Source organism: Microvirga puerhi (assembly GCF_020089865.1).
GTDB classification, from domain to species: domain Bacteria; phylum Pseudomonadota; class Alphaproteobacteria; order Rhizobiales; family Beijerinckiaceae; genus Microvirga; species Microvirga puerhi.
Window position 1 is genome coordinate 57672 of record NZ_JAIRBM010000012.1, and the last position, 57671, is coordinate 115342.

Here is a 57671-nt window from a genome sequence, read left to right on the forward strand (position 1 = left end):
GGAACCTATCTTCGTGTCGCCGCCGAGCAGATCGAAGAACTCTCCAGCTCTATGCATCAGCTCCTGTCCGAATTGCAGACAGACGAAGCGATGGCGGAAGCGCTCCGCCAGATCGAGCTCGATGCGCGTGGTCTCAGACGCAGCTGGGACGTTCTCCACTCTCAAATGATATTGACCATGGCCGGAGCCTCAAGACCTTCGGGGAGCGGTGTAGAGCGACCCCGCAATCTCTCGTCGCGTCTGAGGGATTTCGACCAGGATTTGGGACGTCTGTTCCGCAAACTGTCAGCCCTGTCCCGTAGCCATAAACTGTCGACCTGGACGACCGACCAGGCTGCTCGGCAGGTTCGGGAAAGCATTGAGCGCGTATCCCTCGTTTCAGCTGAAACTGTCTTCGGCACATTCGGTCATATGGTCCGTGAGATTGCGCGTGAAACGGGCCGGGACGTTCATGTGCGAATCTCTGGGCTCGATATTCAGGCCGACCGCCGCGTGCTCCAAGCGCTCAAGGATCCGGTCATGCATCTTCTCCGCAATGCGGTCAGCCACGGAGCGGAAGATGCGGCCGAGCGCATCGGCAAGGGCAAGTCTGAACGGGCTGAAGTCATTTTGGAGCTGGCATCGCATGGAGGACGCCTCGCTGTCAGCGTCCGTGATGACGGACGGGGACCAGATCTTGCCCGGATCGAGCAGGTCGCCATCGAGCGAGGATTGCTGCAGCCTCGCCGCGCCGGCGATCCGGCCCCGTTGATGGATCAGTTGCTGTCGCTGGTTTTTTCGCCCGGCTTCTCGACGGCCGATTCTGTCGATCGTCTCTCCGGGCGCGGCATGGGGCTGTCGGTCGTGGCTGAAGCCGTCCGGAAGCTGCAAGGCTCGGTCCTCCTGCGGCCGCGCTTTCCCTGGGGCACGGAAGCGATCCTATCGGTTCCTTTTACTGCCGCCCGCCAGCCGCTGCTGCTCGTCGAGGCGGAGGGGCGAATCTTCGGATTGCCGACCTACGGGGTGGAGCGCTTGTTCCGTCTGAACGTTCAGTCGCTGGAAAGCGTTCAGGGACGTCCTACCGTGCGGATCGATGTGCGGGGTCAGGACGTTATTGTTCCTGTTATCGCCTTTGCTGCCCTCGCAGGATCCTCCAATGCACCTCTTCCGATCGAAGCCGGCTACGCGAAAGCGGTACTCATTCGACACGGCTCTCGCTATTGCGCGCTCGCCGTCAATGCCTTTCACGACGTCCGCACGATGCTGGTAAACGATGTGCAGGCCGTCGGCCTCGGCGATACGGTCTCCGGTACCGTACTTCTCGAAGATGAAATGCCGGCCCTGGTTCTCAGCCCTGAACTCCTCATCGAACACTGGATTCGCAATGAAAGCCGTTTGGCGGCCGGCGGCCTTGGTCTGGCCGGATGGACATCGGCAGCAACTTCGGAACCCGGCGCCACAGTTCTCGTCGTCGACGACTCCATCACGACCCGGACCCTCGAGAAAAGCATCCTCGAGGCACAGGGCTATCGCGTTCTGCTCAGCGTCGATGGAATCGATGCACTCAATGCGTTGAGATCGGGCGATGCCATGGTCGATCTCGTCGTCGCGGACGTGGAGATGCCGCGCATGGATGGGTTCGGTCTTCTCCAGGCCATCAAGACCGATCCACGCCTGTCGGCGATACCCGTCATTCTGATGACCTCACGAGCAGACCCTGCCGATGTTCGTCGAGGCTTGGACCTTGGGGCGAGCGCTTACATCACCAAGCAGAAATTCGACCAGCGCGAGCTTCTGGCAACCATAGGGCAACTCTTATGACGTCCTCTCCGCAATCGCGCGTCCGCGTGATGGTCGTCGAGGACTCATTGGTCATCCGCCAACTCCTCGCTCACATCATTGCGCGGGACCCGCGCCTGATCCTCGCCGCTGCCGTCGGATCAGCCGAGGAGGCTCTGCAGGAAATCGGACGTGTCCAGCCCGACGTGATCTCCATGGACATTCGCCTTCCCGGCATGGATGGCCTTGAAGCGACGCGCCGGATCATGTCCGAGCATCCCACACCCATCGTCGTCATTGCCGGCAGCGTCGAAGACTCCGCTCTTCAAATTTCCATGAATGCCCTGCGGGCGGGTGCCTTGTCAGTGGTCGAAAAACCCGTCGGCGTCACAAGCGCAGGATATGATGGTATTGCGGAGACGATCTGCACCCAGCTCTATATCATGAGTCAGGTGCCTGTGGTGCGGCGGCGCTCCTTCGCCTGGAGACCGGCGTTTGCCGCGCGCCCGTCTTGGACGGAAGAGGCCCGAGACAACAATGTTCGGCCTACGGTTCTCGGCATAGCGGCCTCGACAGGAGGCCCCCCTGCCCTTGCTAAGATCTTGGGCGCCTTTCCAGAAGATTTTCCTCTTCCCATTCTCCTGGTCCAGCACATGGGCGCGCCGTTCATGGAAGGGTTCGCATCCTGGTTGGACGGGTTGATCGCCCTTGAAGCTCGCCTGGCCCGAGATCAGGAGATTCCTCTCGCCGGAAAAGTTTACGTAGCGCCCGGCGATCGTCACCTGCTCCTGTCGCCGGCAGGCACCCTGCGCCTCAGCGCCGCGCCCCCTGTCGGCGGACAACGGCCCTCTGCCACTTCGATGTTCGAATCCATCGCCGAAACCGTTGGAGCGCGAGGCATGGGTATTTTACTGACTGGCATGGGCGAGGATGGAGCAAAGGGTTTGACGGATCTTCGCAAGGCTGGAGGCTATACTGTTGCCGAAGATGAAAGCACGGCCGTCGTTTATGGTATGCCTGCGGCGGCGGTCCGCATGGGCGGCGCGCGAGTCAGCCTCCCCCTCGACCTGATCGCCCCCCGTGTCTTGCGACTCGCCAAGGGAGAAAGCGAATGAGCGACGGCCCCGCATCTCCCACCGCCCGCATCCTTCTTGTCGAAGACTCCGAAACGCAGGCACTCCAGTTGCGGCACATGCTGCAGACCAACGGTTTTGCGGTCGATTGGCAAGCAACCGCGGAGGCTGCTCTCGACACCCTGAATACGGGCCTCCCCGATCTTGTCATCGCCGATTACCATCTTCCCGGCATGAACGGCGACGAGCTGTCGCGCCAGATGCGACTGAATGTCCGGACCCGCGCGATTCCCGTGATCATGCTGACGGAGGAGCGTGCCGTCGAGCGGCAAGGCCTGGAAAGCGGCGCCGATGCCTATATCTCCAAGGCGGCGGAGCAGGATCTGATCATCCTCCGAATCAGGGCACTCCTGCGTCGACGCGCGGCCCCCGACATCAAGGAAGGTCGGGAGGGGCCCAGCTTCAGTACGTTTCGGCGGGCACGCCTCATGGTCGTGGATGACAGTGCGACCCGACGGGCTCATCTCCAGGACCTCCTGAACCGGGAGGGCTATGAAGTCACGCTCGCGAGCGCCTCAGCGGAAGCGCTGCGGCTTGTATCCAGGCCTGGTGCCTCGTGGGACTGCATCCTTGTCAACATCCTCAGCTCGAGCTTCGACGGGATCGAGCTTTGTCGTCAATTGAATACCTATCGTGGCCTTGCTCCCTTGCCGGGCATGGAACTCCCGAGCTTTTCCATCGTCGGTCTCGGCAATGAGGATGGAGGCGATACGTTGGCTCGCGCCTTTGCCGTAGGCGCTGACGATGTGGTCCCGGCGACTGCGGAGCCAGATGCCATGCGGGTGCGTATCCGGGCCCTAGTCCGCCGAAAGCTTCTGCAGGATGAGAACTGGCGCATAGAAGCCGAGCTGCGCGAGCGGGAGCTTGCAGTCGAACGGGCAAAAGCCGAAGCTGCCTCGGCCGAAGCACGGGCCTCCCTCGCAGGGGCTCTGGCAAAGGCCAATTTCGAGCTCGAACAGGCCAACCATCGCCTCCGGGACACCCAGGCCAAGCTCGTCCAGGCCGCAAAGATGGCGTCTCTCGGCGAGCTCGTGGCGGGCATCGCACACGAGATCAACAATCCTCTTGCCTTCATCATGGCCCATCAGGGCACCGTCCAGCGTCTGCTCAACGATATCGCGGCGAAAGTCCCGTCCGAACTCGGGCTGGAACGCTCTCTCGCCAAGACGCTCGAGCGGGTCGGCGCCATGAAGTTGGGACTTGGACGCATTCAGGAACTCGTCCTCAATCTGCGACGTTTTTCGCGCCTGGATGAGGGCGGCTTCCAAACCGTCAACGTCCGCGAATCCATCGAAACAGTTCTGGCGCTTCTCGGCCACAGGCTCGGGACCCGGATCGATATTCGACGTCATTACGGGGGCGCGCCGGATCTGTATTGTTCTCCCGCCCTCCTCAACCAGGTCGTGATGAACATCATCGGCAATGCCGCAGACGCCATCAGTGGGACCGGCGCCATTGCTATTGAAACGTCGAGCGACGAGACAACCTATACCATTCAAATTAGCGATACGGGGCCGGGAATCCCGCCCGAGATGCGGGAACGCATCTTCGAACCCTTTTTCACGACCAAACCGGTAGGTTCTGGAACTGGACTTGGACTTGCCATCGCCTATAGCGTTGTCGAGGCTCACAGGGGAACAATTGCAGTGGACGAAGGCCCGCTGGGCGGCGCTCGCTTCACGGTCAAAATCCCAAGGCAGAACGTTGAATGACCGCGCCGAACAAGAACGCTTCTAAGCTTGGCACGATTCTGGTCGTCGACGACGAGCCGGACATTATCGTCGCGCTCGAGGATCTGTTTGAAAACGATTATCGGGTGCTCACGTCGTCCTCGCCCATGAAGGCTCTGGACATTCTTCGCGATGAGCCGGATATCGCAGTGATCGTCTCCGATCAGCGCATGGCGGAGATGCAAGGAGACGAGTTTCTCGCCAGAGCGCGCGTACACAGCGACGCGGAAACCATTCTCCTGACCGGCTACGCAGATCTGAAAGCTGTCATCGGCGCAGTGAACAAGGGCCGGATTACGGCCTATGCGCCCAAACCCTGGGAACCGGCGGCGCTCTCGGCCATGGTGGCATCCGCCTTTGAGCGTCACCGCCTGACGCGTGAACTGAATACGGAGCGCGCGCTGCTTCGCGGCCTCATGGAGAGCATCGGCGACCTCATATCCTTCAAGGATCGCGAAGGTCGCTTCGTCCGCCTGAACACCAGCAAAGCGTCTAGCCTGAAGTTGAGTGTCGAGGCCTGCCTGGGCCGCAGAGAGCAAGACCTCGTTCCAAAAGAGCAGGTTGCCACCATCGTGCAGGCGGAACGCCGCGCCATCGAAGCGCGCGGTCCCATCGAAGAGATCGAGGAACGGCACGGACCGGATGGAAACCTGCAGTGGTTCTTCGTCACTCAAATTCCCATTCTCGATCCCACCGGCAATGTGACGGCCATCGCGACTATCGAGCGTGACATCACGGAACGCAAGCTGATGGAAATGCGCCTGCGTCAAGCGGACAAGATGCAGGCTCTCGGAACGCTGGCAGGCGGCGTCGCTCACGATTTCAACAATCTCTTGATGGCGGTCCTTGGCAGCCTCGATCTCGCTTCACGAAGAGCGCCGGACGATCCGCGTCTGAACAAGCTTCTGAAGAATGCCACGTACGCGGCGGAGCGCGGCGCTTCGTTGACGCAGCGGCTGCTGAGCTTCAGCCGACAACGGGACCTTCGGCTGCAAACTGTGAACGTCAATCGCGTTATTGCAGATATGAACGACCTGCTTCTGCGCACACTCGGTGGGGTGATCCGTGTCGAGAAGAAGCTCGCCGACGATCTCTGGATGGCAATGGTCGATCCGGATCAGCTCGAGCTGGCGGTGCTGAACCTCTGCATCAATGCTCGCGATGCGATGTCCGAGAACGGCATTCTGACGCTGTCGACGCGCAACCAAACCGTTGCAGCGGGACAGGTCTCCGACCTTGACGCCGGCGAATATGTCGTAGTCTCCGTTACAGACACCGGTGCCGGTATCCCTCCCGACATCCTGAGCAGGGTGCTTGAGCCCTTCTTCACGACCAAGGAAGTCGGCAAAGGCACCGGGCTCGGCCTTCCGATGGCCTATGGCCTTGCCCGTCAATCCGGAGGGACCGTCACGATCGACAGTACGATCGGAAGGGGAACGATCGTTGAACTTTACCTGTCCCGTACGGCCTCGGACCAACACAATGCAGATCCGAAAGAGGCGACGATCACTCCTCTAACTCAGCGCGTTCGCATCCTGCTTGTCGATGACGATCCAGATGTCAGGGCTGTCACTGCCGCTTACCTGAACGAAATGGGCCATCGCGTTGTTGAGGCGTCAGACGGAGCTGCCGGCCTCAACATCCTCCGTGCGGACGAGCAGATCGACCTCCTGATTGCCGACTTCGCAATGCCAGGCATGACGGGACTTGAACTTGCTGACGAGGCCCGCAAACAGAGGTCGAATCTCGCGGTTCTTCTCGTCACGGGCTATGCGGATCCGGAAAGAGTGCCTGAAGGTTATCCTATGCTGCACAAGCCTTTTGGGCGGGCCGAACTGGCCGCGAGGGTCAAGGAGGTGCTGGAGACCCGAACGCCTACCTTTGCAGCCCGGTCCTGAGAACTGGCTGAAGTTGCCTTGCGCCGGTCTTGAATACTCTAAAGGGCTGGCTCCATGACCCATTAAAGTCCCCTAAGCTCCTTTGAAACGGACGCTGTGGCCACAATTTGGTAGCGGTTGCGAACGGAATCGCGCGAATTTGACAGCATTAACGACGTTTTCGTGCGTTGTTGGGACTGAAATGGTATATTTTTTCCAAAACCTTTGAATCCAGGGAGGGACCGATTGACATTGAACGATCTTCCCACCTTAACTCTGTCGCAGAACGGCCATAATCCAGAGCCGTCTCAGAGGACTTTCATAATGAAGAAATCAGCTCTTCTTGCAGCTGTCTGCGTTCCGGCTTTCCTGGCGGCGGCTCCGCTGTCGGCCAAAACGCTGGTCTATTGCTCCGAAGGCAGCCCGGAGAACTTCTACCCCGGCGTCAACACCACCGGCACCTCGTTCGATGCCAGCACCCAGGTTTACAGCCGCATCGTCGAGTTCGAGCGCGGCGGCACGAAGGTCCAGCCCGGCCTCGCAGAAAAGTGGGACATTTCGCCGGATGGTCTCGTCTATACGTTCCACCTCCGCAAGGGCGTGAAGTGGCACAACACCAATAAGAACTTCAAGCCGACCCGGGACATGAACGCCGACGATATCGTGTTCATGTTCGAGCGGCAGTGGAAGCAGGATAACCCCTACTTCAAGGTCACGAGCCCGAACCACTCCTACTTTGACGATATGGGCATGCCCAAGCTGCTCAAGTCCGTGGAGAAGGTGGACGACTATACGGTCAAGGTGACCCTCAACCAGCCTGAGGCGCCCTTCCTGGCTGACCTGGCGATGGAGTTCGCGGCGGTCCAGTCCAAGGAATACGCCGACGCCATGCTGAAGGCCGGCACCCCTGAGAAGATCGACCAGGAGCCGATCGGCACCGGTCCGTTCTATCTGGTTCAGTATCAGAAGGACGCGATCATCCGTTACAAGGCCTTCCCCGAGTACTATGCCGGCAAGGCCAAGATCGACGATCTCGTCTTCTCGATCACCCCGGACGCTTCGGTCCGCTGGGCGAAGCTCCAGAAGGGCGAGTGCCATGTCATGCCGTATCCTAATCCGGCTGACCTCCAAGCCATGGAGAAGGATCCGAACGTCTCGATCCTTTCCCAGGCCGGCCTGAACATCGGCTATCTCGCCTACAATACCCAGAAGAAGCCCTTCGACGACCTCAAGGTCCGCAAGGCGATCAACATGGCCATGAACAAGAAGGCCATCGTCGAGGCGGTCTTCCTTGGCAGCGGCATCCCGGCCAAGAACCCGATTCCGCCGTCCATGTGGTCCTACAACGACACCATCAAGGACGACCCTTACGATCCGGAAGCGGCCAAGAAGCTCCTGGCCGAGGCCGGCTATCCGAACGGCTTCGAGACCGACCTCTGGGCCATGCCGGTCCAGCGTCCTTACAATCCGAATGCCAAGCGCATCGCCGAGCTGATGCAGGCCGATCTCGCCAAGGTTGGCGTGAAGGCCGAGATCAAGAGCTTCGAGTGGGGCGAGTATCGCAAGCGTATGCAGTCGGGCGAGCACCAGATGGGCATGCTGGGATGGACGGGCGACAACGGCGACCCGGACAACTTCCTGCATACACTTCTCGGCTGCGCCTCCGCACAGGGCAACGGATCGAACGTCGCGAAGTTCTGCTACAAGCCGTTTGATGATCTGGTGACCAAGGCGAAAGTGACGACGGACGTTGCCGAGCGCACCAAGCTCTATGAGCAGGCTCAGGTGATCTTCAAGGAACAGGCTCCTTGGTTCACGATCGCTCATGCCGTGCAGTTGAAGCCGGTGCGTAAGGAAGTCGTCGACTTCAAGCTTTCACCCTTTGGCCGTCACACGTTCTATGGCGTGGACATCAAGGGCAAGTAAGCTTTCACCATTCACCTCTGGCGGAGCGGCTGAAACGCCGCTCCGCCTTTTTACATTCAGACGATGCTGCGCTTCATCCTCACCCGCGTCAGCCTGATCATCCCGACCTTTATCGGGATCACGCTGCTCGCATTTTTCCTGATCCGCCTCGTACCAGGCGATCCGATTGAGACAATGGCTGGCGAGCGCGGCATCGATGCTGCGCGCCACGAACAACTGCGCAAAGAGTTCGGCTTCGACAAGCCGGTCATCGTGCAGTACGGCATTTACATTTCGCGCGTCCTCCAGGGTGATCTTGGCAAGTCCCTGATCACGCAAGCCCCCGTATGGGAAGAGTTCAAGTCACTCTTTCCGGCAACGGTGGAGTTGGCGCTCTGCGCGATTCTGTTTGCTCTGGTGATTGGACTACCTGCCGGCATGCTGGCGGCGATCCGACGAAATTCGATCTTCGATCATGGTGTCATGGGCATCTCGCTGGCCGGCTATTCCATGCCGATCTTCTGGTGGGGCCTGATCCTGATCCTTGTCTTCTCGGTGCAGCTCGACCTGACACCCGTCTCAGGCCGCATCGATGTTCTCTACTATATCGAGCCAGTCACGGGTCTGCTGCTGATCGACAGTCTCCTTTCCGGAGAAGAAGGGGCATTCGCTTCCGCTGTCGAGCACTTGATCCTTCCGACCATCGTGCTCGGAACGGTGCCTCTCGCTGTGATCGCCCGCATGACACGCTCGGCGATGCTTGAAGTACTGGGCGAGGACTATATCCGCACCGCCAAGGCTAAGGGCCTATCCCGCTTCCGGGTCGTTGCGCTGCATGCTCTGCGTAACGCGCTTATCCCGGTCGTGACCGTGATCGGTCTGCAGGTAGGCGTTCTTTTCACGGGCGCGATCCTGACAGAGACGATCTTCTCCTGGCCGGGCGTCGGCAAGTGGCTCATCGACGCCATCTTCCGCCGCGACTATCCCGTCCTGCAGGGCGGCGCCCTGCTCCTGGGCATCGTCGTGATGAGCGTGAACCTCATCGTCGACCTCGCCTATGGCCTCATCAATCCGCGCATCAGGCATCACCGATGACCGCAGAAACCATGGAAGCTCCGGCCGTCGCCGCACCGACGGCCACCCCGCCTCATCCCCTGCGCGAGTTCTGGGGATATTTCAGCGCCAACAAGGGTGCCGTCGCAGGTCTCATCGTCATCGTGCTGGTGGTGACCGTGGCACTTCTCGCCGACGTGCTGGCGCCGCACTCACCCTATGCGACCGATACATCGATCGCCCTCAAGCCTCCCTTCTGGCAGGAGGGGGGAAGCCTGTCCTATCCGCTCGGGACCGACCCTATTGGCCGTGATATCCTGTCACGGCTGATCTACGGATCACGCCTGTCGCTTTTGATCGGCATCGTGATCATCTCGATCTCGATTGTGCTCGGAACCGTGCTCGGCCTTGTCGCGGGCTTCACGCGGGGCTTGACCGAGATCTTCATCATGCGCCTGATGGATATCATCCTGACGCTGCCGAGCCTCTTGCTCGCCATCGTCATCGTGGCGGTTCTCGGCCCTGGCCTGATCAACTCGATGCTCGCCGTCGCGCTGGTGATCCTGCCGCATTACGTCCGCCTTGCGCGCGCGGCGGTCATCACCGAAACCTCCAAGGACTATGTGACTGCGGCCCGCGTCAGCGGCGCCGGCACGCTGCGCCTGATGTTCAAGGAAGTTCTGCCGAACTGTACTGCACCCCTGATCGTGCAGGCCTCGCTCGGCATATCGACTGCCATTCTCGATGCAGCAGCCCTCGGCTTCCTGGGCCTCGGAGCACAGCCCCCGGCCCCCGAATGGGGAACGATGCTGGCCGATGCCCGCGAGTTCGTGCTGCGCGCCTGGTGGGTCGTCACGTTCCCAGGTCTTGCGATCCTCATCACGGTGTTGGCCTTCAACCTCCTCGGCGACGGCCTTCGCGATGCCCTCGACCCCAAATTGAAGCGCTGATCATGGCTCTGCTCGAAATCGAAAATCTCTCGGTCGAATTTCCGACGCAAGGCGGCGTCATGCGCGCCGTGGACGGTGTCAGCCTCAAGCTGGAAGAAGGCGAGGTCCTGGGGGTCGTCGGCGAATCCGGCTCCGGAAAGAGTGTCACGATGCTGGCGCTCATGGGCCTCGTGCCATTTCCGGGTCGCGTGCGCGCGGACAAGCTGTCGTTCAACGGGCGCAACCTCCTGACGATCTCCGATCGTGAACGACGCAAGCTTACGGGCAAGGACGTCGCCATGATCTTTCAGGAGCCGACGACCAGCCTCAATCCATGCTTCACGATTGGATTCCAGCTGACTGAAACGTTGCGGCTTCATGAAGGAATGGACCGGAAGGCTGCCCGTCGTCGCGCAATCGAGCTGCTAGAGCAGGTCGGTATCCCATCACCGGAAAGCCGCCTCTCAGCGTTTCCGCATCAGCTCTCGGGCGGCATGAATCAACGCGTGATGATCGCCATGGCGATTGCCTGCAATCCCAAGCTTCTGATTGCCGACGAACCGACCACGGCTCTCGACGTCACCATCCAGGCTCAGATTCTCGATCTGCTGATCAACCTGCAGAAAGAGCGCAACATGGCGCTGGTAATGATCACGCACGATATGGGCGTCATTGCCGAGACGGCCAAGCGCATCATGGTCATGTATGCCGGGCAGATCATGGAGGAGCGCGCGGCTCAGGAACTTTTCGCAGCCCCGCAGCATCCCTACACCGCTGCCCTGCTCGCTGCCCTGCCGGAGAACAGCACGGGTGGCCGCCTATCGACGATTCCGGGTGTCGTGCCCGGCCTCTACGACAGGCCGAGAGGCTGCCTGTTCAGCCCACGTTGCGCCTATGCGACCGAACATTCGCGCAATGTTCGCCCCGAATTGCGACCCTGGGCCGGTGGACAGATTCGCTGCCACTATCCTCTCGGCGACGCGAGCCGTACGGCTCGCATCAACGCCGACCATCCTCTTGGTACGGAGGTCGCATCGTGAATACTCCCGTCGTTGAAGCCCGTGATCTGAAACGTGTTTACGAGGTCCGTCGCGGACTGTTCAAGGAACCGGGGCGTTTACAAGCCGTTGGTGGCGTTTCGTTCTCCATTGCATCTGGCAAGACTCTGGCCGTTGTCGGCGAATCCGGCTGCGGCAAATCTACGCTCGCGCGAATGGTGACGCTCATCGAGAAGCCGACGGAAGGGGCACTAACCCTCGACGGCATGGATGCAATTCATCCCCCAGCCGGGCGTGCAAAGGACCTGCGCCGCACGGTCCAGCTCGTATTCCAGAACCCTTACGGATCGCTCAATCCGCGCAAGAAGGTCGGAACCATTCTGGAAGAGCCGCTTGCGATCAACACCAGCCTGTCCGGTGCCGAGCGCACGGAGCGTGCACGTGCCATGATGGCGAAGGTCGGTCTTCGACCTGAGCATTATAGCCGTTATCCGCACATGTTCTCAGGCGGCCAACGCCAGCGCATTGCGATTGCGCGCGCACTCATGCTCTCCCCGAAGCTGGTCGTGGCGGACGAGCCGGTATCGGCGCTGGACGTTTCGATCCAGGCGCAAGTGCTCAATCTTCTCGCCGACCTGCAGCGGGAGATGGGCCTTGCCTACCTGTTCATTTCGCACGATCTGAGCGTCGTTCGCCACATCGCAGACGACGTGTTGGTGATGTATCTCGGCCACGCGGTCGAACAAGGGCCTAAGGAACGTATCTACGAGCGTCCCCTTCATCCTTATACCCAGGCTCTTCTGTCCTCGACTCCCGGCACGTCGGGTCAGAAGCGCAAGCGCATCGTTCTGAAGGGCGAACTGCCCTCGCCGCTCAATCCTCCAAAGGGTTGCGTGTTCTCGACACGCTGTCCTTATGTGACGGACCGGTGCAAGGTCGAGCGCCCGGCGCTGCGGCCTCTCGATGGACGCCTCGTGGCATGCCACTACGCAGAGAATTTTCTCCAAGACACTCAAGGCGCTGCGGCCTAAAAGTATCATCAAGCAGGAAGCGGCAGGCGATCCGGGCCTGTCGCCTCCTGCGATCTCGACTGAAGAGCAGCCGTCGTTTGGGGCTGCGTGCCCTTCTCTTCTCCCGCAGCATTCTTCACGCACAGAATAACGGCTTCTCGCAGGGACGACACGTAATAGTCGGCTCCCAGCGACGCCTGTCGAGATTGATTGGTCAGCACCGCATCGTCGACCGGCCATAGACCCACCAAAATAGGCACATCAGGCATTCGATTGCGGAGACGGCGCAGAAGATAGCGCAAATGCGCGGGAGTGCCCCCAATCTCCAGGTAGGACAGACAGATCATTTTCGCATTGGCCGTGTCGAGAGTGACGATTCCGGAGCGAGAAACAGCCTCGTATGGAACGTTGCGGGTACCTAACTTATGTTTGTTGAGCAATTGCGTGAGCATCGCGGTGGCAGCGTCATCGAGAGGACCGCGGCCAGCAATGCAGAGGATCGCGCCTTCCGCTTGCCATTCATCAGGAATCGGTAACACGGTCGATGGCACGCCTGTCACTGCCGGTTCCTTGTTCGTCGGCTTTTCACTCGCAGGAGATGCAATCGGCTCACCATCCGTTTCCTTTCGTTCCGGCTCTGTATCGTCATGCCCATCCAGGTCCTGAATGAGAGAGCGGATGACGTCCTTGACCTGATCGAGCTGGTGACCGGTGAGAACTCCTCGGCTCGCATCCCCGGCCGCGAGCTGTAGCCCCTTGAGAGCGACCTCGTCGTAATACGACGTCAGGGAGCGCTCCCTCAGCAATATCTCTGCCGATTCAAGCGACTCGTCCGGATCGCCCGCCAGCATGCGCTGATAGAGGTTCTCGGCGGGTGTCAGAGCAGGCCTGTCACCGAGAAGAACATCCAAAAATTCGAGTCGCTCGACGTGCCGACCGAGAACAACGAGACAAAGGGTGAGGGGGGTCGCGATCAGCAGCCCGATTGGGCCCCAGATCCAGGTCCAGAAGATCGCGGAAAGGACCACTGCAAATGGGGAAAGTCCCGTACTCTGTCCGTATACGACCGGCTCAATGGCATGCCCCATGAGAGGCTCGCCGATGAGGAACAGAGCGGCCGTCATCAGCGCCATGCTCCAGCCGGGATCGACAGCTGCCGCCAACATGATGGGAAAAGCCGCAGCGATGAAGGACCCAATATAGGGGACGAACCGCATCAACGCTGCAAAAACGCCCCAGAGCAGAGGACTGGGCACGCCGATCGCCCACAGGCCGAGAGCGACATAAACACCAAAAGATGTATTGAGCCCGAGTTGAATCAAGAAGTAGCGGCTGAGCCGCCGTGCTGCATCGTCCATGGCGACGGTCGTGCGATGCAGGTCGCTCGAACCGAAAAGGCGGATCATGCGGTCCCGTAGGTCCTCCCGCTGGAGGAGAATGAAAATCAGGACAACGAAGACGATGCCGGTCGTGGCCAGAGGCTGCAGCATAGGCACGAGGATGTTGCGCGCAAGTTCGACTGGCGTAGGCTCCGGCTGATGCACCTCAACCGGGAGCGGACCTGAACTGTCAGCCTCCTGGGGCGGAACGGGAGACGGTGGAGCGGCGGGTTTCTCTTCTGGCTTCTCCTGGACAGCGCGGTCGAACTCGCGCCCGACATTCTTGAGGATCGCCGGTATTCGGCCGAAAGAGCCTTCCCTTAGCGTTCCGAGTTTCTCTTTGATGGTGGACTGGTATCGAGGGAGGTCTGTCGCAAGACCCGCGAGCTGGAAGCCGATGATACCGCCCAAAGACAGGATGATGCCCAGCGCGACAAGAACCGCAATAATGACGGACGGAACCCGGCCGAGATGCCACCGCCGCATGATATCTACGAAGGGAGCGAGAACAAACGCTAGAAGAATCGCCAGCACGATCGGCAGGAAGACCTCCTGACCGATGTAAAGTGCAGCCAGGACGACGACGCCGACGATGAGTGTCATCAAGCCCGAAACCCCTGGAACGCCCGGAGGAGGCACCTCGGCTTGCGATGGCGGGGATGACGGGGCAGCTGCCATAGGATTTCGTTCTCCAGGCTGCGGGGAAGTTCCCGGCCTGTCCTACAACGCTCGGAACACCGGAACGATCCTTGGCCGTTTCAAGAGAGTTCCCTCGGTCCTTTGGGACCTTTTGCCATCTGCCGATGGGGTGGCCGCAGCACCATCTTTGACAAGTCAGGTCTTAGGAACTGCCTCCATCATAATCGGCGATGATCAGCAATTGTCCGCTTCACCTTCACCGTCTTTTGCCAAAGAGATGACGCAGCATGCTCCCTGGCCGGGAATGGAGAAATGAGCCTATGACCGTGACAAAGGCACGCCGCAGTTTTTCGAGTGGGGAAAAGGACATCGCGGTTGATGTGTTCGAACCGACGCGAAATATGCCGCGGCCCGCCATTGTCATGTTGCATGGAGCGGATGGGCTTGGCAGCAATGCCCGATACCACGAGGGCGCCATGGCCATCGCCGCGTCAGGGTATCAGGTTCATCTCGTCCATTACCTGGACAGGACCGGCGAGCGGCGCGCTTCCTTCTCGACTCTTTTTCAGAACTTTACGCCCTGGACGGAGACTGTGCAAGATGCGCTTGCCTGGGTCTCTGAGAGGGCCGAGATCGACCCGGGAAAGGTTGGCCTCATCGGCATTTCGCTCGGAGCGGCATTGGGGCTTTCGGTTGCGAGCGCCGACCCCCGTATTAAAGCGCTCGTCAGCTTCTTCGGGCCCCTACCGCAGGGCGCCATTAGTCACGATGCCCACCTTCCGCCGACTCTGATTTTGCATGGAGCGATGGATCCCATCGTACCTGTTGCCAACGCCTATGCCATCGAGGCCCTGCTGAGGCGGAAGGATGTTCCTCATGAAATCCAGATTTACGCGCGCGAGGGACACGGATTCCGAGGCAGAACGCAGCAGGATGCGGTCCGACGCGTTCTCACCTTCCTCCGTCAATATCTCGATCCGGCACCCATTACGTCAGGATCGCCCCTCTTTCCGCCGGCGACCGACATCGATAAAACTGAACTCTCATAACCGGGGAACCGACAAACGCCATGGCCTCATTGGAAGCGCTCCAGTCCGACAATCCGCTCCTCAAATCCTGGACGACACCCTTCGAACTTCCATCATTCGAAAGCATCGCCACCGGGCATTATCGTCCCGCCTTCGATATCGCTCTGGCCGAGCAGCAAGCCGAGATCACAGCAATTGCAGGGAGCGACGATGCTCCCACATTCGAGAACACGGTAGCCGCGCTCGAGCGCAGCGGAGCCGCGCTGAAACGCGTCGGCGGTGTTTTCTTTAATCTTACGGGCGCGCATACCAACGATGCCCTACAGGCCATCGAACGCGAAATGGCGCCCCTTCTCGCCAAGCATCGCAACAGCATCTTCATGAATGAGGCGTTGTTCCGTCGTGTAGATATGCTTCACCAGAGCAAGGACCATCTCGGCCTTTCCGCAGAGCAGTTACGTGTCCTCGATCGCTATCACACGATCTTCGTCCGCGCAGGAGCGCGCCTTGAAGAGGGCGACAAGAAGCGTCTCTCCGAGATCGTGGAGCGCTTGGCTACCCTCGGCACGCAGTTCTCCCAGAACGTGCTGGCTGATGAGAAGGCCTATCAACTCGTTCTTGAGACCGAGGAAGACCTTGCCGGGCTGCCGTCCTTCCTGCGCGAAGCCGCAGCACAGGCTGCCGAGGATAGAGGTCTGTCGGGAAAATACGTCATCACCCTGTCCCGCTCGAGCATCGAACCGTTTCTGCAATTCTCGAGCCGCCGCGATCTACGGGAACAGGCCTTCAAGGCCTGGGCGCGACGCGGAGAAGGTGGCGGAACAACCGACAACAAAGCGATCATCGCCGAGATGGTACGATTGCGCGTCGCGCGCGCGTCGCTCCTGGGCTACGAAACCTTTGCCGATTTCAAGCTCGCCGACACCATGGCGAAAACACCGCAAGCCGTTCTCTCTCTCCTTCAAGAGGTTTGGACACCGGCCCGGCGGCGCGCAATGGAGGAGCGCGACGATCTGCAGTCGCAAGCACAATCACGCGGCGACAATATCGTCATCGAGCCCTGGGACTGGCGCTATTACGCTGAACAAGTCCGCATCGCGAAACACAATCTCGATGAAGCTGCGATCAAACCGTATTTCCAGCTCGACCGAATCATAGAAGCGGCCTTCGAGACGGCACGGCGCCTCTTCGATCTATACTTCGAAGAGATCAGGGATTTCCCTCGCTATCATCCAGATATACGCGCCTGGAAAGTCACGAATTCGACCGGAGATTTCGTCGGCGTCTTTATTGGTGACTATTTCGCTCGATCATCGAAGCGCAGCGGTGCTTGGATGAGCGCTTTCCGGTCCCAGGAAAAGCTGATTGGAGATGTACGGCCCATTATCGTCAACGTCATGAACTTCTCGAAGGGCGGACGCGGAGAACCGTCTCTGCTGAGCTTCGACGATGCCAGGACTTTGTTCCACGAGTTCGGCCATGCGCTGCACGGCCTTCTCTCCAACGTCACGTATCCGCTGCTGGCCGGCACGAGCGTTTCAACCGATTTCGTAGAGCTTCCGTCGCAGCTCTACGAACATTGGCTGTCGCAACCGGATATTCTGCGTCGCTACGCGACGCATTACAAAACGGGAGAGCCGCTTCCTGAAGATCTCTTGGCGCGCCTCATGGAGGCGCGTAATTTCAACCAGGGTTTCGCAACGGTAGAATACCTCGCCTCCGCCTTCGTCGATATCGATCTGCATCGCCTCACGGATGTGGATAATTTCGATGCGGAAGCCTTCGAGCGAACATCGCTCGACAGGATCGAGATGCCGCGAGAGATCATCATGCGACACAGGACACCTCACTTCACGCATGTCTTCTCCGGCGATGGCTATTCGTCGGGCTATTACAGCTATCTGTGGTCGGAAGTTCTGGATGCGGATGCGTTCAATGCCTTCGAGGAAACCGGCGACGCTTTTAACGCCGATACGGCGGCGCGCTTAAAGCGCTACATTTATTCCGCCGGCAATTTGCGCGATCCGGCAGAGGCCTACAAGGCATTCCGTGGGCGTTTGCCGTCTCCGGACGCACTCCTGGTCAAGCGCGGCCTTGCTGCTCCTGTCACGAGCGAGACCTGAGACTCAGACAGCTGAAAGAATGCGGAGCCGTCTCTCTGGCGGCTTCGACTCAGGCATAGCGCGACGGCTTGCCGCAAGCGCCTTTTCAAGGGAAGCCTTGGCCGGATCGCGCGGACGCAGAACGCTCAGCAGGAAGGCAGCTCCCTCTGGATCCGTCTTCAAGGCGTTCGCGTCGAGCACCGGCATATCGGCTTTCCCCTTCTTTGCACTCGCTTACGAGTGCTTGATGGAACAACGGCCCGTTGAACGGCAAAGTTCCCTTAGAGAGAAGCAAACCGGAGTTCGCTGACCTGCCTGGAAACCAAACCGGGGGACAGAATACAGGCAGGAAAATGGGCGTTATTAGGGCCGTCCGGAAAACGTTGTGGCTCGAGACAAAGACCGGAGTGGCGTCCATAACGGGCGCCATTGAGGCCTTGGACTGGGATATCGATCATATGACCATCATAGAACTGCACGCCAGGCTCGGTGGTCCAGAGCTCCATTGAAAGACCTGCATTGAGGGATTGCAGCGTGGCTGCATGGGAAAGCTTCCCATCATTGCCTTTCAACACATAGTTGATGTCATAGGAAATGCGTCCCTGCTGAGGTTCAGCACCACCGATCGGACGCCGGGATCGAAAGTCGTAAGCTGATTCCGTCACGCTCTTGATCTCGCCGGTAGGAATGAGATCGGGCAATGTCGGCGTAACATAATCGGCTGCGATCATCAGGTAATGGGAGCGGATATCGGAACTACCGTCGAGATTAAAATAGCTGTGCGTCGTCAGGTTGACAGGCGTTGGATGATCGCAGGTGGCCTCAAGAGAAATCCTCACCGTAGCGCCGGCAAGAAGCGTGTAGGTGCAGGTCGCGACGAGGCGCCCTGGATATCCCATGTCACCACCTTCGGACACGAGCGCAAGCGTGACGCTCGCCGGCTGGCGATCGATCACTGTCCAAAGACGCGTCCCGAAGCCGCGCGATCCACCATGAAGCTGATTTCGGCCCTCGTTGGCATCAAGCTTGTAGGTCGTTCCATCCAGCGTGAACTGCGCCCCTCCGATCCGATTGGCATAGCGCCCGACGACCGCTCCGAAATACGGCGAATGGGCTTCATAATCCTCGATGGAATTAAGGCCGAGAACGACATGCTGTCGCCCTCGCGCCGTGGGGACGACGAGGTCCCGAATAACTGCACCCCACGTCAGGACCCGCATTTCGACGTCATCGGGCCCCGTCAGCACGATTTCCCAGACGTCTCCTTCGTCGACCGATCCAAAGCGACTGATCGTCATGCCCTATCCTTCAAAGACGTGCGCTTCGACGCCGTACGTTCCGGTCTCGACCATGTAGAGATGCCCGGCCATGGGATCTGTATGAGGATCGTGGCCGACGCTTGCCGTCGAAATGTAGAGCGCTTTAAGGTCTGGTCCGCCGAAGACGCAATTCGTCACCTGAGCGGTAGGAACCGGAATGACGAGTTCGGCACGCCCCTCGGGTGTAAAGCGCGTGATGCGCGACCCGCCCCAGTGACACACCCAGACGTGACCACGGTGATCAACCGTCATGCCATCGGGATGACCCCAGCCCTGCTCAAACTGGACGAAGATGCGGGGCGCACCAAGACGCCCCTGATCGAAGTCGAACGCATAAATCGTCCCCTTCGTGGTGTCCGTTGCATAAAGCGTCCGCCCGTCCGAACTGGAGGCCGGACCATTGGTGACGACGATGCCGTCGAGTAGGCGCGTAAGGTCCTTGCCATCCCAGCGCCAGAATGACCCGGAGGCTGCCTTCTCCTTGTCATCCATCGTGCCGAAGTAGATGGCGCCGTCTGGGCCGACATGGCCATCATTGATGCGATTATCGGGAAGATCCGGCTCCGGCGAAACAAGCAGAGTCGCCCGACCGCTCCTTAGGTCGAAACGGGCCAGACCCGACTTGAGGCCGACGACCGGAATCTCTGGATCACCGGTCAGAGCGATAAATCCGACGGCCTCCGGCGCCTGAACTCGCTCATGCTCTCCGGTTGCAGGCTGGTATCGCCAGATGCCTGGGTTCTTGATATCGACCCAGAGGACCGTGCTCGTCCGGTGATCCCAGATCACTCCCTCCCCGAGGGTGCAAGCACTCGGAATGGCCACATGGGGCACCTTCGGATAGACGATCGGATGGCTCATTCGCCCCCTCCTTCTGCATGATCGCGCGGCCCTTTCCCAAGGCCGTAACTCGGCCCGAGAGACCACGATTCAAGCCCCGGCCATCAACCTTCGGCGATCCGTGCGGCCAGTGCCACGAGGCTCGAATCAGATCCTGCCGGACCCAGAAGAGACAGCCCAAGGGGCGCCCCGTCCTTCCTGGCGAGAGGTAGCGAAACTTGAGGCAGTCCGGAGAGCACCGAAAGGCATTGAAGATTGAGCGCCTTGTTGCGGTAATCGTTCAGCGCCTCATCGCTGTCCGTCAAAAGAGGTGCAATGTCCGGCATGGTCGGCAGGACCAGGATCCCATCCGAGCCGAGCAAAGCCTTGAAGCGCTCGCGGAACACGCTGCGAATTCCCTGGGCCTCTGCCACCTGCCGATCGGTCACCGCGCGGGCAAATTCGAAGCGATCGGCAACGCCTGGTCCCAGCGGCGGCTTCAGGCGCTCGATCATAGGTCCATCGACGATCCAGGCCTCACGGGCCTGGATATACCGCATGGCCCAATAGAGAGCCGTGAAGCCCTCCGTCGCTACCTCGACCTCCTGAGATTCACCCAGGACAGTCTCTATCCTGCGGATAGCAGGCGCTAACGCGGACTGGACAGTGCTTTCCACGAGGCCGAATGCGTCCCGCGCCAGGAGAACCCGAGGCTGGCTCGGAAGGGGACCCGGATCGGCTCCAAGCAACACCTCGCCAACTCTTCGGAAAACCGCACCCTCGCGGGCGAAATAACCGCACGTATCGAAGGACGGCGCCAGATCGTGGCAATTCTCCAGGCTGACACGGCCATGGGTCGGACGGATGCCGAATAAGCCACAATGACTGGCGGGAGCGCGCACAGACCCACCCGTATCGGTGCCGAGGGCAAAATCGCAAAGCCCGTTCGAAACCGCGGCCGCCGAGCCGGATGAGGAGCCGCCAGGAATGCGATCTGGGGCACCTCCGTTCACCGGTGTCCCGAAATGGGCATTCTTGCCGCTCATGGAAAAGGCGAGCTCGTCGGTAATGGTCTTGCCAACGAACCGCGCCCCTGAATCGAGCAATCGGCGCACGATCGGGGCGGTTCGGGTCTTCACTCCAGACATGGCCAGCATCTGTGGAGAACCGGCACTGGTGGGATAGCCCGCAACATCGAACAGGTCCTTAACGGCAAAGCTGAGGCCGGCAAGCGGCCCCGTCACAGCGCTGGGCACGTCGACGGGCGGATAGGGCATGAAGGCCCGGGCAGGATCGTGATCGAGAAGCATGATGGCCTGAAGGAAGAGGACGGGGCAAAAGATTGGCATCGGCCCGAAGCTGGTGGCAAGGCATGAATCGCGTCCCGATATGCGATTGAGGCTTTCTTCCGAAACAGATTGGCCCTACACCCACGCTGGCCCTTCATTTGCAGGTGATGACAAATGGCGAAGACGTCGATGACCCGCTGGCTGGTTCTGGGATTGGGGCTGGCGCTTGCAGGCCCCGCCGCTCAGGCTCAGCCCGCCCCGATCAAGATCGGAGAGCTGAACTCCTACAGCAAATGGGCGGCATTTACCGTGCCCTATCGCCAGGGCTGGCAACTCGCACTCGACGAAATCAATGCCAAGGGCGGGGTGCTGGGACGGAAGATCGAGATCATTTCTCGCGATGACGGCGCCACGACCGGCGACACGACCCGCGTCGCTGATGAGTTGGTGACGCGCGAGGGCGTATCGTTCCTGTTCGGTTCGTTCCTGTCGAACGTGGGCGTTGCGATGGCGGACTACGCCAACCAGAAGAAGATCCTCTACATCGCTGCCGAGCCACTGACCGATGCCATCACCATGGCGCAGGGAAATCACTATACGTTCCGCGTTCGGCCAAGCAATTTCATGCAGGTCGGCATGCTGGTGGATCAGGCGAAGGCATCCGGTGCGAAGCGCTGGGCTATCGTGGCCCCCAACTATGAATACGGCCAGTCCGCGGCGGAAGTCTTCAAGCGGCTGATCAAGGAACGCGTCCCCGGCGCAGAGATCGTCGCCGAGCAATACCCGGCCCTTGGCAAGATCGAGGCGGGGGCAACCGTCTCCGCTATCGAGCAGGCAAAGCCGGACGGCATCTTCAACGTGACCTTCGGTCCCGACCTCACGCAGTTCGTCCGCGAAGGCAACGCCCGCGGCCTGTTCGAGGGCAAGTTCATCCTGTCTCTGCTGACCGGGGAGCCCGAGTGGCTTCTCCCGCTCAAGGACGAAATCCCGGAAGGGTGGACCGTCACGGGATATCCCTGGGACGAGATCAAGGACCCAAAACACAAGGCGTTCGTGGACGCCTACCAGACCAAATACAAGGACACGCCACGGCTCGGCTCTCTCCTCGGCTATATGGTCGTCAACATGATCCGTGACACGATCGAGCGCGCGGGCTCCGTGGAAACGGAGGCACTGATCAAGGCCTTCAAAGACGCCAAATTCGACACGGTCATCGGACCTGTGACCATGCGCGGCCTCGATCATCAATCCACCATGGGCGCCTGGGTCGGCAAGCTGGTCCTCAAAGGGACGCATGGCGGCATGACGGACTGGAAATACAACGATGGAGCATCGTTCATGCCGTCCGAAGCCGAGGCAAAGGCGGCCAGGAAGGACTGACGCATCCATGGCTTCGCGCGAGCTCTCCCTTCCGATATCGGGAGGGTAGCCCTCGATGGATCCGTCTTTTCTCGTCATTCAGGCGCTGAACGGGCTCGCCAGCGCCTCATCGCTGTTTATTACCGCCTGCGGCCTCACACTCGTCTTCGGCGTGACCCGGATCGTCAACTTCGCCCATGGCTCCCTTTATATGGTCGGAGCCTATACGGCGGCGACGCTCGTACCGAAGCTCCTCGATCTCTCCTATGGGCCAGTAGCATTCTGGGCGGGCCTCCTCATCGCGGCCATCGCAGTCGGCCTTATCGGCATTCTGCTGGAGGTCCTTCTGCTGCGACGCATCTATCGCGCGCCGGAACTCTTGCAGCTCCTTGCCACCTTCGGTGTCGTTCTGGTGTTCCAGGATCTCGTGGTGCAGATTTTCGGTCCTCAGGATATCTTGGGGCCGCGGGCCCCCGGTCTGCGTCAGCCGATCGAAATCCTCGGTCGGCGTTTCCCTTCCTATGAGCTTGTGCTGATCGCGGCGGGTCCGGTGGTTCTCGGGTCCATGTGGCTTTTGCTACGCAAGACGCGATTTGGCATCCTGATCCGAGCTGCGACGCAGGACCGGGACATGGTCGCCGCACTCGGCGTCAACCAAGCTCTTCTGTTTACGGCAACGCTGTTTCTCGGCGCTTTTTTAGCCGGCCTTGGCGGGGCGCTGCAGATCCCGCGCGTCGCGGCGAATACAGGCATGGACCTGTCGATCATCGCCGAATGCTTCGTCGTGACGGTCGTCGGAGGCATGGGAAGCATTCCAGGGGCATTTCTTGCAGCCCTCATCATCGGAGAGCTGCAAGCTTTCGGCATCCTGATCTTTCCCAAAAGCACCCTGGTCATCGTCTTCCTGCTCATGGCCTTCGTGCTCGCGGTGAAACCGAACGGCCTCTTCGGCCGCCCTGAGGCAGTTGGCGCATCACACGCCGTGGGAATTGCAAGTCGCGCCCCTTCCCGCTGGTCTGCGGTGATCGCCATCGTAGTTTTCGCTCTCTTTGCAGCCCTTCCGCTTATTGCCGATCCCTATCTCCTCAAAGTCGCGACCGAGATCCTGATCCTCGGCCTTTTCGCCTTCAGTCTCCAACTCCTGATCGGCGTCGGCGGCCTCGTGAGCTTTGGCCACGCCGCCTTTTTTGGATTGGGAGCATACGGAGCCGCTCTTGCCGTCAAATGGTTCGGAGCCTCCATGGAGGCTGCGATTCCACTTGGAGTCCTGCTTGCCGCCGCCGGCGGAGCGCTCATCGGCGCCTTCGTCGTGCGGTTGTCGGGAATCTACCTTGCCATGATGACGCTGGCAGCGGCTCAGATTCTGTACGCCGTCGCATTCCAATGGGTCGATGTCACGGGCGGAGACAATGGAATCGTCGGTGTCTGGCCCCCCGCATGGGCCGGGGCGCGGGAGGTTTACTATCTCGTCACCCTCACGATCACGGCGGGAGTTCTGGTTCTTCTGGCGCGTGCCGTCCACGCACCTTTCGGTTATTCCCTGCGGGCAGCCCGAGACTCCGAATCCCGTGCCGAGGCCATCGGCCTGCGCATTCGCTACCACCGCTGGACGGCATTCATCGTAGCCGGAGCCAGCGCGGGTCTTGCAGGTGGATTGTATGCCTTTTCCCGCGGTTCGGTCGATCCGAGCCTGCTTGGGATTCCGACCTCCGTCGATGCACTCACGATGCTGCTTCTCGGAGGAATCCAGACCCTGGCGGGACCGCTCCTCGGTGCGGCAGTGCTGCATGCCCTACGGGACTGGATCATGCCGCTGACGCACTTCTGGCGCTTGCTCCTGGGCCTGAGCATCATCACCATGGTGCTGGTATTTCCGCGCGGCCTTGTCGGCACACTTGCCCGCCGACGCGAGGAACGTGCATGACGCTGCTCAAGGTGGAGAGACTGACGAAGTCGTTTGGCGGCGTCGTCGCCGCGAGCGATGTTTCCTTGACGGTGCGGCGCGGCGAAATGGTTGCGCTCATAGGCCCCAACGGCGCCGGCAAATCGACTGTCTTCAACATGATCGGCGGGCAGTTGCAGCCAGACAGCGGCCATGTCTTGCTTGATGATGCCCCCATTACGCAGGCGACGGCGTCGGAGCGTTTTCGGAAGGGGATCGGCCGAACGTTCCAAGTCGCGCAAGCCTTCCTGTCGATGACAGTGCTGGAAAACGTGCAGATGGCTCTTCTCAGCCGCTACGGAGAAACCCGCGGTCTCTGGTCGCCGGTGAGGCCGTGTCACCGGGAGGAGGCTTTGGGACTTCTGACGCAGGTGGGCATGGAAGGAGTTGCCGACCGGCCAAGCGCAGAGCTGGCCTATGGCGATGTGAAACGAATGGAACTCGCCATCGCCTTGGCAGGCGATCCGAAGCTCATTCTCATGGATGAACCCACCGCAGGCATGGCTCCCGCCGAGCGCTCCGCTCTCATGGAGCTGACCGACTCCCTGGCTCGATCGCGCCACATGGGCGTGCTGTTCACCGAACACGACATGGATGTCGTCTTCGGTCACGCCGATCGGGTGCTCGTCCTCCTGCGCGGTCAGATTATCGCGACGGGAACGCCGGATGAAATCCGACGGGATCCGCGGGTCCGTGAGGCCTATCTCGGGGATACGCATGGACTGGCCCCCCTTACGGCGAGGCCTGCATGACCGGATTGCTTCTGGATGTGGAGAACCTGAAGGCCTCCTATGGTCGGGCCCAGGTTCTTTTCGGGCTCTCATTCCGGCTTCAGGCGGGTGAAATAACGGCGCTGATCGGCCGCAATGGCGCCGGCAAAACGACCACCCTGAAGGCCGTTCTCGGACTGGTGCCGGCAACTGCCGATCGCCTCCTGTTCAAGGATCGGTCCATTTTGGGCGTTCCCACCTACAAGATCGCCCGGCTGGGTCTCGGCTATGTCCCTGAGGACCGAAGAATTTTTACGGATTTGACGGTGGAGGAGAACCTCGAGGCTGGCCGGCGCTCCGGTGGCAGCGAGCGCGCTCCCTGGACTCCGGAGCGACTTTTCCGGCTTTTTCCCAATCTCGCTGCCATGAAGGGGCGGCGCGGCAACCAAATGTCCGGAGGCGAACAGCAGATGCTGTCCATCGCCCGGACTCTCATGGGCAATCCGGACGCCATTCTTCTCGACGAGCCGTCCGAGGGTATCGCACCGGTTCTTGTCCAGGCCATGGCCGAGGCCGTGCTTGCCATGAAGGCGGAGGGCGTGGCCATTCTCCTATCCGAGCAGAATTGGGCCTTTGCGGCCGCGGTCGCAGACAAGGCCTGCGTGATCGAGCGCGGGGAAATGCGCTTCGAAGGCGCCATGACCGACTTTCTCGGCAATGAGGCCTTGAGACTCCAGACACTCGGAGTGTGAGGGACCGGGGCGCTTCACAGGATCGATAAGAGCACTGCGGCGCTCAAAACGTTGACGGACGAGGCCAAAGGCCCGATATCCAGCCCATCCGGCGCAGACTGTGCCAATCTCCTTGTCCGTTATCTGAGGAATTTCCCGTTCATGGGCGTCATCCATGTGACCGATCGCTCCGGCCAGCGCCACACCCTTGAGGCCATCGAAGGCTGGCGGGTGATGGAGATCATCCGGGACTGGGGCCTGCCGATCGAGGGCCTGTGCGGCGGCGCATGCGAGTGCGCCACCTGCCATGTTTTCGTGGCAGAAGAATGGATTCCCAGAATCTATCCTCCGACGGAAGAGGAGGAGGACCAATTGGACACCGTCGTCACGCAGCCAACCTCCCGCCTTTCCTGCCAAATCCTCTGGACCTCCGAACTCGACGGCTTGGAAGTGACCTTGGCACCCACTGGGAGCTGACCCTCGCCACCCCGAACCCGCCTGCCGCATTGCCAAAAACGGGAGACCGTGCTTTTCGAAGGTCTCTCGAAGGAGCCTGTTCATGACCGACAATATCGAAACCGACGTCGTCATCATCGGTGCGGGGCCTGTGGGCCTCTTCGCCGTTTTCGAACTCGGGCTCCTCGACATCAAATGTCATCTCATCGACATCCTGCCGAAGGTAGGCGGCCAATGCGCCGAGCTCTATCCTGAAAAGCCGATCTACGACATTCCCGGCTTCCCGATGGTGACCGGGCAGGGCTTGGTCGATAACCTGATGGCCCAGATCGAGCCGTTTCATCCGACGTTCCATCTGAACGAGATGGTGGAAAGCATCGAGTCCCTGGGGACGGCCGAAGCTCCCCGATTCCGCGTGAGGACTTCGGAGAACAACACAACCTTCCTATGCAAGGCGATCGTGATCGCCGCAGGTGGCGGATCGTTTCAGCCGAAGAAGCCGCCGATCGACAATATCGAGGCCTATGAAGGCACCGGGGTCTTCTATGCCGTGCGTCACATGGAGATGTTCCGCGACAAGCGCATCTTAATCGTCGGCGGCGGAGACTCGGCTTTGGACTGGACGGTGAATCTTCAGCCGCGAGCCAAACGCCTCACGCTCCTGCATCGCCGCGACGCTTTCCGCGCTGCTCCCCATACTGTCGAGAAAATGCGCACTCTGGTGGCCGCCGGAGACATGGATCTTCACCTTGGCCAAGTGGTCGCCTTGAAGGGCGAGGCGCCTGTTCTCGAAGGCGTCATCATCAAGAAGGACGACGGATCGACAATCGATGTCGCTTGCGACGTGATGCTCCCCTTCTTTGGGCTCACCATGAAGCTCGGGCCTATCGCCGAGTGGGGCCTGAACCTTCACGAAAACCTTATTCCCGTGGATACCGAGAAGTTCGAAACCAGCGTGCCGGGCATCTTCGCCATCGGCGACATCAATACCTATCCGGGCAAACTGAAGCTCATCCTTTCCGGCTTCCATGAGGGTGCCCTCGCGGCCCAGAAAGTGCATCGCTACGTTTATCCTGAGAAGAAGTTGCTCTTCCAATACACCACCTCGTCGACGAGCCTGCAGAAGAAACTGGGTGTTGCAGCCTGATCAGAGCGATACCGGCGCAGCTTTCGCTTGCGCGGCGCGCCGGTTCCTGAAACTCTTTCCGCATCATGACGGACTCATCTGAACCAGCCCTTGGCCGTCGCGCCATGGCTATGCTCGACGAACTCGCTCGCTACAGCGACGATGCCGGGCGCCTGACGCGTCTCTACCTGTCGAAGGCTCACCGCGCAGCTGCAGAAGCCACACTAGAGCTGATGCAACGCGCGGGGCTTGATGCCCATATTGATCCGCTCGGATCCGTGATTGGCCGTATCGAGGGGACGGATCGAAACGCACCGGCACTCATGATCGGTTCGCATATCGATACCGTGATCGATGCCGGCCGCTACGACGGAACGCTCGGTGTCGTCTTAGGGATCGTTGCTGTCGAAGCGTTGCTGGAGGAAGGGATCGCTCCCGCATGTCCGATCGAAATCGTGGCGTTCGGCGATGAGGAGAATGCGCGCTTTCCGACGAATCTCTCCACATCCTACGCCTTGTCCGGCAAGTACAATCCGGACTGGCTCGACGGCGCCGATGAGCAGGGCACGACATTGCGAGATGCGTTGGCGCAGTTCGGAGGAGATCCATCGAACATCGCAAGCATCGCGCGTGATCCGAAGCGTTACCGGGGCTATCTCGAGGTCCATATCGAACAGGGACCGCAACTCGAAGCGGCAGGACTTCCGGTCGGCCTCGTCTCGGCCATCAACGGCGTCACGCGTGCCCGCGCGACAGTGATCGGCGAAGCGGGCCATGCGGGAACGGTGCCCATGTCCATGCGCCGCGATGCGCTCGCTGCAGCTGCGGAGATGATCGTTGCGGTAGAGCGAACGGGAGCCGTTCGAGCAGACACTGTCGCTACCGTCGGTGTCACGAAGGTCCAACCCGGCGCGATCAACGTCATTCCCGCTCGTGTCGACTTCACGATAGACGCCCGCGCACCGAACGATGCTGTGCGTCACGACATGGTAGCGGATATCCTCAACGAGTGCGAAGCCATCGCCGAGAAACGCGGCACGGCCTTCACCGTTGAGCCTTTCATGGACTCTCCTGCAACCCCGATGAACAAGGCGTTGCTGAGCCGCCTGGAAGAAGCCATCCTAGATGCCGGGATTGTCCCGCATGAGCTTGCCTCCGGTGCGGGTCACGATGCGGTTGCGATGGCAGAGCTTTGTCCGGTGGCGATGCTGTTCGTTCGCTGCAAGGGCGGGATCAGTCACAATCCCGCGGAATCGATTACCGTCGAGGACGCGGATGTGGCAGCGCGTGTTCTCCTCGCGACTGTGAGGAAGATCGCCTCTTGACCTACGAGCTCGAGCTCCTGTCCTCGCCGGATGAGTCCATTCACGATCTGATCCGCAGACACCTGCGTGAATTCAACCGCACGACCCTAGCTCCCGGTCTGCCGACGGAAGACCTTGCCATCGTGATCCGCGAGCCGGAGCATGGGGCAGTCCTAGGTGGGTTATGGGGGCGCACCGGTCGAGGATGGTTGTCCATCGAGCTGATCTTCGTGCCCGAAGATCTCCGCGGCAACGGCATCGGACCGCGATTGCTCATGATGGCCGAAGCAGAAGGGCTTCGGCGTGACTGTCATTCCGCGTGGCTCGACACGTTCAATCCCGACGCGGCCGTTCTGTACGAACGCCTGGGCTATGTGCGCTTCGGTGAGTTGAAGGATTTCCCTCCAGGGAACAGTCGCATCTTCCTTCAGAAGAAACTGAAGTAGGATCATCCAGGCGGGCCCGTCCAATCCTCGGAGAGGATGGCCCAGCGCTCGTGATCGCGCCATTCTCCGCCAATCTTGAGATAGCGCGGTGAATAGCCTTCCTGTCGAAAGCCGAGGCGCTTCACTAGTTCGCGGGAGGGTGCATTGCCAGGCTGTATATTGGCCTCTAGGCGGTGAAGCCCCTGTTGCTCGAAACCATGAGCTACGGCAAGACCGACGGCCTCGCGCATGAGCCCGTGTCCTTGCCAACCGATCATGCCGTAATAGCCGAGATACGCGCTCTGAAAGAGACCGCGAACGATCTCGTTGAGATTGACGACGCCGACAATCCGTCCACTGTCACGCTCGCGGGCGATGAAGCCGATCGAGCGCTCGCCATCGCTGCGTGAGAGATAAGCCTGAAAGCCTGCACTGTCTCGGCAGGGATAAACCCACGGTTCGTGCACAGCGATACTTGCGAGATTCGCTGCAATGAGTTCCGCACTATCCGCGGCAGAGACAGGCCTGATAACGACACGTGATTGCATTCTCAAACTGTCACCTTTCTGGAACCTTGGCCTGTTCATGCCGTTGTCGTCCGTCATCTTAACATATCGAAGGAACGGATTATGCGAGCCATTCTTCTCTCGGCTTTCGCTGCAACGCTTGGTATGGGATTCCTCGCTGCTCCCGAAGCACAGGCCCGTTTCAACGGCGTTCAGGTGCAAGCTCCTTCACTTGTGGAGGACGTCGCTTGCGTAACACGTCGGGTGCGGACAGTGCTTCCCAATGGGCGCGTCGTGTTTCGCACCGTTCGTGACTGCGGTGTGCGGCCAGGGTGGGGACGTCCGGGCCCGTGCCGCATGGTTCGTGAGCGGGTCGTTCGTCCGAACGGCAGAGTCGTTTTCCGTGAGGTCCGTCGCTGCTTCTGATGCCGCGGCTTCCAAGGGCCCGCTACGGCGGGCCCTTCTTTTCGTCATCTTCTATTCCAGAGCTCCAACGGCAGCTTCCACTGCTTCGACCACGGCGCCGGAGCGCACGAGATCAAGAGCCTGAACCATCTCTGCGGCATACCATCGGTCACCATCGAGTGCAGGTGGAATGACGGCGCGGATAGCATCCAAAGCGGCCTTCGAACCTTTTCCAAGCGAATAGTCTTTGGCTACGGGCTCGACGAGCGTCAGGGCCTGTGCCGCCATCAGCAACTCGACGGCGACGATCTGTTCGACGTTCTCGACGATGGTGCGTGCCTTTCGACCGCACCAAGTGGAGTTCGAGACATGATCCTCTGCGTTGGATTTGCCTGGGATCGAATCGACCGAGCCAGGCGTGGCCAAGCCCCGGTTCTCCATGACCAGCGCCGACATGGAGCATTGCACGGTGGCATAGCCTGTGTTCAGGCCACGCTTTCCAGCGAGCAGGTTGCGTGGCAATCCGTAGGACATCGTCGGATCGATCAACCGCGCAAGGCGGCGCTCGGAGATTGCGCCAAGATCGGCCATAGCGATAGCCAACACATCCATTGCCTGCGCTACGTACTGGCCATGGAAGTGCCCGCCCGAGATGGACACATAGCCCCCCTCCCCGTCATCGAAGATCAACGGATTATCGGTCGCCGAGTTGATCTCCGTGCCGATGATACGCTCCACATACGCCACGGCCTCAACGGCCGGCCCATGAACCTGCGGTGTGCAACGCAGCGAATACACGTCCTGAACGCGCGGCGACGCTGGCGCTCCGGGCTGGCGTGCCTCGTCCGGAAAGACGACATCTCGCGCGGCTTGAGAGCAACGCTTCGTATCCTCCAGGATCCGTAACAGGTTCCGCGCGACTCTGGCTTGGCCAGGATGAGGGCGAGCCTTGTGGACTCTCGGATCGAATGCTGCCAGCTCCCCCCGCATCGCTTCGAGCGATAGGCACATTGCGATATCGGCCTGTTTCAGAAGGCGTCTCGCGTCGTGCGTAGCAAGCGCGCCGAGCGCCAGCGACGTCGTTGAGCCGTTGATAAGTGCCGAAGCATCCTTGGCTCCCAAATCAAAGTCAGGATCAAAGCCCGCCTTCGCAATGGCGTCGCGCGCCGGCACCCGCCGATCCTTGTAGACCATCTCGGCTTCGGCAAAGCCACATACCGCACCCGCCATGTGAGCAAGCGGCGCCAAGTCGCCCGAGGCACCCACCGAACCCTTCTGCGGTATGACCGGATGCAGGCCGGCATTGAGGAAATCGAGCAGCCGCTCCACCAGCTCCACACGCGGGCCGGAATAGTTGGATGCGAACGCATTGGCGCGCAGAAGCATCATGGCCCGCGTCACGTCTTCCGGGAACGGCTCGCCGACTCCCGTGGCATGGGCGTAAACGGTCTTGCGTTGATAGGCCGCCATGTCGGCGATCAGGACACGCTGGTCCTTGAACAGTCCTACGCCCGTGTTGAAAGCGTACATCAGCGGAGCGTCGTCACGCATCCAATGGCGGTCGATATAGTTCCGTGTGGCGGCGATCCGCTCCCGTGCCTGGGGATGGAGAACCGCCTTCTCGAAGCGCCCCTTCCCGTTGCGGCGCGCCACGTGCACCACATCGCTGATCTTGAGCTTAGCTCCGTCGACCTTGACCGTCATGCCAATTCCTCGCGTTTCTACGAGGCATAGCGGTGCCATCCGTCAGGCGCAACAGCAAGGGCCCGCCCGAATCGAGCGGGTAGGTGGTGGGGGCGAGCGTCCTTGGACGGGACGGAGGTCCTCGCTATCCAAGGGCGGCTGGGAGGGACAATGCGTTCAGATGCGCCCGAGGCGTTTCGTCGTCTGCGGGTCGAAGAGGTGGACATTCGCGGGATCGATCGACAGCGCCAGATGACTTGCATCGGCGGGAATCTGGCCGGTGGAGGCCTGCACGACGAAAGCGGCTCCGGCCACTTTGCCATGGAAGAGCTGCGTGGCGCCGAGCTCCTCGACAAAGTCGACATCCATCGTGAGTGTGCTGGCGCCGGCAGTGCCGGCCTGTACGTCTTCTGGGCGCAAGCCAACCTCAATGGCCGAACCGGGCGTCAGGCCATCCTTCATGTCCGTGACGGTGATCATTTGGTCGCCGATCGAAACGCGGCCGGGCCCTTCGACCTTTCCGGGCAGGATATTCATCGGGGGAGAACCGATGAAGGTCGCGACGAAGCGGGTCTCAGGGCGGCGATAGACTTCTGCCGGCGTGCCGACCTGTTCGATCTGGCCGCCGCTCATCACCACGAGCTTGTCGGAAAGCGTCATCGCTTCGACCTGATCGTGCGTCACATAGATCGACGTGACGCCCAGGGCCCGCTGCAGACGCTTGATCTCGACGCGCATCTGTACACGCAGCTTGGCATCGAGGTTAGAGAGCGGCTCGTCGAACAGGAAGACCTGCGGCTTGCGCACGATGGCCCGGCCCATGGCGACGCGCTGCCGCTGACCACCCGAGAGCTGGCGCGGCTTGCGATCGAGGAAGGGTTCGATGGCGAGAATCCGCGCCGCTTCCTTAACGCGCTTCTCGATCTCCGGCTTCGGTGTCCCACGATTCTTCAGGCCATATGCCATGTTGTCGTAGACGCTCATATGCGGATAGAGCGCGTAGTTCTGAAACACCATGGCGATGTCGCGGTCCGAAGGCTCGACTTCGTTGACGACGCGGTTGCCGATCTTGACGGCACCGCCGGAAATCGTCTCGAGGCCGGCGATCATGCGCAGCAGCGTCGACTTACCGCAGCCGGAAGGACCAACGAGCACGCAGAACGAGCCGTCATCGATACCGAGCGACACGCCCTTTACGGCCTCTACATTGCCCGCATAGACCTTCTTCACCGTGTCGAGCGTTACGCCTGCCATCGTCTCAATCCTTCCATTCGGCCAGTGCAATACGACGTGGCACGAGGTGTCATTCCGTTACAATTTTTGAGCCTCTCCGGAACCGGAGAGGCCGCGCCCAAACGGCGCATTACTTTTCCGTTTCGACCAAGCCCTTCACGAACAGGCGCTGCATGAACACCACCACGAGAACCGGTGGCAGCATGGCCAGCACGGCTGTCGTCATCGCGATCTGCCATTCGGTCAGGGCATCCTGGGTCGTGATCATCTTCTTGATGCCGATTACGATGGTCTGCATCGAGCTCTTCGTCGTGATCAGCAGCGGCCAGAGATACTGGTTCCAGCCATAGATGAACTGAATCACGAACAGAGCGGCAATCGTCGTAATCGACAGGGGGATGAGTGTGTCCTTGAAGAAACGAAACGGCCCGGCGCCGTCGATCTTTGAGGCCTCCAGCAGCTCGTCCGGAATCGTCATGAAGAATTGGCGGAACAGCAGTGTACCGGTCGCGGACGCAATCAGCGGCAGGATCAGGCCGGTGTATGTATCGAGGAGGCCGAGATCGGCCACGATCTTATACGTCGGATAGATGCGCACTTCCACCGGCAGCATGAGGGTGATGAAGATCACCCAGAAGGCCGTCTTGCGGAACGGGAAGCGGAAATACACGACTGCATAGGCGGACAGGACCGAGATGAAGATCTTTCCTACCGCGATGCCCATGGCCATGATGAACGAGTTCATCATCATCAGGCCGACCGGCTCGCGCGATGTGCGGGAAGCGCCGACGAACAAAGTCCGCGAATAGTTGATCGCGGCCTGATCGCCCGGGACGAGGGGCATATTGCCGTTGATGATCGTCGCCGCGTCGAACGTCGAGGCGAGGATCGCCAGATAGACCGGGAAGGCCACGATGACGACACCCACGGCCAATACGAGATAGGCTAGGATGTTTCTATAGCGTCTGTTCTCGACCATCAGTACTGCACCCTACGCTCGACATAACGGAATTGGATGGCCGTCAGCGCGATGACGATGATCATGAGGATGACCGACTGCGCCGCGGAGCCGCCAAGATCGCCACCCAGACGTCCGTCCGCATAGACCTTGTAGACGAGAGTTGTCGTCCGACCGGCGGGGCCACCACCCGTCACCGCATCGATGATGCCGAACGTGTCAAAGAACACGTACACGATGTTGACGACGATGAGGAAGAATGTCGTCGGCGACAGAAGCGGGAAGATGATGGTCCAGAAGCGCCGGAGCGGGCCGGAACCGTCGATGGCGGCCGCCTCGATGACGCTCTTCGGAATGGCCTGCAACCCTGCCAGGAAGAACAAGAAGTTATAGCTGATCTGCTTCCAGGTTGCGGAGAGCACGAGCAGGATCATGGCATGCGTGGCATTGAGCATCGGGTTCCAGTCGATTCCCAGCGCCTTGATGGGATGCGACAGGGTTCCGAGCGTCGGATGGAACATGAAGATCCACAGAACGCCCGCGATGACCGGAGCAACGGCATAGGGCCAGATCAGAAGGGTCTTGAGACCTTCGCCGCCGCGCAGTTGCTTGTCGGCTTGCGTTGCCAGCAACAGGGAGCATGCCAGGGACAAGATGGCGACGGAGGATGAGAAAATCACCGTCGTCATCATCGCCCGATAATACTCAGGTTGCGCGAAGAGGTGACGATAGTTCTCGAAGCCTACGAACTCGCTCGACAGACCAAAGGCGTCCTCGAGCAGGAAGGACTGCCATACCGCCTGGCTGGCGGGTAGATAAAAGAATATCACCGTGATCGCGAGCTGCGGGAGGAGCAGCGCATAAGGCAGTATCTTGTTGGAGAAGAAGGCTCGTTTTTCCATTGCGCTTCGAGATCCGGTGCGGCGACATGGGGGCGCCCCCATGTCGCGGACGCGCTTCATAAGATCATCCCGGGAAACCGGCAGGCCTCCCGGGATGAGTGAATTCTAGGCAGGTAACTTAGCGGCTGACGGTCCGCTCGAACTGGCGCAGGAGCTGGTTGCCGCGAGACACAGCAGCGTCCAGGGCATCCTTAGCGGACTTCTGGCCCGCCAGCGCCGCTTCGATTTCCTCGGACCAGACATCGCGCATCTGGACCATGTTGCCGAGGCGCAGACCGCGGGAATTCTCGGTCGGCTCCTTGTTGGTCAGCTCGATCAGGGGCGTCTGCAGAACCGGGTTCTTCTCGTAGAAGCCGGAGGCCTTGGTCTTCTCATAGGCGGCCTTCGTGATCGGGAGATAGCCCGATTCCTGGTGCAGCTTGGCCTGACGGTCGGTGTCGGACAGGAAGGCGAGGAACTTGGCAACGCCCTTGTACTCTTCAGGGGTCTTGCCGCCCATTACCCAAAGCGAAGCGCCGCCGATGATGGAGTTCTGCGGAGCGCCCTGCACATCCGGATAGTACGGCATCGGCACGGACGTGAAGTCGAACTTCGCGTTAGCCTTCACGTTGCCGTAGAAGCCCGAGGAGGTGAGCATGATGGCGCATTCGCCCGAGGTGAAGCGGCCCTCGGAGCGGCTGTCACGGCCGGAATAGTCGTAGGTCTTGTCCTTCTGGAGCTCGACCAGCTTCTCGAGATGCTTCACGTGGAGCGGCGAGTTGAACTTCAGCTCGGTGTCGAAGCCGTCCAGGCCGTTGGCCTTTGTCGACAGCGGGACGTTGTGCCAAGCGGAGAACTGCTCGATCATGGCCCAGGTCGTCCATGCGGAGGTGAAGCCGCAGGTGCTGTGGCCGGCGGCCTTCAGCTTCTTGCCCGCCTCGAACACGTCCGGCCAGGTCTTCGGAATTTCGGTGACGCCGGCCTTCTTCAGCTCATCCTTGTTGATCCACATGACCATCGAGGACGAGTTGAACGGGAACGAGAGCATCTCGCCCTTTGCGGTCGAATAATAACCCGTGATGGTCGGCAGATAGGCCTGCGGGTCGAACTTCTCGCCCGCATCGGCCATCAGCTGGTAGACCGGCTTGATGGCGCCCTTCGCGCCCATCATGGTCGCGGTACCGACTTCGAAGACCTGCAGGATGTGGGGAGCATTGCCAGCGCGGAAGGCGGCGATGCCGGCATTCATCGTGTCGGCATACTGTCCCTTGTAGCTGACGACGACCTTGTAGTCCTTCTGCGAATTGTTGAATTCCTCGGCGAGGCGGTTCACCACGTCGTTGTTGGCGCCCGTCATGGCATGCCACCACTGGATCTCCGTCTGCGCGAAGGCCGAGGTGCTCGTCGCAAGGCCAAGGGCCAGCGCGGCGAGGAACGATTTATGCTTCATCACTGATCTCTCCCATATCATCCCGTCGGGGGATATTCTTGTCGTTCATCACCCCGACGCGAAGGTGGGATGACGGCTTTATGACAAAAACATGACAAGCATAGCCGGCTCCAAAATGGAAGCCCTTTCTTTTGTCAGGCTTAATGATGGAATCGGGAACAGCCGGACAGGGTATTCGTTGGAAAAACTCTCTCCCTACGGAACCTGTTTTCATGCCTCATCTGGTCGCAGCCCTGTTCAAAGATGCTGGCCAAGCGGACAAAGCTCTGCAAGCGGTCCTGGAACTGGGCATCCTGCCCTCCCGGATCGCCATCGCCGGGCGCCGTGAAGGCCGGGAGATCTCCTCCATCTCAGGATTCCGCACCCTCTCGATCGAGGAGGACATCGCAGAAGAGCTCAGGCGCCTTTCTCTTCCGCCTGAGGAGCTTCACGCCTTCGCGAGCAGCATTCGGAAAGGCCACACCCTCGTGGCCGTACAGGTCAGTGACGCCGAGTACAAAGAAGTCATTCGTGTCCTGCAGATGTTCGCGCCTGTCGACCTTGAAGAAGCCGGCGGTAAGAGTGCCTCGGGAAGCGCCCCTGAGGGCACAGCCCCTCTCGCAGCGGGCGTAACTGGCGGCGTGGGCGAGGGACTGACCAATACCGCCTCTCTGCCAGGTATGGGGGAGCTGGCGGGCGGAGATGACCTGGGCACGGCAGATCTCCGGACGAGTAATCCCCGTGGGGGCAGTACGCTTCCTACCGGTCGATCGGCGGAGGCCCGAGAAACGCGGCCGGGCATCGGCGCGTTGCGCCGGGATCTGAGCCAGTCCGGGCCAGTCCGGTCCTACCGGAGCAGCTGAGCCATCAGATCACGTTCCGCTCCAGAAGCGGACGATTCGCAAGGACCCGCTCATAGCCGAGTTCGGATAGATCGAGCGTCCTATAGCCGCCATGAACGATCAGTTCCGCGAGACCTCTACCGATCGCCGGGGACTGCTGCAGACCATGTCCAGAAAAGCCGTTGCAGAGATAGAAATTCTCCATCTCTCCAGCCTGCCCGACGATCGCATTGTGATCGAGAAGCGACATGTCGTAGGGGCCGGACCAGGCGCGGCCGGGCTTGATCGCCTCGAAGGCCGGGACGCGGTGGGCAATCGCGGGCCAGATGAACTCCTCGAAGAACGAGAAATCGATCTCCTGGGAAGATGGATCCTCATCGTGCCAGTCGGGATCGAGGTCCGCCTCCGGCGACGCGCCGCAAATGAAACCTTCCCCTTCAGGGCGAACATAGGCACCCGACGTATCGATCATGAGGGGGCAGTTCTCCACCTTGTCGCGGCAGGTAAAAGTGAAGACATAGCGGCGCTTTGCCTGAACCGGGATCTCCAGCCCGGCCAATGCAGCCAGGGCCCTACCTCCAGAACCCGCGCAGTTGATGAGGTTTCCACAGGCAATTCGAGTGCCGTCGGTCAGGCGAACGGCAACGATCCGTTGCCCCTGCCGCTCCACTTCCGCGACCTCACCCTTGACGTACTCCGCCCCGAGAGAACGCGCCTTCTTCCGGAAAGCCTGAAGCAGCCCCCAGCCGTCGAACCAACCCTCGCCCGTTCGACCCCAGGTTCCCGCCGCGAGATCCTCCACGTTGAGCCAAGGGAAGCGCACGCTCAGGGCTGCCGGATCCATCAGCAGGATATCCGCTCCCTCAGCAATCTGCAGGGCGTGATTCTCCTTCAGAATGGAGGCGCCCGCGTCCGTGGCGCAATAAAGGTAGCCGCCCTCCTTCAGGTCGATTTCCGGCCGCTCGCCATCCACCGCGAGACGCTCGCCGATGTTGCGCAGGAATTTGATCCCATAAAGGGAGATGCGGATGTTCACCGCGCTCGAATATTGCTGGCGGATGGAGGCCGCCGATAGGGCCGAAGCAGATAGCCGATACGTCGGATCCTTCTCGACGACGACGACACGCCCCTTGAAACCGGGATCGGACAGAAGGTGAAAGGCTGTGGAGGAGCCCATGACAGCGCCTCCAACGATCACGACATCGGCAGAATTTTCGGCGGTGGAGGTCATCGTTCGAATTTCGTTGAAAGAATGATGGAAGATTGGGTGCGCTCGACTCCCTCGATCGCACCGATCCTGTCAATAGCGGTATCGAGCGACGGAACGTCCTCCGCCTCTACCACCGCCAGGAGATCGAAGACACCGGCGACGGAGTGCAGAGCGCGCAATTCCTCCATGCGCTGCAAGGCAGCGACGACGCCGGCCGATGCTTTCGGCGCGACCACGATGGTGACATGGGCCCGCACCATGCGGCGGCTCACCTCCTCTGCCAGCCGCACCGTATAGCCGACGATGATGCCCCGCCGTTCGAGGCTCTCCACGCGTGCCTGGACCGTAGTCCGCGACAGATTGAGACGTCTCGCCACCTCGGCGTGACCCATGCGGGCATTCTCGCGCAGGAGGACAATCAAGGCACGATCCGTGGGATCAAGCATCATTCTGACCAATCGATACGTCGTTTTGCCGAAAACTAGTCGGCTTTCCGTCGGCTTGTCTATGGCATTCTGCAACCATATGCCGTTTTCTGCCTCGTGAAATTCTAGGAGGTCAGGCATGCATTCCATTCTCGTCATCGGCGCCGGCAAGATCGGTTCCACCATTGCCGATATGCTTCATGAAACGGGCGATTATGCCGTCACGGTTGTGGATGCTTCGGCGCAGGCTCTCGCGACGGTGGCCAGAGACGGAATCAAGACCGTCCAGCTTGACTTCAACGATGCGGTCGCGCTGCAGACGGCTCTGAAAGGACATTATGCCGTCCTCAGCGCTGCCCCCTATCACCTTACCGGTCATGTGGCTCAGGCCGCGCGGCTCGCCGGCGTCAACTATTTCGATCTGACCGAGGACGTGGCCACGACGCGGATGGTGAAGGAACTGGCGGAGGGCGCGACGACGGCTTTCATTCCGCAGTGCGGACTTGCCCCCGGCTTCATCTCCATCGTCGCCCACGACATTGCCAGCCGCTTTGACAAGCTCGACACGGTCCGTCTCCGGGTCGGAGCCTTGCCGCAATATCCGTCGAACGCCCTCTCCTACAACCTGACCTGGAGCACGGACGGCGTCATCAACGAATATATCGAGCGCTGCGAAGCCGTTGTCGATGGCAAGCTCCGGGAGGTCCCGGCCATGGAGGAGCTGGAGGAATTCTCCCTCGACGGCACGCGCTATGAGGCCTTCAACACGTCCGGTGGCCTCGGCACTCTCTGCGAGACCTTGGAGGGTAAGGTCCGGGCGCTCAACTACAAGACGATCCGCTATCCGGGCCACTGCGCCCTGATGCGGGTTCTCCTCAACGACCTCCAGCTGCGCAATCGCCGAGAGGTCCTGAAGGACATTCTCGAACAGGCGGTTCCTTCCACGATGCAGGACATGGTGATCGTGTTCGTGACCGTGACCGGAGAGCGCAATGGTCGCCACGTCCAGGAAACTTATGCGCGCAGCCTCTACGGCCAGACGATTGCCGGCAAGACGCGCACGGCCATTCAGGTGACCACGGCGGCCGGGATCTGCGCCATGCTGGACCTTCTGGTGGCCGGCAAGATCGAGAAGAAGGGCTTCCGCCGACAGGAGGAAATCGATCTCGATACCTTCCTGGCCAACCGCTTCGGCAAAGTCTATGCGGGCGAGCGCTTCGACGAGAAGGCACGCCTCGCCGTTGCCTAAAGTTGTCTTACTGCGCCGCAGTTTTGACGACGAACCGGATCCAATTCCTCGAAAACGGCTCCGGCAGATCGCTTCACAAGACTGGGATCATGCCTGGAGTCTTTCCGAAATGGCATGATCTTATTCGGGAAAAGCGGTTCTCGCTTTTCCCGATCATGCTTTAAAGACGGTGGCACATATGCCGCCGGTTTGTTCAAGGACAAGCGGAGGTGGTGAGCTCAGCCGAGCCCGAGCACCCGTTTCATGGGAGATTGAAGATGTCCGCCCGCGACCAAGCTGCCCTTAAGGCCGTCCACGCCGCTCCAACCAGCGTTGCTGAGGAAGCGCGTTCTATCCTCACCCGCCTCGGCGTCCCCGCCAGCGTCTTCGCACCCTCGGGCCGCCCGGCCCTCTCGCCGATCTCAGGCGAGACGATCGTTCACGTCCGCGAGACCACTCCGGACGAGGCAAAAGCCGCCATTGCCCGCGCCGATGCAGCCTTCAAGGCCTGGCGCAAGATTCCCGCTCCGAAGCGGGGTGAGTTCGTGCGCCTGATCGGCGAAGAGCTGCGGGCTGCAAAGAACGATCTCGGCCGTCTCGTGACGCTCGAAGCCGGGAAGGTCACATCCGAAGGCCTCGGCGAGGTCCAGGAGATGATCGACATCTGCGATTTCGCCGTCGGTCTCTCGCGTCAGCTCTACGGCCTGACCATCGCAACCGAGCGTGCCGACCATCGCATGATGGAAACCTGGCATCCGCTTGGCGTCTGCGGCGTCATTTCCGCCTTCAACTTCCCGGTCGCAGTGTGGTCGTGGAACGCGGCGCTCGCTTTCGTCTGCGGCGATTCCGTCGTGTGGAAGCCGTCAGAAAAGTCGCTCCTGACGGCGCTCGCCACCCAGGCCATCGTCGAGCGCGCCGCCAAGCGGTTCGGCGGCGTGCCGGAAGGCCTCTCGGAAGTCCTCCTCGGCGGTCGTGAGATCGGGGAGATCCTCGTCGACGACCACCGCGTTCCGGTGCTGTCCGCCACGGGTTCGACAGCCATGGGCCGTCAGGTCGGCCCCAAGCTCGCCGCCCGCTTTGCCCGCGCCATTCTTGAGCTCGGTGGCAACAACGCTGCCATCGTCGCGCCGAGCGCCGATCTCGATCTCGCCCTGCGCGGCATCGCCTTCGCGGCCATGGGCACGGCAGGGCAGCGCTGCACGACCCTGCGTCGCCTCTTCGTTCACGACAGCGTCTACGACAAGCTCGTGCCGCGTCTGAAGAAGGTCTATTCTGGCGTAAAGATCGGTGATCCGCGCGCCGAGGGCGTCCTCGTCGGCCCGCTGATCGACAAGGCGGCCTTCGACGGCATGGAGCGCGCGCTCGACGAGGCCCGCGCCGCCGGCGGCACCGTTCATGGCGGCGGCCGTTTCACGGAAGGCGAATGCGCCAATGGCTTCTATGCCAAGCCCGCATTGGTGGAAATGCCCGAGCAGAAGGGTCCTGTGCTGCGGGAGACCTTCGCGCCGATCCTCTACGTGATGCGCTATACGGATTTCGACGCCGTGCTCGAGCAGCACAATGCGGTCGGCGCCGGCCTGTCGTCGTCCATCTTCACCCTCGACATGCGCGAGGCCGAGACCTTCATCTCCGCCGCGGGCTCCGATTGCGGTATCGCCAACGTCAACATTGGCCCTTCAGGTGCCGAGATCGGCGGCGCGTTCGGTGGCGAGAAAGAGACGGGCGGCGGCCGCGAGGCCGGTTCGGATGCCTGGAAGGCCTATATGCGCCGAGCCACCAACACCATCAATTACGGCAAGACCCTTCCGCTCGCCCAGGGCGTGAAGTTCGACGTCGACGCTTAAAGTCACATCACATCCCGATGCGGAGGGCGGCATGCCGCCCTCCGTCTCTTTCCTGTCTTTTCCCTTTCATCGCGAGCCTCCCATGACAGCGCCCTCCCGCACCGGCGGTCAGATCCTTGTCGATCAGCTTCTCGTTCACGGAGTCGATCACATCTTCTGCGTTCCGGGGGAGAGCTATCTGGCGGCGCTCGACGCCTTGCACGATGCCGACATCAAGGTCACGGTCTGCCGCCAGGAGGGCGGCGCGGCGATGATGGCGGAGGCGCATGGCAAGCTGACCGGACGTCCCGGCATCTGCTTCGTGACCCGTGGTCCCGGTGCCACCAATGCCTCGCCCGGCCTGCACATCGCCAAGCAGGATTCGACGCCGATGATCCTGTTCGTCGGTCAGATTGAGCGCGGCATGCGCGAACGCGAGGCATTCCAGGAACTCGATTACCGCGCCGTCTTCGGCCCTATGGTCAAATGGGCGACCGAGGTGGACGATCCGGCCCGCTTTCCGGAACTCGTCTCCCGCGCCTTCCACATTGCTACCTCCGGGCGGCCCGGCCCCGTCGTCATCGCCCTGCCCGAGGACGTCCTGACCGAGACGGCCATCGTCGCCGACGCGCCGCCCTACAAGGTCATCGAGAGCCATCCCGCCCCCGAGCAGATGGCCGAGCTGCAGGATCTGCTTCACAAGGCCGAGCGCCCCATGGTGCTTCTCGGCGGCAGCCGCTGGTCGAAGGAGGCGGTGGCGGACTTCGCGCGCTTCGCCGGCGATTTCAAGCTGCCGATCGCCTGCACCTTCCGTCGGCAGATGCTGTTTTCGGCCGACCATCCGTCCTATGCGGGCGATCTCGGCCTCGGCGTCAATCCGAAGCTTCTGGAGCGGATCAAGAGCGCGGATCTCGTCCTGCTCGTCGGCGGACGCCTCTCCGAAATTCCGAGCCAGGCCTATACACTGCTGAACATTCCGGCGCCGCGGCAGAAGCTCGTTCATATTCATCCGGATTCGAGCGAGCTCGGCCGCGTCTATAGCCCCCATCTTGCGATCAACGCTTCACCAACCGCTTTTGCGTCTGCCCTCAAGACTCTGAAGGCTCCCGGGACAATCCACTGGGGCGCGGAGACGGAGACTGCCCATGCGAGCTATCTCGCCTGGAGCGATCCATCGAAGATCCACCATCCGGGCCAGTTGCAGATGGGCGAGGTGATGGCGCATCTGCGCAAGATGCTCCCCACCGACACGATCTTCTGCAACGGTGCCGGCAACTTCGCCACCTGGATCCACCGCTTCTGGCCGTTCCGCCATTACGGCACGCAGCTGGCGCCGACCTCCGGCTCCATGGGGTACGGCGTGCCCGCCGCCGTCGGCGCGAAGCGCGTGCAGCCGAACAGTCCGGTGGTGGTGTTCGCCGGCGACGGCGACTTCCTCATGAACGGGCAGGAGTTCGCCACCGCCGTTCAATACGATCTGCCGATTCTCATCATCCTCATCGATAACGGGATGTACGGGACGATCCGCATGCACCAGGAGCGGGAATATCCGGGCCGCGTGTCGGCGACGATGCTGAAGAATCCCGATTTTGCGGCTTACGCCAAGGCCTTCGGCGGCTACGGCGAACGGGTGGAGACGACGGAGGAGTTCGCTCCGGCCCTTGAGCGCGCGCTCACTTCGAGCAAGCCAGCGATCCTCCATTGCATCCTTGATCCGGAAGCGATCACACCCGCCATGTCGCTCTCCGCCATTCGCGAAAAAGCACTGGCCAGCCGCACTTAGGGCCAGCGCCGACGCGCCATTGACGACCTGACGAAACCGTTTCTATAAGAGCACCGGCATTTTGCCTGGAGTTTTTATGCGCAGAGAGACCGAGTCCCGGTAAGGCCCGCCACAGGATTGGCGGGCGACGGCTTTTCCCAAGCCGAACGCGCATACGCGCGCATTCTCTGACACTTCCAAGAACTCTCAGGTTTTCCCGTGAACGTTTCACGCAATGGACAGCGCGTGCTCCACGCGCTCGCTCAGGGCGGCGTCATCCGTCACTACAAGGACGAGAACGGCCGACTCTCCGAAATCGAATGTCTCACTCGCGAAGGATGGCTCCTTTCGCTCTGTACGATGGAGCTGTTCAAGACGCTTCGCAGAAAGGGTTTGATCGCTTCCTCGAACAATGGCCCTTATCGCATCACGCGACAGGGGCTAGCGGCGGTGAGAAGCCGACCAGACAATCGCTGACATACGACCGGCGGGGAGGCTTACGCAGCCTCCCTGTTCGCTCCGAACCGGATATCGCCCGCGGGAACCACCGTAATGGCAGCGGCGCCGGCATCGAAGCCGTCGAGCAAGGCATTGTGGTGGCTCACGATCTGCTCGACGGTGAAGGGATCGGAATCCGCCGTCGTATGAGCATCAGCAACAAGCGTGACGTCATAGCCGAGAGTGACGGCGCGTCGGCATGTCGTGTCGACACAATACTGCGTCATCAGGCCGGCGATCACGAGATGTTCAATCCCATGCTTTGCCAGCACGGATTGAAGATCCGTCTCGTAGAATGAATCGCAAGCGGTCTTGCGAACGACGATGTCCTCGGGAACGCGATGAAGGTCGCGGCAGATCTCCCATCCCGGCGTGCCGGTTTCGAGACGATGTCCTGGAGCGCCGTCATGCTGGATGAAAACGATCGGCGCACCATGGCGTCTCGCCTCGTCGACGAGGCCGGCGATGCGGGCACGCACCTCGTCGAACCGTTGCAGGACGGCCGGACGCTTTGCGCCCAGCACGGCCAGGATGTTCGCCTGCACGTCGATGATGACGAGAGCCTTTGCCATGAGGATCAGGCGGCCTTCGCTTCTTCGAGATGCTTCGCCACGAGGGTGCGCAGGGAACGCAGATCCTTGACGAAGGAGCGGATGCCCTCGGCCAGCTTCTCGGTCGCCATGGCATCCTCGTTGAGGGCGAAGCGGAAGCTCTTCTCGTCGAGACGCTGCACCGGTGCAATCTTGGCGACGTTCTCGGGCGAGAGCTTACGCGGCAGGTTGCCTTCGGCCTTTGCCAACTCATCGAGCAGCGCCGGCGAAATGGTGAGCCGGTCGCATCCGGCAAGCGCCTCGATCTCTCCGATATTGCGGAAGGACGCGCCCATGACGACGGTCTTGATGCCCTGCGCCTTGTAGGATTCGTAAATGCTGCGGACCGAGAGCACGCCCGGATCCGTCTCGCCCGTATAGGGCCCGCCACCGGCCTTCACATGCCAGTCGAGGATGCGGCCGACGAAGGGGGAGATGAGAAATACGCCCGCCTCCGCGCAGGCCTGGGCCTGAACCTGGCTGAAGAGCAGGGTCAGGTTGCAGTCGATCCCTTCTTTCTGGAGAATCTCCGCCGCGCGGATACCCTCCCAGGTCGAGGCGATCTTGATCAGGATGCGGTCGCGGCCGATGCCACGCTCCTCGTAGGCCTTGATGACGGCGCGAGCCTTCGCCACGGTCGCCGCCGTGTCGAAGGAAAGGTCGGCATCGACCTCCGTCGAGACGCGGCCCGGCACGATGCCGGCGAGTTCCGCTCCGAAAGCGACGGCGAGGCGATCGCAGATGGCGGCAATCACACTTTCGCGCGAGCCGCCCTGGCTACGGCCCCAGCGCAGGGCCTCATCCACGATGGATGCATAGGCGGGATTTTCGACCGCCTTGAGGAGGAGCGTCGGGTTGGTGGTGCAATCTTGAGGCTTCAGGCGCCGGACGGCATCGAGATCGCCCGTATCGGCGACCACGACCGTCATGGCGCGCAATTGGTCAAGCTTGGAGGGCATCGAGAACTCCGTGGGTTTTGTTGAAAAAGCCTTAGACCGTCTCCGGGCCTGCGTGAAGCCTTATGCCTTAAGCATCGGACCCAAAAGTGGAATCCACTTTTGGGGTCTATCCGATGCTCTCTCCCTTAAGCTGCGCATCGTTCACGGCGGACCCAGAGGGCCGCGTCAGCGAAAACCGGGGCCACTTTTCCGCACGATGCGCTATGCAAAGAGGCCGCGGTTGGCCTTCACCCGGGCCAGAATGAAGGACTGGACTTCCTCCACCCGGCGCAGATTGCGGACTTCCGCATGAGTGACAAGCCAATAGGTCCGCAAATGAGAGATGCCGGGCAGGATCACGCGCAGTTCGGGGAATTGCCGGATCGCATAATCGTGCAGCACACCAATGCCGGCGCCGGCCCGCACGGCCTCGACCTGCGCGACCACGCTTGCGCATTCGTAGCGGCGTGAGGTGTATTTCTCGAGTCCCGAGAAATAGTCGAGCACAGGGCTGTAGAGCAGGTCCGGCACATAGGTGACGAGGGTCTTGCCTGCGAGATCCGACGGATCCGCAATCGGGCCGTGACGGTCCAGATAGCGCTCCGAGGCATAAAGCCTCAGCCGGTAATTGGTCAGCTTTCGCGAGACGAGGCGACCTTCCGTCGGCTGCTCAAGGGTGATCGCGATATCGGCCTCGCGCTTCGAAAGAGAAAAGATGCGCGGCAGGGCAACGATCTGCAGGGTGAGATCCGGGTGACGCTCGGCCAAAGCGCCGAGCTCTGGAGCCAGGAAATAGGTCCCGAACCCGTCCGGCGCGCCGATGCGGACCGTGCCGGAGAGCGCCAGATCCGACCCGCCGACCTCGCTCGCCACGGCAAGCGCCTGACTCTCCATGCTCTCCGCCTTGGCGAGTAGCCGTTCGCCCTGCTCGGTCAGGGCATAGCCCTGCGGGCTGCGTTCGAAGAGCTTCGCCCTGAGCGCTCCTTCCAAGGCCGCGATGCGGCGGGAAACCGTGGTATGATCCGCTTCCAGTTGGCGGGCCGCGACGGTGAGGCGGCCTGCCCGGGCCACGGCCAAGAAAAAGCGTAAGTCGTCCCAATCGAAAGCGTTCATCCTGCCGGCCCGGTTCGTATTGGCATTTTCGCACAACATAGCTTCGATTTCACCCATAGTCGTGCGATTTTGACAATGATAAACAAGGCCGGAACAAACACCCTTCAGGAGGAAGAGACGCCATGCGCGAGATTGGACATTTCATCGGCGGCAAGCACGTCCCGGGCAAATCCGGCCGTACGGCTGAGGTCTTCCAGCCGATGACCGGCGAGGTCATCGCCAGGGTGGCGCTCGCCTCCAAGGATGAGCTGCGCCAAGCAGTGGAGAACGCCAAGGCCGCACAGCCCGCCTGGGGCGCCACCAACCCGCAGCGCCGCGCCCGCGTCCTGATGAAGTTCCTGGAGCTGATCGCCAAGGAGACCGACTCCCTCGCCGAACTGCTCGCTCGCGAGCACGGCAAGACGATCTCCGACGCCAAGGGCGACATCCAGCGTGGCGTCGAAGTGGCCGAATTCTGCGTCGGCATCCCGCATCAGATGAAGGGCGAGTACACGGAAGGCGCCGGCCCCGGCATCGACATGTACTCGATCCGTCAGCCGCTCGGCGTCGTGGCCGGCATCACGCCGTTCAACTTCCCGGCGATGATCCCGCTCTGGAAACTCGCGCCTGCCATTGCCTGCGGCAACGCCTTCATCCTCAAGCCGTCCGAGCGCGATCCGGGCGTCCCGATGCGCCTCGCCGAACTGATGATCGAAGCGGGCCTGCCCGCCGGTATCCTCAATGTCGTCAATGGCGACAAGGAGTCGGTCGACGGCATTCTCGACGATCCGGACATCAAGGCGGTCGGCTTCGTCGGCTCCTCGGCCATCGCCGAATACGTCTATGCCCGCGCCGCGGCGAACGGGAAGCGTGCCCAATGCTTCGGCGGCGCGAAGAACCACATGATCATCATGCCCGACGCCAACATGGACCAGGCGGTGGATGCGCTGATCGGCGCTGGCTACGGCTCGGCGGGCGAGCGCTGCATGGCGGTCTCCGTCGCGGTTCCGGTCGGCAAGGCGACCGCCGACGCACTCATGGACAAGCTGATCCCGCGGGTGGAAAGCCTGAGAGTCGGCCCCTCAACCGATCCATCTGCCGATTTCGGCCCGCTGGTCACGAAAGCTCATCTCGACAAGGTCCGTTCCTATGTGGATCTCGGCATCAAGGAAGGTGCGAAGCTCGTGGTCGATGGCCGGAACTTCAAGATGCAGGGCTATGAGAACGGCTTCTACATGGGCGGCTGCCTCTTCGACGACGTGAAGCCTGAGATGCGCATCTACAAGGAAGAGATCTTCGGGCCCGTGCTTTCCGTGGTGCGCGCCAAGAACTACGACGAGGCACTGCGTCTGCCGACCGAGCATGAATACGGCAACGGCGTCGCGATCTATACCCGCGACGGCGATGCCGCCCGCGACTTCGCCGCCAGGGTGAATGTCGGCATGGTCGGCATCAACGTGCCGATCCCGGTGCCGCTGGCCTATTATACCTTCGGTGGCTGGAAGCGCTCCGGTTTCGGCGATCTCAACCAGCACGGCCCGGATGCGATTCGCTTCTACACCAAGACGAAGACGGTGACCTCCCGCTGGCCGTCGGGCACGAAGGAAGGTGCTGAATTCGCCATTCCGACGATGCAGTGAGGCGAATACCGCCCTGGACTTGCAAGGGCTTTGATCCATTATCCCTTATGGCCGGGCTCCACCCGGCCATTATCGCTTGGACACTTTCGTAAGACTCGCCTGGACGTCACCGGAGAGAATGCGAAAAGTGGGGTATCATCCCGGATCATGAACCAGTTTTCTCTCACCGACGACCAAATCGCCGTCCGCGACATGGCCCTGGCCTTCGCAGCGGAGAACCTCGCTCCCCACGCCCTCGAATGGGATGAAAAGAAGCATTTTCCCGTCGACGTGATGCGCGAAGCCGCGGCACTCGGCATGGCGGCGATCTACACCCGCGATGATGTGGGTGGGTCCGGCATGACCCGTCTCGACGCGGCACTGATTTTCGAGGCGCTCGCCACCGGCTGCCCGGCGATCTCGGCCTATCTGTCGATCCACAACATGGCGACCTGGATGATCGACCGGTATGGATCGGAGGAACAGCGCCAGCGCTTCATTCCCCGCCTCGTCACCATGGAGCTGATCGCCAGCTATTGCCTGACCGAACCGGGCTCCGGATCCGATGCAGCGGCGCTCAAGACCAAGGCCGTGCGCGACGGCGACCATTATGTGGTCAACGGCGTCAAGCAGTTCATCTCAGGCGCCGGCGTCTCCGACATCTACGTGACCATGGTCCGCACCGGCGAGGAAGGGCCGTCCGGCATCTCGACGCTCGTGATCGAAAAGGACATGCCCGGCGTCTCCTTCGGAGCCCAGGAAAAGAAGATGGGCTGGAATGCCCAGCCGACCGCCGCCGTGATCTTCGAGGACGTGCGCGTACCGGTGGACAACCGCCTCTCCGATGAAGGCATGGGCTTCAAGATCGCCATGTCGGGCCTTGACGGCGGACGCCTCAACATCGGTGCCTGTTCGCTCGGCGGCGCGCAATCCGCGCTCGACAAAGCGCTCGCCTACGCAAATGATCGCAAGGCCTTCGGCAAGCGCATCGCGGATTTCCAGGCGCTCCAGTTCAAGCTTGCGGACATGGCGACCGATCTCGAAGCGGCACGCACCTTGCTGTGGCGCGCGGCCTCCGCCCTCGACGCCAAAGCGCTCGACGCCACGAAGCTCTGCGCCATGGCGAAACGCATGGCCACCGATGTGGGCTTCCAGGTGGCGAACGATGCGCTGCAGCTCCATGGCGGCTACGGCTATCTTGCCGATTACGGAATCGAGAAGATCGTTCGCGATCTTCGCGTCCATCAGATCCTCGAAGGGACCAACGAGATCATGCGCCTAATCGTAGCGCGGGATCTCGTCGGCCGCGGCAATCGGCCTTGAAGTGAGGCCCGGTCATGCAGGCCTGCAAGAGGATCGCTCCAACGACGTAACCGACATAACAAGGGGGAGGACTCCATTGACCGACATCGCCTTCATTGGACTCGGCAACATGGGTGGCCCCATGGCCGCCAATCTCGTCAAAGCTGGACACGAAGTCGTCGGCTTCGACCTCGTGCCCGCCTCCTGCGATCAAGCGCGTGCGGATGGGATCGCCGTTGCCGGCTCGGCACAGGACAGCGTCCGGGATGCTGCCATCGTCATCACCATGCTGCCGGCGGGCAAGCATGTGCTTTCCGTCTGGTCCGATATTCTGTCGGCTGTGAAGCCCGGCACCCTGGTCATCGATTGTTCGACGATCGACGTGGAGAGTGCCCGCAAGGCCCATGCCATGGCGAAGGAGCATGATCTCGCCTCCCTCGATGCGCCTGTCTCCGGCGGGGTCGGCGGCGCCAAGGGCGCGACACTGACCTTCATGGCCGGCGGCTCAGCGGCAGCGTTTGCGAAGGCCGAGCCGATCCTGTCGCAGATGGGCAAAAAGGTCGTTCATTGCGGCGAGGCAGGTGCCGGACAGGCAGCGAAGATTTGCAACAATATGATCCTCGGCATTTCCATGATCGGCGTGGCCGAGGCCTTTGTTCTGGCAGAGAAGCTTGGACTGTCCCATCAGGCGCTGTTCGACGTCGCCTCGACATCTTCGGGGCAGTGTTGGTCGCTGACCACCTATTGCCCGGTCCCTGGCCCAGTCCCCACCTCGCCGGCCAACAACGATTACAAGCCCGGTTTCGCCGCCGCCCTGATGCTCAAGGATCTGAAGCTCGCCCAGGAGGCGGCGCTCGCGTCAGGGGCAACGACCCCTCTGGGAGCCGAAGCTGCTCAGCTCTATTCACTTTTCAACAATGCAGGGCACGAAGGCGAAGACTTTTCCGGCATCATCAACTTCATTCGTGGCCGGAAAAGTTGATAAAGTCCCGCTTTGGGACGGTATTCCCCTGGCGGTAGGCAGGTACGGCGGCGCCCAACAATCATGACGCATGGGAAACTTCAGATGCGATGAAAGCTTAGGGAGGTGTTGCATCGGCTCTACAGCTTTCGGCTCTCAGGTTGGTTACGGTCAAGCTGAGAAGTTCAACTCCCGATTGTCGACCCAATATGGCCCGCTCGCCCGCCCTCACGGCTGATCCCTCCACCGACGCTGCTGCCTTTCTGCGCCGTGTGGGTTTCGCGCTCCTCCTCTTCGCGATCCCGATTGCGGCCCTCCTCACCCGGCGCGCTGTCGTGGTCCTGGCCCCTCTGGCGGTCGCCCTTCTGGTGCTTGCGACCTTTCTCGACAGCGGCGCGCGGGCGCCGCGCGACAAGCTCATCCGTGTGTTGACATCGTCAGCAGGGCTTGCCGGTATCGTGCTGCTGGCGTGGAGCGCGTTGTCCCTGCTCTGGACCCCATTCGTCCCAGAAGCCTCCGAACGGCTGCTCAATATTGCGGCTATGGCTCTGCTCGGCCTCGCCGGCTATCTGGCGCTTCCAGATCGCATGCGGTCGGCTAATCTCTACATCCTACCGGTCGGGGTCGGTCTCACGGCATTCCTGGGCCTGCTCATTGCATATGAAGGCGACTTCAGCCTGGACCAGGATGGCGGGAGCTTGGAGCGCGGGATGATCGTGCTGGCGCTCCTGGTGTGGCCTGCCGTGACGTGGTTGCATTCTCGGAGTCGTAGCCTGGAGGCTTTGCTTCTGGCCGTTCTCGTCGCCCTGGGAGCGCTTCTGACCGGAGAATCGCTGGCCCTTGAAGGATTGGCCATCGGTGCGGCTGCCTTTGCCTTGACCGCCATCGCCCCCCGTGCCGGACCACGGCTGATCGCCCTGACAATGGCGGGGCTGCTCCTGCTCGCCCCCATTCTGCCCTTTGTCCTCGAACCGGCCGCCGTGATGATTGCGGGGCCGAATTCTCCCCTCGTCGCCAGCCTCGATGTATGGCGTCATGTGGTGACGAGCGAACCGCTTCGCCTCATCACGGGTCACGGACTTGAAACCGCCCTGCGCGGCCGATTCTTCAGTCTGCTATCGGTGGATGCACCCTACACGGTGCTGTTCGAGATCTGGTACGAGCTCGGCCTTGTCGGAGCAGTGGCGGGGGCCGTCCTCCTCTATTCTGTCGTGCGGAAATCCAGCGAGCAGCGTCCGATCCTGGAGCCTGGAATCATAGCTGCCTTCGCAACCGCCTATGCATTCGGATGCCTCGGCATCGGCACGGCGCAGGTCTGGTGGTTCACGGCTCTCGTTGTGGTGGTGCTGATCTTCGTCGCTATCGAGCGCGGGCAATTCCGGACAACCCGCCCGAAGGCCATCCTTCACCGGACTCGCTGACAAAAGCCGCCTTTTGATCCTCTGTAGCAATTGACGGGGGAGCCTATCCTCTGCTTCGCTTGGCGCTTGCCCCACCATGCAAGGGTCTTCCATGCCGATCATCAATCGTATTGCCGATCTCACCGACGAAATTGCCACTTGGCGCAGAGACTTCCACGAAAATCCGGAGCTTCTCTTCGACGTCCACCGCACGGCCGGCATCGTCGCCGACAAGCTCAAGGCATTCGGCTGCGACGAGGTGGTGACTGGGATCGCGCAGACGGGTGTCGTCGGCGTGATCAAGGGTCGCACCAATGCATCCGGGAAGGTCATCGGACTGCGCGCCGACATGGATGCACTTCCGATCGAGGAAGCCACCGATCTTCCCTATAAGTCCAAGACTCCCGGTAAGATGCACGCCTGCGGCCACGACGGTCACACCGCCATGCTGCTCGGCGCCGCGAAGTATCTGGCGGAGACCCGCAACTTCGACGGCACCGCGATCATGATCTTCCAGCCTGCGGAGGAAGGCGGCGGCGGCGGTGACGCCATGATCAAGGACGGGCTCATGGAGCGCTTCGGCGTGCAGGAAGTCTACGGCATGCACAATATGCCAGGCCTCCCGGTCGGCCATTTCGCTATCAAGCCGGGGCCAATCATGGCTGCGGCCGATCGCTTCAGCATTACCATCGAAGGCAAGGGCGCTCATGCCGCGCGTCCGCACGACGGAATCGATACGATCCTCGTGGCAAGCCATGTAATCACAGCTCTGCAATCCGTTGCGTCGCGCAATGTCGATCCGCTGGAATCAGTGGTGGTGTCGGTCTGCTCGATCAAGTCGGGCGAAACCTTCAACGTCATTCCGCAGACGGCGGAGCTGCTCGGTACGGTGCGTACCTTGTCTCCAGCCGTCCAGGATCTGGCGGAAGACCGGATCCGGGGCATTGTCGACGGCGTCTGCGCAGCCTTCGGCGCCAAGGCTAGCATCACCTACTGGCGCGGATATCCAGTGACCGTCAACGATACGGAAAAGACCTCCTTCATCGTCGATGTCGCCAAGCAGATTGCCGGCGAGAACGCTGTCGATACAGGTGTTCAGCCCATGATGGGGTCGGAGGATTTCTCGTTCATGCTGAACGAGCGACCCGGCGCCTATATCTTCGTCGGCAATGGAGACACGGCCGGACTTCACCATCCAGCTTATAATTTCGACGACGAAGCGGCGCCTTATGGCGTGTCTCTTTGGGCGAAAGTCGTCGAAGCGGGCATGCCGGCGCGCTGATCCAACCTGTGGTTAAAAAGACAATCGCCGCCGGTTTATACCGGCGGCGATGTCATGTCGGGCAGGCGCCAACCGTCAGTGAACCACCATGGCCGTAAACGGATGGACATAGGCCTGCAGCATCACGAGGACACCCACGAGCGACGCGAGTGCGATCGAGTGCCAGAACACGAAGCGCAGGATGGTGCCCTCGTGGCCGAACCAGTTGGTTGCGGTTGACGCCACCACGATGGATTGTGCGTCGATCATCTTGCCCATGACGCCGCCGCTCGAGTTGGATGCGGCCATGAGGATCTCCGACAGGCCGAGCTGACCCGCCGTGATCTTCTGCAGATTGCCGAAGAGAACGTTCGAGGCCGTATCGGAGCCTGTCAGAGCCACGCCCAACCAGCCGAGAAGCGCCGCAAAGAACGGATACAGCCAGCCCGTTTGGGCGAAGGCGAGGCCCAGCGTCGCATCAACGCCGGCATAACGGGTCAGCGTTCCCAGAGCGAGCATGGCTGCGATGGTGATGAGAGAGTAGCGAACCACCCAAAGCGTCTCGCCATAGGCCTGGATCAGCCGCAGAGGCGAATATTTCATCACAAACCCGGATATGATCGCCGCCAGCAGGATGCCGGTGCCCGTCATGGTGAGGATGTTGAACCCGAAGATCGCAGCCTCCGGCGTCGCCTTCGGCACGACCGGGGGGACCTTCTGCACCATGTTGTGTAGGCCCTCGAACGTCCATTTCGGGAAATAGAGCGGGTTGACGACGTCCTTGAAGGTCTGCGTTCCCCAGATGAAGACGACAACGCAGAGGATGATCCATGGAAGCCACGCCTTGAACACGTCGCTGGAGCTGTGGCGCGGGGTTCCGGAGAGCTCCGCCGTCGCGGCAGCGCCGAGCGAGGCCGGGCGGCTTGCCAGCGTCGCCTCCGTTTCGCCGCTGCGCAGGGCGGGACTCGCCCAGATCTCGACAGGTTGCCAAATCTTGAGGAAACCGAACAAGCAGGCCATCGACACGAGGGACGCGACCACGTCCACCAGCCAGGGACCGTGGTAATTCGACACCAGGAATTGTGGAACCGCGAAGGCGACGCCGCAGACCAGCACAGCCGGCCAGATCTGCAGCATTCCGCGGAAACCGGCGAAGGTCCAGATCAGCCAGAACGGCACGATAAGGGAGAAGAAAGGCAGCTGCCGTCCGGCCATAGCGCCAAGGGCGAAGGGATCAAGCCCCGTGACGGCTCCGAGGGTCACGATCGGCGTTCCGAGGGCGCCATAGGCCACCGGAGCGGTGTTGGCGATCAGCGACAGGCCCGATGCCGCGAGGGGGGAGAACCCGAGCCCGATGAGGATGGCACCGGTGACCGCGACCGGCGTACCGAACCCCGCCGCCCCCTCGAAGAAGGCGCCGAACGAAAAGGCGACCAGGAGAAGCTGCAGACGGCGGTCCGCCGTGATACCGGCAATCGAGTCCTGCAGGGTCTTGAACGAACCGTTCTCGACCGTCAGCCGGTAGAGAAAGATGACGTTGAGAATGATCCATCCGATGGGGAAGAGCCCGGTCAAGGCTCCAAGCCCAGCGGCTTCAAGAGCCATGCCGCTCGGCATGCCGAAGCCGGCAATGGCGATGAGCAGCGTAAGGATAAGAGCGATGATGGCCGCAAAATGCGCCTGCATTCTCGCGAAAGCGATGAGCCCCAGCAGGCATACGACCGGTAAGGCGGCAACGATGGTCGAGAGAACGGCGCTCCCGAACGGATTGTAGACCTGGCTCCACATGACCATTTCCCCTGAACCTGCCAGCTGATGCCGGCATTTGGTTGAGGCGGTCAGGCCACAGCGGTCGTCCCGCCCGTAACAAAGTTAGGGCGATGCGCCTTTGCGACAATATGAACTAAAGGTGCAGGTTTTCAGGATAGCCGGCGTGCTCAATCCTTGGCGGATGCGGCCAGCAGACCTTCGATATCGATGTAATGCCCGGCCCGATCCCGCTTCGAGGCCAGGTAGCTCACATTCTCCGCCGTGGGACGCCCGAGGACGCGGTGATCGGACACCACGTCGAGACCCGCTTTCTTCAAAGTCTCGATCTTCTCCGGGTTGTTGGTCAGGAGCCTGACCGACGAGACACCCAGCTTCTGGAGCATGACGGCGGCGAATTCGAACCGGCGCTGATCGGCATCGAACCCGAGCACCTCGTCGGCGTCATAGGTGTCATAGCCCTGCGATTGCAGCTTGTAGGCACGGATCTTGTTGGCGATTCCGTTCCCTCGGCCCTCCTGGTCCAAGTAGAGAAGAATGCCACCTTGGTTCTGCGCCATGAAGCGGACCGTCTCACGCAACTGATCGCCGCAATCGCATTTCAGGCTGCCGAACAGGTCGCCTGTCAGGCAAGCCGAATGCAGGCGGACCGTTACGGGTTTCGAAAAATCAGGTGAGCCGACGATGATGGCGACCTGGTCGCGCATGCCCTCACCGCCGCGAAACACCACGAACTCACTGCTCGGAGCGCCCTCCAAAGGCACGGGTGCTCGGCTGACGATCCTGAGATCGAGCGTCTTCGCCTGGCGATGATTCCGGATCGCCGCGCCGGAGACGCGGACCAGCGAAGGATCGACTTCGATTCCGGCCGTCAGTGGCACGACGATTACTGCCGGCAAGACCAAGGACAGGCGCGCGAGCTCAAGCGCCTCTTCATCGATGGATGTAGCAGGCCGAACAGGCGCATCGATGCGCCCATCCATCTTGAGCGCGAGGGCTTCGATACGCTGCTTGTCGACGGTGGGAAGCGCCACGCTTCCGGCTGCGTCGCGGACCAGTCCGAGGCGGCGCAGACGGGCTGGCGGCAGAACGAGGTGAGCATGACCACCGGCGATCGCCTCGATCTGCTCGGCCATAGCATCATCGAGGTCTTCAATGCCGAGAGCCAGAGCGCTGCCGTTTGTCCCATCAATCACGACGGGACGAGCGCTGCGAAACTCCATGACGGCCCGCTCCACGGCGGTGACGGCGGGATCCTCTGATAGACTTAAGACAAGACGCATCATCGATTGAGCTCAAACGACCGAACAGCCTCGGCCAAGAGCCATCCTTCTCTGGCGAACCATGGACGCCGACCGAACACGGTCGCGCTTTCAGAATGGCGTAACCTTAGCATAGCCCCTTTGAAGTCCCTAATGAGGCAGATGGGATGGCTGCCATGCAGGTTCAACAATCGGCCTGTTTTCTCAAGGCAGGTTCTGGTGGAGACAGCCGCCGGCGAAGACCCGAAATCAGCCGACCGTCGATCAGGATCAGACCCGCACCGATGAGGCTCATGCCGGCGATTTGCCGGGTTTCGAGCCTTTCTCCAAGGAGCAAGACACCGAACAGAATTGCGCTGATGGGGATCAGGAAGGTGACGAGGCCCACATTCGTAGCCCCAGCCCGCGCGAGCAGGCGGAAGAACAAAATATATGCGAATGCCGTAGAGATGATGGCGAGCCCCGCCAGGGAAAGGAGGGCGGCGGTGCCGGGAAGCGGCAGGGTCCACGGCCGGTCGACAGCCAAAGCCAGGGGAACCAGGAGAATGCTCGAGGCCGTTACTTGGCCCGCGGCAGTGACCAGAGGCGGGACGCCCATGCTCTTGAAGCGTCGTCCGAAGACGCCGGCAAAGCCATAGGACAGGGCTGCTCCCAGAATTGCGACCTGCGCCAGGATGCTTGCATCGCGAGCCGAGAAGGCAGCCGCTCCGATCATGATCGCAACACCCACGAAGCCGGTCACGACGCCGGCCAACCGCGCCCCGGTCAGTTTCTCGTCGGCAGTCAGATAGTGAGCGACGACGACCGTGAAGAGTGGCGTCGTCGCGTTCAGGATGGACGCCAGGCCGCTGGCGATATGGCCCTGACCCCAGACGATCAGCGTGAAAGGAATGGCATTGTTCAGGACGCCCATGCCCAGAAAGGCAGCCCAAACCCGCCTCTCTCGCGGCAGCGATATTCCCATGAGCCGTAGCACACTTTGCAAGGCAAGGGCTGCCAGGAGGACACGACAGGCCACGATGGTGAAGGGCGGCAACTCCTTCACGACCACGCCGATAAACAGGAATGAGCCGCCCCAGACGACGGAGAGGACGATCAACAGCGCCCAGTCGGAGGCGGTCATGGTTTTTCGAATCGAGGATTCTGTCATTGCGAGGTCCGTAAACGAGACCTTGTCATGGCATGTCGGCATCTGCCGTTCGACCCGTTTCCTGTGCCGTCAGGAGAGATCGTACCACTCGCCGTCCTGCTTGCAGGCCACCATGGACCCTTTACGCGTTCCCTCGCTTCCCTTCCATTCCTGATGAACGAGGCGGCATACGAGACCCATCGACATGTCGCTCTTCGGGAAGACCTGGACCGTCACTTTTCCCGAAGCGCCGGTCTCGGGATTACGCCATGTGGTACTCCGCCCATTCGCTCCATCGATGACGGACAGGATTGCCCTGGCCTCTGTCGGGCGATCCGCCTCAGGAACAATCCGGGCAGCCGCCCGCTCTGCCTCGGCCTGGACCATGGCTGACTGCACTTGGCTCCGCGCCGCAGATATCTGTGCATTCGCCATACCGGTCGTTG

General features: G+C 61.2%; 49 protein-coding genes (2 of these 49 cut by a window edge). 29 read left to right on the top strand and 20 right to left on the bottom strand.

Annotated elements, in window-relative coordinates; all coding sequences use genetic code 11:
* The 9 genes from K9B37_RS15990 to K9B37_RS16030 form a co-directional block, all read left to right on the top strand.
* Positions 1 to 1800 carry the 3' portion of a hybrid sensor histidine kinase/response regulator gene (locus K9B37_RS15990; protein ID WP_224314495.1) on the top strand. It extends 462 nt beyond the left edge of the window, so 1800 of the gene's 2262 nt are visible here — the last part of the coding sequence; its start codon lies beyond the left edge, outside the window; it ends in the stop codon at positions 1798 to 1800.
* Positions 1797 to 2873: a chemotaxis-specific protein-glutamate methyltransferase CheB gene (gene cheB, locus K9B37_RS15995; RefSeq protein ID WP_224314497.1), complete on the top strand. Its 1077-nt coding sequence runs from the start codon at positions 1797 to 1799 to the stop codon at positions 2871 to 2873. Before K9B37_RS15990 ends, cheB begins: the two co-directional genes overlap by 4 nt.
* A complete protein-coding gene (locus K9B37_RS16000) occupies positions 2870 to 4603 on the top strand; it encodes a response regulator (RefSeq protein ID WP_224314499.1) in 1734 nt (577 codons plus the stop codon). Before cheB ends, K9B37_RS16000 begins: the two co-directional genes overlap by 4 nt.
* Positions 4600 to 6519 carry a response regulator gene (locus tag K9B37_RS16005; RefSeq protein ID WP_224314501.1) on the top strand — a complete coding sequence of 640 codons (1920 nt, stop codon included), beginning with the start codon at positions 4600 to 4602 and terminating at the stop codon, positions 6517 to 6519. The genes K9B37_RS16000 and K9B37_RS16005 overlap by 4 nt, the downstream gene beginning before the upstream one ends.
* Positions 6520 to 6822: 303 nt before the next feature.
* Positions 6823 to 8424: an ABC transporter substrate-binding protein gene (locus K9B37_RS16010; RefSeq protein WP_224314504.1), complete on the top strand. Its 1602-nt coding sequence runs from the start codon at positions 6823 to 6825 to the stop codon at positions 8422 to 8424.
* A gap of 63 nt (positions 8425 to 8487) precedes the next feature.
* Positions 8488 to 9498, top strand: coding sequence for an ABC transporter permease subunit (locus tag K9B37_RS16015; RefSeq protein WP_224314506.1), 1011 nt, complete (start codon positions 8488 to 8490; stop codon positions 9496 to 9498).
* Positions 9495 to 10406, top strand: a complete 912-nt coding sequence (locus K9B37_RS16020; protein WP_224314508.1) for an ABC transporter permease subunit — start codon at positions 9495 to 9497, stop codon at positions 10404 to 10406. Before K9B37_RS16015 ends, K9B37_RS16020 begins: the two co-directional genes overlap by 4 nt.
* A 2-nt stretch (positions 10407 to 10408) precedes the next feature.
* Complete coding sequence (locus K9B37_RS16025; protein WP_224314510.1) at positions 10409 to 11425, top strand: ABC transporter ATP-binding protein; 1017 nt, start codon at positions 10409 to 10411, stop codon at positions 11423 to 11425.
* Complete coding sequence (locus K9B37_RS16030) at positions 11422 to 12414, top strand: peptide ABC transporter ATP-binding protein (RefSeq protein WP_224314512.1); 993 nt, start codon at positions 11422 to 11424, stop codon at positions 12412 to 12414. The genes K9B37_RS16025 and K9B37_RS16030 overlap by 4 nt, the downstream gene beginning before the upstream one ends.
* A gap of 8 nt (positions 12415 to 12422) precedes the next feature.
* Here the strand turns inward: K9B37_RS16030 and K9B37_RS16035 are convergent, their stop codons facing one another.
* The gene (locus K9B37_RS16035) at positions 12423 to 14450 is read right to left on the bottom strand and encodes an AI-2E family transporter (RefSeq protein ID WP_439651739.1); all 2028 of its coding nucleotides are present in this window, start codon (positions 14448 to 14450) and stop codon (positions 12423 to 12425) included.
* 281 nt (positions 14451 to 14731) lie between these two features.
* On the opposite strand from K9B37_RS16035, the gene K9B37_RS16040 reads away from it, so the two are divergent.
* Both K9B37_RS16040 and K9B37_RS16045 read left to right on the top strand, forming a co-directional pair.
* Positions 14732 to 15460, top strand: coding sequence for a dienelactone hydrolase family protein (locus K9B37_RS16040; protein WP_224314516.1), 729 nt, complete (start codon positions 14732 to 14734; stop codon positions 15458 to 15460).
* A gap of 20 nt (positions 15461 to 15480) precedes the next feature.
* Positions 15481 to 17562, top strand: a complete 2082-nt coding sequence (locus K9B37_RS16045; protein WP_224314518.1) for a M3 family metallopeptidase — start codon at positions 15481 to 15483, stop codon at positions 17560 to 17562.
* Between the two features lie 3 nt (positions 17563 to 17565).
* Here K9B37_RS16045 and K9B37_RS16050 read toward each other — a convergent pair whose 3' ends face one another.
* The 4 genes from K9B37_RS16050 to K9B37_RS16065 all read right to left on the bottom strand — a co-directional run bounded on the left by K9B37_RS16050 (position 17566) and on the right by K9B37_RS16065 (position 20989).
* Complete coding sequence (locus tag K9B37_RS16050) at positions 17566 to 17748, bottom strand: hypothetical protein (RefSeq protein ID WP_224314520.1); 183 nt, start codon at positions 17746 to 17748, stop codon at positions 17566 to 17568.
* 74 nt (positions 17749 to 17822) lie between these two features.
* Entirely contained in the window at positions 17823 to 18839 is a 1017-nt protein-coding gene (locus tag K9B37_RS16055) for an aldose epimerase family protein (RefSeq protein WP_224314522.1), read from the bottom strand.
* Positions 18840 to 18842: 3 nt separating this feature from the next.
* Entirely contained in the window at positions 18843 to 19721 is an 879-nt protein-coding gene (locus tag K9B37_RS16060) for an SMP-30/gluconolactonase/LRE family protein (protein WP_224314524.1), read from the bottom strand.
* Between the two features lie 83 nt (positions 19722 to 19804).
* Positions 19805 to 20989 carry an amidase gene (locus tag K9B37_RS16065; protein WP_224314526.1) on the bottom strand — a complete coding sequence of 395 codons (1185 nt, stop codon included), beginning with the start codon at positions 20987 to 20989 and terminating at the stop codon, positions 19805 to 19807.
* A gap of 153 nt (positions 20990 to 21142) precedes the next feature.
* On the opposite strand from K9B37_RS16065, the gene K9B37_RS16070 reads away from it, so the two are divergent.
* From K9B37_RS16070 to K9B37_RS16105, 8 genes are all read left to right on the top strand, one after another.
* Entirely contained in the window at positions 21143 to 22348 is a 1206-nt protein-coding gene (locus tag K9B37_RS16070; protein ID WP_224314528.1) for an ABC transporter substrate-binding protein, read from the top strand.
* Positions 22349 to 22403: 55 nt separating this feature from the next.
* Complete coding sequence (locus K9B37_RS16075; protein WP_224314530.1) at positions 22404 to 24251, top strand: ABC transporter permease; 1848 nt, start codon at positions 22404 to 22406, stop codon at positions 24249 to 24251.
* Positions 24248 to 25021 (top strand): ABC transporter ATP-binding protein, encoded by a 774-nt coding sequence (locus K9B37_RS16080; RefSeq protein WP_224314532.1) that lies wholly within the window; start codon positions 24248 to 24250, stop codon positions 25019 to 25021. The genes K9B37_RS16075 and K9B37_RS16080 overlap by 4 nt, the downstream gene beginning before the upstream one ends.
* Positions 25022 to 25026: 5 nt before the next feature.
* Positions 25027 to 25731 carry an ABC transporter ATP-binding protein gene (locus K9B37_RS16085; protein WP_224314612.1) on the top strand — a complete coding sequence of 235 codons (705 nt, stop codon included), beginning with the start codon at positions 25027 to 25029 and terminating at the stop codon, positions 25729 to 25731.
* Positions 25732 to 25872: 141 nt separating this feature from the next.
* Positions 25873 to 26187 (top strand): 2Fe-2S iron-sulfur cluster-binding protein, encoded by a 315-nt coding sequence (locus K9B37_RS16090; RefSeq protein ID WP_224314534.1) that lies wholly within the window; start codon positions 25873 to 25875, stop codon positions 26185 to 26187.
* Between the two features lie 82 nt (positions 26188 to 26269).
* Complete coding sequence (locus K9B37_RS16095; protein ID WP_224314536.1) at positions 26270 to 27313, top strand: NAD(P)/FAD-dependent oxidoreductase; 1044 nt, start codon at positions 26270 to 26272, stop codon at positions 27311 to 27313.
* 65 nt (positions 27314 to 27378) lie between these two features.
* Positions 27379 to 28617 carry an allantoate amidohydrolase gene (locus tag K9B37_RS16100; RefSeq protein ID WP_224314538.1) on the top strand — a complete coding sequence of 413 codons (1239 nt, stop codon included), beginning with the start codon at positions 27379 to 27381 and terminating at the stop codon, positions 28615 to 28617.
* The gene (locus K9B37_RS16105; RefSeq protein ID WP_224314540.1) at positions 28614 to 29042 is read left to right on the top strand and encodes a GNAT family N-acetyltransferase; all 429 of its coding nucleotides are present in this window, start codon (positions 28614 to 28616) and stop codon (positions 29040 to 29042) included. The genes K9B37_RS16100 and K9B37_RS16105 overlap by 4 nt, the downstream gene beginning before the upstream one ends.
* A 2-nt stretch (positions 29043 to 29044) precedes the next feature.
* Here K9B37_RS16105 and K9B37_RS16110 read toward each other — a convergent pair whose 3' ends face one another.
* From K9B37_RS16110 to ugpB, 6 genes are all read right to left on the bottom strand, one after another.
* The gene (locus K9B37_RS16110; RefSeq protein ID WP_224314542.1) at positions 29045 to 29569 is read right to left on the bottom strand and encodes a GNAT family N-acetyltransferase; all 525 of its coding nucleotides are present in this window, start codon (positions 29567 to 29569) and stop codon (positions 29045 to 29047) included.
* A 435-nt stretch (positions 29570 to 30004) separates the two neighbouring features.
* Complete coding sequence (locus K9B37_RS16115) at positions 30005 to 31636, bottom strand: HAL/PAL/TAL family ammonia-lyase (RefSeq protein WP_224314543.1); 1632 nt, start codon at positions 31634 to 31636, stop codon at positions 30005 to 30007.
* 156 nt (positions 31637 to 31792) lie between these two features.
* Positions 31793 to 32869 (bottom strand): sn-glycerol-3-phosphate import ATP-binding protein UgpC, encoded by a 1077-nt coding sequence (locus K9B37_RS16120; protein WP_224314545.1) that lies wholly within the window; start codon positions 32867 to 32869, stop codon positions 31793 to 31795.
* Between the two features lie 109 nt (positions 32870 to 32978).
* Positions 32979 to 33827 carry a sn-glycerol-3-phosphate ABC transporter permease UgpE gene (gene ugpE, locus K9B37_RS16125; RefSeq protein WP_224314547.1) on the bottom strand — a complete coding sequence of 283 codons (849 nt, stop codon included), beginning with the start codon at positions 33825 to 33827 and terminating at the stop codon, positions 32979 to 32981.
* A complete protein-coding gene (gene ugpA, locus K9B37_RS16130; protein WP_224314549.1) occupies positions 33827 to 34708 on the bottom strand; it encodes a sn-glycerol-3-phosphate ABC transporter permease UgpA in 882 nt (293 codons plus the stop codon). The genes ugpE and ugpA overlap by 1 nt, the downstream gene beginning before the upstream one ends.
* A 118-nt stretch (positions 34709 to 34826) precedes the next feature.
* Positions 34827 to 36137: a sn-glycerol-3-phosphate ABC transporter substrate-binding protein UgpB gene (gene ugpB / locus K9B37_RS16135; RefSeq protein WP_224314551.1), complete on the bottom strand. Its 1311-nt coding sequence runs from the start codon at positions 36135 to 36137 to the stop codon at positions 34827 to 34829.
* 212 nt (positions 36138 to 36349) lie between these two features.
* Between ugpB and K9B37_RS16140 the strand changes: the two genes are divergently transcribed.
* Positions 36350 to 36979, top strand: a complete 630-nt coding sequence (locus tag K9B37_RS16140) for a hypothetical protein (RefSeq protein WP_224314553.1) — start codon at positions 36350 to 36352, stop codon at positions 36977 to 36979.
* 4 nt (positions 36980 to 36983) lie between these two features.
* Here the strand turns inward: K9B37_RS16140 and K9B37_RS16145 are convergent, their stop codons facing one another.
* Together K9B37_RS16145 and K9B37_RS16150 are read right to left on the bottom strand one after the other, a co-directional pair.
* Positions 36984 to 38189, bottom strand: a complete 1206-nt coding sequence (locus tag K9B37_RS16145; RefSeq protein WP_224314555.1) for an NAD(P)/FAD-dependent oxidoreductase — start codon at positions 38187 to 38189, stop codon at positions 36984 to 36986.
* Positions 38186 to 38614 carry an Lrp/AsnC family transcriptional regulator gene (locus K9B37_RS16150; RefSeq protein ID WP_224314613.1) on the bottom strand — a complete coding sequence of 143 codons (429 nt, stop codon included), beginning with the start codon at positions 38612 to 38614 and terminating at the stop codon, positions 38186 to 38188. The genes K9B37_RS16145 and K9B37_RS16150 overlap by 4 nt, the downstream gene beginning before the upstream one ends.
* A 118-nt stretch (positions 38615 to 38732) precedes the next feature.
* Between K9B37_RS16150 and K9B37_RS16155 the strand changes: the two genes are divergently transcribed.
* The 4 genes from K9B37_RS16155 (at position 38733) to K9B37_RS16170 (ending at position 43883) form a co-directional block, all read left to right on the top strand.
* Positions 38733 to 39842, top strand: coding sequence for a saccharopine dehydrogenase family protein (locus K9B37_RS16155; RefSeq protein WP_224314557.1), 1110 nt, complete (start codon positions 38733 to 38735; stop codon positions 39840 to 39842).
* 257 nt (positions 39843 to 40099) lie between these two features.
* Positions 40100 to 41665, top strand: a complete 1566-nt coding sequence (amaB, locus tag K9B37_RS16160; protein WP_224314559.1) for an L-piperidine-6-carboxylate dehydrogenase — start codon at positions 40100 to 40102, stop codon at positions 41663 to 41665.
* An 82-nt stretch (positions 41666 to 41747) separates the two neighbouring features.
* Entirely contained in the window at positions 41748 to 43427 is a 1680-nt protein-coding gene (locus K9B37_RS16165) for a thiamine pyrophosphate-binding protein (RefSeq protein WP_224314561.1), read from the top strand.
* A 198-nt stretch (positions 43428 to 43625) separates the two neighbouring features.
* Complete coding sequence (locus K9B37_RS16170) at positions 43626 to 43883, top strand: YjhX family toxin (RefSeq protein WP_224314563.1); 258 nt, start codon at positions 43626 to 43628, stop codon at positions 43881 to 43883.
* A 20-nt stretch (positions 43884 to 43903) separates the two neighbouring features.
* On the opposite strand, the gene K9B37_RS16175 is transcribed toward K9B37_RS16170, so the two are convergent.
* From K9B37_RS16175 to K9B37_RS16185, 3 genes are all read right to left on the bottom strand, one after another.
* The gene (locus K9B37_RS16175) at positions 43904 to 44476 is read right to left on the bottom strand and encodes a cysteine hydrolase family protein (protein ID WP_224314565.1); all 573 of its coding nucleotides are present in this window, start codon (positions 44474 to 44476) and stop codon (positions 43904 to 43906) included.
* A 5-nt stretch (positions 44477 to 44481) separates the two neighbouring features.
* The gene (tal, locus tag K9B37_RS16180) at positions 44482 to 45453 is read right to left on the bottom strand and encodes a transaldolase (RefSeq protein WP_224314567.1); all 972 of its coding nucleotides are present in this window, start codon (positions 45451 to 45453) and stop codon (positions 44482 to 44484) included.
* A gap of 201 nt (positions 45454 to 45654) precedes the next feature.
* Positions 45655 to 46545, bottom strand: a complete 891-nt coding sequence (locus tag K9B37_RS16185) for a LysR family transcriptional regulator (protein ID WP_224314569.1) — start codon at positions 46543 to 46545, stop codon at positions 45655 to 45657.
* 122 nt (positions 46546 to 46667) lie between these two features.
* Between K9B37_RS16185 and K9B37_RS16190 the strand changes: the two genes are divergently transcribed.
* The 5 genes from K9B37_RS16190 to K9B37_RS16210 all read left to right on the top strand — a co-directional run bounded on the left by K9B37_RS16190 (position 46668) and on the right by K9B37_RS16210 (position 53088).
* Positions 46668 to 48164: a CoA-acylating methylmalonate-semialdehyde dehydrogenase gene (locus K9B37_RS16190; protein ID WP_224314571.1), complete on the top strand. Its 1497-nt coding sequence runs from the start codon at positions 46668 to 46670 to the stop codon at positions 48162 to 48164.
* A 147-nt stretch (positions 48165 to 48311) separates the two neighbouring features.
* Positions 48312 to 49466, top strand: coding sequence for an isobutyryl-CoA dehydrogenase (locus K9B37_RS16195; protein ID WP_224314573.1), 1155 nt, complete (start codon positions 48312 to 48314; stop codon positions 49464 to 49466).
* 76 nt (positions 49467 to 49542) lie between these two features.
* Positions 49543 to 50427, top strand: a complete 885-nt coding sequence (gene mmsB, locus K9B37_RS16200; protein WP_224314575.1) for a 3-hydroxyisobutyrate dehydrogenase — start codon at positions 49543 to 49545, stop codon at positions 50425 to 50427.
* A 188-nt stretch (positions 50428 to 50615) separates the two neighbouring features.
* Positions 50616 to 51827, top strand: a complete 1212-nt coding sequence (locus K9B37_RS16205; protein ID WP_224314577.1) for a peptide ABC transporter permease — start codon at positions 50616 to 50618, stop codon at positions 51825 to 51827.
* 91 nt (positions 51828 to 51918) lie between these two features.
* Positions 51919 to 53088: a M20 aminoacylase family protein gene (locus K9B37_RS16210; RefSeq protein WP_224314579.1), complete on the top strand. Its 1170-nt coding sequence runs from the start codon at positions 51919 to 51921 to the stop codon at positions 53086 to 53088.
* A gap of 75 nt (positions 53089 to 53163) precedes the next feature.
* Here the strand turns inward: K9B37_RS16210 and K9B37_RS16215 are convergent, their stop codons facing one another.
* The 4 genes from K9B37_RS16215 to K9B37_RS16230 form a co-directional block, all read right to left on the bottom strand.
* Positions 53164 to 54861 carry an L-lactate permease gene (locus K9B37_RS16215; RefSeq protein WP_224314581.1) on the bottom strand — a complete coding sequence of 566 codons (1698 nt, stop codon included), beginning with the start codon at positions 54859 to 54861 and terminating at the stop codon, positions 53164 to 53166.
* A 143-nt stretch (positions 54862 to 55004) separates the two neighbouring features.
* On the bottom strand, positions 55005 to 56117 hold the full coding sequence (gene ribA, locus K9B37_RS16220) for a GTP cyclohydrolase II RibA (RefSeq protein WP_224314614.1): 1113 nt from the start codon (positions 56115 to 56117) through the stop codon (positions 55005 to 55007).
* A 163-nt stretch (positions 56118 to 56280) separates the two neighbouring features.
* Positions 56281 to 57219: a DMT family transporter gene (locus K9B37_RS16225; protein WP_224314583.1), complete on the bottom strand. Its 939-nt coding sequence runs from the start codon at positions 57217 to 57219 to the stop codon at positions 56281 to 56283.
* A gap of 96 nt (positions 57220 to 57315) precedes the next feature.
* Positions 57316 to 57671 carry the final stretch of a hypothetical protein gene (locus K9B37_RS16230; RefSeq protein WP_224314585.1) on the bottom strand. The gene runs 394 nt beyond the window's last position, so 356 of the gene's 750 nt are visible here — the last part of the coding sequence; the start codon falls outside the window, past its right edge; the stop codon is at positions 57316 to 57318.

Bases quoted from the DNA above. Each gene is read 5' to 3' on its own strand.
- cheB (WP_224314497.1), top strand. From the start codon at position 1,797: ATGACGTCCTCTCCGCAATCGCGCGTCCGCGTGATGGTCGTCGAGGAC.
- K9B37_RS16000 (WP_224314499.1), top strand. From the start codon at position 2,870: ATGAGCGACGGCCCCGCATCTCCCACCGCCCGCATCCTTCTTGTCGAA.
- K9B37_RS16005 (WP_224314501.1), top strand. From the start codon at position 4,600: ATGACCGCGCCGAACAAGAACGCTTCTAAGCTTGGCACGATTCTGGTC.
- K9B37_RS16010 (WP_224314504.1), top strand. From the start codon at position 6,823: ATGAAGAAATCAGCTCTTCTTGCAGCTGTCTGCGTTCCGGCTTTCCTG.
- K9B37_RS16015 (WP_224314506.1), top strand. From the start codon at position 8,488: ATGCTGCGCTTCATCCTCACCCGCGTCAGCCTGATCATCCCGACCTTT.
- K9B37_RS16020 (WP_224314508.1), top strand. From the start codon at position 9,495: ATGACCGCAGAAACCATGGAAGCTCCGGCCGTCGCCGCACCGACGGCC.
- K9B37_RS16025 (WP_224314510.1), top strand. From the start codon at position 10,409: ATGGCTCTGCTCGAAATCGAAAATCTCTCGGTCGAATTTCCGACGCAA.
- K9B37_RS16035 (WP_439651739.1), bottom strand. From the start codon at position 14,450: ATGGCAGCTGCCCCGTCATCCCCGCCATCGCAAGCCGAGGTGCCTCCT.
- K9B37_RS16040 (WP_224314516.1), top strand. From the start codon at position 14,732: ATGACCGTGACAAAGGCACGCCGCAGTTTTTCGAGTGGGGAAAAGGAC.
- K9B37_RS16045 (WP_224314518.1), top strand. From the start codon at position 15,481: ATGGCCTCATTGGAAGCGCTCCAGTCCGACAATCCGCTCCTCAAATCC.
- K9B37_RS16050 (WP_224314520.1), bottom strand. From the start codon at position 17,748: ATGCCGGTGCTCGACGCGAACGCCTTGAAGACGGATCCAGAGGGAGCT.
- K9B37_RS16055 (WP_224314522.1), bottom strand. From the start codon at position 18,839: ATGACGATCAGTCGCTTTGGATCGGTCGACGAAGGAGACGTCTGGGAA.
- K9B37_RS16060 (WP_224314524.1), bottom strand. From the start codon at position 19,721: ATGAGCCATCCGATCGTCTATCCGAAGGTGCCCCATGTGGCCATTCCG.
- K9B37_RS16065 (WP_224314526.1), bottom strand. From the start codon at position 20,989: ATGCTTCTCGATCACGATCCTGCCCGGGCCTTCATGCCCTATCCGCCC.
- K9B37_RS16070 (WP_224314528.1), top strand. From the start codon at position 21,143: ATGGCGAAGACGTCGATGACCCGCTGGCTGGTTCTGGGATTGGGGCTG.
- K9B37_RS16075 (WP_224314530.1), top strand. From the start codon at position 22,404: ATGGATCCGTCTTTTCTCGTCATTCAGGCGCTGAACGGGCTCGCCAGC.
- K9B37_RS16080 (WP_224314532.1), top strand. From the start codon at position 24,248: ATGACGCTGCTCAAGGTGGAGAGACTGACGAAGTCGTTTGGCGGCGTC.
- K9B37_RS16090 (WP_224314534.1), top strand. From the start codon at position 25,873: ATGGGCGTCATCCATGTGACCGATCGCTCCGGCCAGCGCCACACCCTT.
- K9B37_RS16095 (WP_224314536.1), top strand. From the start codon at position 26,270: ATGACCGACAATATCGAAACCGACGTCGTCATCATCGGTGCGGGGCCT.
- K9B37_RS16100 (WP_224314538.1), top strand. From the start codon at position 27,379: ATGACGGACTCATCTGAACCAGCCCTTGGCCGTCGCGCCATGGCTATG.
- K9B37_RS16110 (WP_224314542.1), bottom strand. From the start codon at position 29,569: ATGCAATCACGTGTCGTTATCAGGCCTGTCTCTGCCGCGGATAGTGCG.
- K9B37_RS16115 (WP_224314543.1), bottom strand. From the start codon at position 31,636: ATGACGGTCAAGGTCGACGGAGCTAAGCTCAAGATCAGCGATGTGGTG.
- K9B37_RS16120 (WP_224314545.1), bottom strand. From the start codon at position 32,869: ATGGCAGGCGTAACGCTCGACACGGTGAAGAAGGTCTATGCGGGCAAT.
- ugpE (WP_224314547.1), bottom strand. From the start codon at position 33,827: ATGGTCGAGAACAGACGCTATAGAAACATCCTAGCCTATCTCGTATTG.
- ugpA (WP_224314549.1), bottom strand. From the start codon at position 34,708: ATGGAAAAACGAGCCTTCTTCTCCAACAAGATACTGCCTTATGCGCTG.
- ugpB (WP_224314551.1), bottom strand. From the start codon at position 36,137: ATGAAGCATAAATCGTTCCTCGCCGCGCTGGCCCTTGGCCTTGCGACG.
- K9B37_RS16140 (WP_224314553.1), top strand. From the start codon at position 36,350: ATGCCTCATCTGGTCGCAGCCCTGTTCAAAGATGCTGGCCAAGCGGAC.
- K9B37_RS16145 (WP_224314555.1), bottom strand. From the start codon at position 38,189: ATGACCTCCACCGCCGAAAATTCTGCCGATGTCGTGATCGTTGGAGGC.
- K9B37_RS16150 (WP_224314613.1), bottom strand. From the start codon at position 38,614: ATGCTTGATCCCACGGATCGTGCCTTGATTGTCCTCCTGCGCGAGAAT.
- K9B37_RS16155 (WP_224314557.1), top strand. From the start codon at position 38,733: ATGCATTCCATTCTCGTCATCGGCGCCGGCAAGATCGGTTCCACCATT.
- amaB (WP_224314559.1), top strand. From the start codon at position 40,100: ATGTCCGCCCGCGACCAAGCTGCCCTTAAGGCCGTCCACGCCGCTCCA.
- K9B37_RS16165 (WP_224314561.1), top strand. From the start codon at position 41,748: ATGACAGCGCCCTCCCGCACCGGCGGTCAGATCCTTGTCGATCAGCTT.
- K9B37_RS16175 (WP_224314565.1), bottom strand. From the start codon at position 44,476: ATGGCAAAGGCTCTCGTCATCATCGACGTGCAGGCGAACATCCTGGCC.
- tal (WP_224314567.1), bottom strand. From the start codon at position 45,453: ATGCCCTCCAAGCTTGACCAATTGCGCGCCATGACGGTCGTGGTCGCC.
- K9B37_RS16185 (WP_224314569.1), bottom strand. From the start codon at position 46,545: ATGAACGCTTTCGATTGGGACGACTTACGCTTTTTCTTGGCCGTGGCC.
- K9B37_RS16190 (WP_224314571.1), top strand. From the start codon at position 46,668: ATGCGCGAGATTGGACATTTCATCGGCGGCAAGCACGTCCCGGGCAAA.
- K9B37_RS16195 (WP_224314573.1), top strand. From the start codon at position 48,312: ATGAACCAGTTTTCTCTCACCGACGACCAAATCGCCGTCCGCGACATG.
- K9B37_RS16205 (WP_224314577.1), top strand. From the start codon at position 50,616: ATGGCCCGCTCGCCCGCCCTCACGGCTGATCCCTCCACCGACGCTGCT.
- K9B37_RS16210 (WP_224314579.1), top strand. From the start codon at position 51,919: ATGCCGATCATCAATCGTATTGCCGATCTCACCGACGAAATTGCCACT.
- K9B37_RS16215 (WP_224314581.1), bottom strand. From the start codon at position 54,861: ATGGTCATGTGGAGCCAGGTCTACAATCCGTTCGGGAGCGCCGTTCTC.
- ribA (WP_224314614.1), bottom strand. From the start codon at position 56,117: ATGCGTCTTGTCTTAAGTCTATCAGAGGATCCCGCCGTCACCGCCGTG.
- K9B37_RS16225 (WP_224314583.1), bottom strand. From the start codon at position 57,219: ATGACCGCCTCCGACTGGGCGCTGTTGATCGTCCTCTCCGTCGTCTGG.